Raw genomic sequence first — 56,423 nt, forward strand, 5'->3', positions numbered from 1 at the left:
GTTTGACTTGCTCCTTGGAAGATGACCGAATAGCGGACTGGTTGGGGAACACGGGTGAAGTTCGAATACCACGACCTCCAGAAAGAAAGTTGCGGGATAGATACCTATGATGGGGTGGCACGACTGTGTTGGCATAAGGTAGAAAAACTGTAAGCTGGACTCGGCATTAAGCTGTTCATAGCTACTTAGGAAGGTCAAATCCGTCCGGAAGGAAGACTGACAGCGTAGGAAAGAGACGACATAGATTCCATTGTTCGTGATGTGATGAGCGAAGGTACTCGACTTGCGGATCAGCCAGTTGAAACGCCACATCCAGTGGTGCTGCCTGTCAATGGTGCCGCCAATATCCATGGCTCCCTGATGTCGGGCATAGCTCTCTTCCTGAACGGACATGACATTGGTCTGGTTCTTCGTGGGGCGTTTGTTGACGGCATTGATGATGCCCCCAGCCTGCCCCGTGCCTGCCAAAAGGGTGCGGGTTTTCCCGTGGACACGGATGGATTCTACGGGCTGTTTCTTGTCGGGAGTGGCCTGGCCATGTGTCGCATGTTCCCTGTTTTCTGAGGGCTGTGGCGTTTCTGCGGCTACGGCATGGGGATACTTCTCAGGATGAAAAGTCCCTGTAGCGGCGTGCAGGAAACGGGACGGGCAAGGCTGTTTCTCCTATTTAAGAATGATTATCATGATCAAATTTAAAAAGTAATTTAACGCTGCAAGTGTTTTCACAGTCCCGTGAGACAGGGATGGGAGCATGGGACAGATACTGCCCGTCAGCGTTCCGTTATCTGGTAATGAAGAGAATAAATCGATTCATGGCCTGTTTTCCTGTAAGAAGGTCATCATTGGACAGGGAATTTCATGATGACTGATGTAATTACAAATGGAGACCTGGTTGAGGCCGGTATTCCGGGGGGACATTACCTGCCGTCTCTCACGGCTCTCGGGAACAGGATGCTGTCTGACCATTACCGTTGGGGGCGTCATTGCCACGGAGAATGCTATCCATCCCGGAATGCATTCTGCTGATATCTGTTGTTCCATGATGGCAACCAATCTGGGCAGGGTTAACCCCAGGGTGGTCATGAATGCAGCCTTTGAACATGTCCGTTTTGGGTTGCTCGCCAGAAATATGCCGGACCGGTTACGCCTTGACCCGCAGCTCATAAAGGAGCAGAAGATACTGCACAATGCGGAAGTGTAGCTGGGGATACAGGGCGACGGCAACCACTTTTATTTCATTGGCGTGTCGGAGCAGAGTGGGGGTACGTACATCATCAGTTATCATGGTTCACGGGGTGTCGGGGGGCATCTGTACAAGCTGGGAATGAAAGCGGCGACGAAACATGCGGGCAGCTGTTCTCCCGAAACATTGCCGCAGAATGTGTGGATTGAAGCAGATTCCCGGGTTGGGCAGGATTACTGGGAGGCTCTCCAGTTGCCCGTGCATGGACCAGACTCAACCATTTATCAGTGCATGATCTGATCCGCCCGTGATTTCGGTGTGGACGGGCAGGAAATATTTTCCACTAAATTTTATAGTTATTTTCTAAAAACAACAAAATAATGAGTTGATTTTTGTTCAAGATTTGACATGCTCCCCCGCATGACGACGAAGCCCTTTTCTTATCTGCCCATTGTCCTGCGGACGGACCAGCGTGATGCCCTCGTTGTAGGGGGTGGGCAGGTGGCCGTGCAGAAGATGCGCCTGCTGAAGGGACGGTGCCGGATGCTGCATATCTGGGCTGAGACCCTGCATCCTGAGCTGGCAGCTCTGGTGGAGCAGGGGCAGGCCGTGTTCTGGCAGGGTAAAGTGGAGGAAGAGGCTCTTCGGATCATTCTGCCTGACATGGCACTGGTGTTTGCCGCCACGGATGATGAGGCCGTCAACGGGATGGTGGCCCGTCAGGCTCATGCGCTGCGGGTGCCGGTCTGTGTGGTGGATGCTCCAGCTCTGTCCAGTTTCATCACCCCGGCTCTTGTGGATCGGTCTCCCGTGCAGGTGGCCATCACCACGGGGGGAGCGTCTCCGGTTCTGGCCCGTCGTGTGCGGCAGATGGTCGAGGCCATGCTCCCTGCCCGGATGGGTGAGGCGGCCCGTTTCATGCAGAAGCAGCGGGACTGGCTGAAGGACCGCCTGCCGGGGATGAAGCAGCGGCAGCGTGTCTGGGAATTCTTCGTGGATGGTCCGGCCTATGAGGCCGCTCTGGCCGGAGAGGAGGAGCGGGCACGGTCACAGCTGGAGCAGCTCGTGGAGGCCGCTGAAGGCGAAGCGGATCGTCCCCAGGGTGAAGTCTGGCTCGTGGGAGCCGGGCCGGGCAATCCGGACTGGCTGACCCTTGCGGCCCTGCGCCTGATGCAGAATGCTGATAGCGTGCTGTATGACAATCTCGTGGCTCCGGAAGTTCTGGACCGTGTGCGGCGTGATGCCGAGCGTGTCTATGTCGGCAAGAAGCGGAGCCACCATACGCTTCCCCAGAGCGACATAGAGGCCGAGATGCTGCGCCGTGCCCGGCGGGGTGAACGGGTCCTGCGGTTGAAGGGCGGTGATCCTTTCGTGTTCGGGCGTGGGGGTGAGGAAATGGATACCCTTCTGGCGGCCAATGTACCGGTGCGGGTCATCCCCGGCATCACGGCGGCGAATGGCTGTGCCGCAGCGGCTGGCATTCCATTGACGCACCGTGACTGTGCCCAGAGCTGTGTGGTCGTGACAGGCCATGCCCGGGCTGATGGTACGCTGAATCTGCACTGGCCCAGCCTGGCCCGGCGGGGCCAGACGGTTGTCATCTATATGGGGTTGAGTTCCATGGCGGAGCTGTGCCAGCAGATGCAGGCGCATGGCCTGCCGGAAAGCTGGCCTGTGGCGGTTGTCTATCGTGGGTCCTGTGCCGACCAGCGTTGCGTGACGGGTACGCTGGGCACGATAGCCGGGAATGTCCGCCGTCAGGGGCTTCAGAGTCCCGTACTGATCATTGTGGGAGAAGTGGTGCATCACCGGGGTGAGGTGATGCAGGCTGTGCCCGGCCATAGCACACTGAAGGAGAGTGCCTGATGAAACGTCTGTCCCGTCCGGGAGAAGGGGAAATCCTGCTGCTGACAGCAAGCCGCCTGTTGGATGGCCGTATTGTCTGGCTTGGTGAAGGAGACCACTGGCATGAATCCATTACCGGAGCCATCCGCTTCACTTATGAGGATGCCGGCCCGGCTCTGGAACGTGCCCTTGCGGAAGCCGGGCAGAAAGAGGTGGTGAGTGTCTATGAAGTCGTGGCCAGGGATACCCAGCCGCCTGAACCTGTGACGACACGGGAGGCCATCCGTGCCCACGGGCCAAGTGTTCACCCTGATTTTTCTTATGATCATGCCCCGGTGCGGGAAAAGGAGAGTGCGTTATGACACAGCCTGCTTCACGGTCTGTCGGGCATTACCAGTATGAAGAGCGGGACAGGGTCTTCCTTCAGGAACGCATTAATGAGTTTGAAGGGCAGGTCCGCCGCCGTCTTTCCGGTGAGCTGGGTGAGGAAGAGTTCAAGCCCCTGCGGCTGATGAACGGGGTCTATCTTCAGCTCCATGCCTACATGCTGCGGGTGGCCATCCCGTATGGTGTGCTGGACAGCCGCCAGCTGCATAAACTGGCTGACATTGCGGCAAAATATGACCGGAATTACGGCCATTTCACCACCCGTCAGAACATTCAGTTCAACTGGATTGCCCTGAAGGATGTTCCGACCATCCTGCGGGAGCTGGCCGAGGTGGACATGCACGCCATCCAGACCAGTGGCAACTGCATCCGCAACGTCACGTCCGATGAATTCGCCGGAGCGGCAAAGGATGAGCTGATGGACCCCCGCATTCATGCCGAGATCGTGCGGCAGTGGTCCACCCTGCATCCGGAATTCACCTTCCTGCCCCGCAAGTTCAAGATTGCCATTTCCGGCAGCCCGGAAGACCGTGTGGCGGCCCGCTTCCATGATATTGGCCTGCTGGCCCGCCCCGGTGAAAATGGCCCGCTTTTCCGCCTCTTTGTGGGTGGTGGACTGGGACGGACACCGGTTGTCGGTCGGGAACTGTTTGATTCCGTGAAGGAAGAAGACCTGATCGCCACGCTGGAAGCCGTTCTGCGTGTCTATAACGCCTTCGGGCGGCGGGATAATCTCTACAAGGCCCGCATCAAGATTCTGGTGCAGACCATTGGTCTGGAAGCCTTCCGCACGGCTGTGGAGGAGGAGCTGGGCCGCATGGACTGTGCCGCCTACAGGCTGACACCGGAGCATGTGGCGCAGATCCGTGCCCGTTTCGCCCTGCCGGACCTCAAGGCTCCGGCAGATGCGGCGGACGTGCTGGAGCAGCATAAAAAGGCTGATCCCGCTTTTGCCCGCTGGGTGGCGAGCAACACGCACCCCCATCAGGATGAAGGCCATGTCTGTGCGGTCATTTCCCTGAAGACACCGGGCGACATTCCCGGCGATGTGACAGTCGAGCAGATGCATGGTCTGGCAGACCTTTCCGAGCGTCTTTCATTCGGGGAGGTGCGGGTCACGCATCTTCAGAATCTGGTGTTCGGGCATGTCCGTAAGGACCAGCTTCATGAGCTGTGGCAGGGCCTGAAGGCACTGGGTCTTGCTGCCCCGAATGTTGGTCTTATCAGCGACATCGTGAGCTGCCCGGGGCTGGATTACTGCAATCTGGCCAATGCCCGCTCCCTGCCGCTGGCGCAAAAGCTGGGTGCCCGGTTCGGGGATGCTGCCCTGCAGGCCGAGATTGGTACGCTGAGCATTCATATGTCCGGCTGCATCAATGCCTGCGGGCATCATCATGTGGGCAATATCGGCCTTCTGGGTGTCGACAAGCGGGGAGCCGAGACCTACCAGATTCTTCTGGGGGGTGATGCTGGAGAGCAGGCAGCCATCGGCGGGATTCTGGGGCCGTCCTTTGCAGAGGATGAAGCCGTGGATGCCGTGGCCCGGATTGTGGAATTCTATCTTGGGCAGCGGCAGAAGGGAGAGACCTTCTCCGCCATGCTCAAGCGGTGCGGCCTGAAAGCCTTCAAGGAGGTGGCATATGAAACTGTTTGATCTCAGCGGGCGTAAAACGCTGGACGTTGCCTCTCCCGTTCCTTTTGCGGAGTGGAAGGACAGTCAGCAGGGGACGGCCATTTCCCTGCCGCAGGATGTCGAGGTGGAGGAGCTGCATCCCTATCTTGGCAGCCTGACGCTGATCGTGCTGGAATTTCCCATCTTCCGGGATGGACGGGCTTTCACGCAGGCCCGGTCCCTGCGGGAATATGAAGGCTATGAAGGTGAAATCCGGGCCTCCGGTCATCTTCTGCCGGATCAGGCCATCCATCTCAGACGCTGCGGGTTCGACAGTGTGGCTCTGTCTGAAGACGCCAATGTGAAGGACTGGGAAGAACAGCTGGGCCGCTATCAGTTCTATTATCAGAATACCGCCGTCAGCCCTGCCTGAAAGGGTGGTTCCTGAGTGAGTATACAGAATGGGCCGGAAGGGATGTTCCTTTCCGGCCCATTCTGTATGGCGTGCCGTTTTCAGAATTCCGCCTTGACGGACCCGAAGAACTGGCGGGGTGCGCCAAGAAGAATGGACTGGTTGTTGTAGGCCGCTCCGTTCCTGTTATCCATCGTGAAGCCATTCTGGCCCACGGTGGAGGCGTATCTGGTATTGGCCAGATTGTAGATGTTGAAGGCGAAGACCAGATTCCGCACGGCTGTGGGGTTGTGCATCCCGAGATGGGTCATGTCCAGCGTGTAGATGAGGCCGAAATTGGCCAGCCAGTAGGTTGGCAGCTTGTAGTCACCAACATAGTCATAGCTGCGTCTGCCGTAATACTGGGTATCGACATAGGCCTGCAGATGCCGCCATCCATAGTCACACCTCTCACATTCTGCACGGTGGAGGTGTTGTTGGTGAGGATGGACCCGGCCCCTGCACTGCCCAGAATCTGCTGGAGGCGGTTATGAAAGTTCGTCCTGTAGAGATACAGGTTGCTCTGGATGAGCCTGTCGCTGTAGCGATAGCCTGCGGCAAAGGTCCATGCCGTTTCCGGCTTCAGGCTGCCTTTCGTGGCATCATAGGCCAGCTGGGAGACTGCAAAAGGCGAGTTGCTGGAATTATAGCCGGACTGGCTGTAGGCATGGGCATTCTCTGAAATGTCGAAGAACAGTTCATGATGGCGGAGGAAATGCCAGTCCCCGCTGATATGGGGCAGGAAAGCCTTGGCGGTTGTCAGGCTCTCCCCGCTGGCCAGAGTGGGAAAGCGGGGTTCCCAGTTGGTTGCATGGCCCACACGGGTCGTATTGAGGATGGACTTGAAGCCAAAATGCAGCGCAACGGACCTGATGGGGTGATCGGTGTCCTGCACGAAGGCGGTGAAACTGTTGGTATTATAACGCTGCCCCCAGAGCGTCCGGCCGGGAACACCCCTGAAGCTCCCGAAGGGATTTAGAGGCGTGCCGTCGGGGCTGTTGGGCTGCTGGTAGGCATAGGCGTAGGAATCATACTGGTTGTTCTCGTACCAGAAGCCCGTTGAGAGATCATGTCGCTTCAGCCGGTAGTCGAAGGAGGTCAGCCCGCCAAACCGTTCAATGGCAGGGCGGCGGACCTGTTCAAAAATGGGACCACCATTGAGCTGCACCGTATCAACGCCATTCTGGTAGGCATAAGGGCTGGCATAGGTGCCGTGCCCGGTCTCGCTATGGCCATAGAGGCTGCTCCGCCATGTCAGGCGGTCGGTCAGGGCAAGATCAGCCTTGATGCCTCCGAACAGGTCGGATGAACTGGCCGTACTGTCGTAATAGGAAACATCCTTGGGGTCCGTCAGCCCGTTATAGGAGGCAGGATACTGGCCCTGTGCTGCCCGATAGGCCCGTGCCCATGCGCCGGGCCGCCCGTAGAAATTGTCCAGCCGGGACCCGGCCTGGTCCAGCCAGCTGGGAGCGTAATCCTGATAGTTCACCATCTGGAGGGCGTCCCAGTTGAAGAAGGCGGAAACCTGGCTCCGCTCCCCGATGGGCTGGACCAGCTTGCATTGACCTGCTGCATGAACTGGTCTCCGCCGCCTTTCCATTTGTCGCCCTGGTTGCGCATGTAGGAGACGTAGAACTTTGTGCCGCTCTCATTCAGCCTGCCGGAATCAAACCGGAAGAAGGAATGGAACAGCGCATTGCTGCCGAAGGTCTGTGCAACCAGCCCTCCCATTTTATTTTTGGGGTTGCTGGAGACGTAATTGATGCTGCCGCCCAGATTGTTGGTACTGGCCGTACTTTCTGCCCCGGCACTCTGGGTGACTTCCAGCCGCTCCACATTCTCTGAGGAAATGGCCTGTAGCGGGTTCAGCCCGTTATAGTTGCGGAAGGTTGGCTCGCCGATGGGCAGGCCATCCAGCGTCATGCCGATTTCGTTCTGGACGAAGCCGTGCATGTAAAGCTGTGTCGAGTAGGTATCAACACCCTGCGGATCATCGGACTGGAACTGCACCCCCGGCATCTGGGCCAGCGTGCGGAGCGGATTGGTGCCGGGCACCTGCTGCTCCAGCTGCTTATGGCCCAGCACGAGCTGTGTGCCCTGCACGATATGGTGGGTGTGGACGGAAAGGGATTCATAGCCGCCAAGAACGTCTTTGCGGGAATGGTGTTTCGTCCTGATGGTTGCCAGTGCTGGAGAACGGGACTGCCGGACCGTGGCCATGCCAGAATGGCGTGATGATGACCCGATGCGGCCTGTTCTTCTGCCAGTATGGCGGGCAGGCGCATGATGGGCATGATCATCCGTTTCTGAAGACTCATGGACGCTGATGGTCTGTGCGGAAGCAGGCATGACGAAGGGCACGGACAGGCCGGTAAGGCCCATCCCGGTACGTTTTCATTGTATGTCCGTTAGGCGAAGAAGGGCAGGCTGCCGGGACGGAGCTGTCCCGGCTTTACTGGAAGAACGATCAGGCCCTGCTCAGACATCGCCGGGAGACAAACACCAGGCTGCCCAGTGCCAGAAGGAGAATGACCACGAGGGACAGAAGGGTATCGCCCCGTGCTGACGGCAGAATAAGAAGGATTGCCCCCAGGACGGGAATGAGAATGGTCAGCCCTCTGGCCACAGGCAGGGCCGTGGCTGTCTGCGACTGCCGTCCCCAGAGCCAGTAGGCAATGGCGATCATGAAATAGATGAACAGGATCAGCCCGCCTGATGACCCGAGAAGAATGGGGTAGATCGTCTCTGGTGAGCCGATGGCGGCGGCAATGACGATCAGTTCCAGCAGGGTCGTCAGGCGCAGGGACCAGATGGGGACCTGCTGGGCGGTTTCAAGGGTCAGTTTCTGCGGGGCAAGGCGGAGGTCTGCCAGCTCACGCAGGGTACGGGACACGACATAGACAGCCGAGTTGAGGCAGGACAGGACGGCAACCAGCGTCACCGCAATGGCGGCATAGCGGGCCAGCGGAACCCTGAGATATTCCAGCACGCTCAGGAAGGGGGGCTGCCCGACATGCACGTCATTCCACGGCAGCAGGGAGATGATGACCAGTACCGATCCTGCATAGAAGAACAGGACCTGCAGCGGGAGCCGCCGCATGGTACGGGCGATGGCACGCAGGGGCCGGTCGCTGTCCGTTGCGGCGATGATGGCGATTTCACAGCCCGTGAAGGTCTGCACGATCATGGGAACGGCCCCGATGACGGCCCAGCTCCCTTTGGGGAACAGGCCACCATGTGAGGTCATGTTGTCAAGGGCCTGGGTCAGGGGGTGGCCGGACAGGATGAGCCAGCCCAGCCCGAGGGCGATGAAGCCCCCCAGGAAAAGTAGCTTGAAGATGGAAAGCCCCGTTTCCGCCTGTCCGTAATGGCGCAGGGACAGGCGGTTGATGGTCCAGGCAATGGCGACAAGGACAAGGGCACCCCAGAGCGGAGCAATGCCCGCCAGACGCCCGATGATCATTCCGCCTGCAACTGCCTGTGCCCCGGCTGTCACGGCCCAGAGGAAGGCATAGCTCCAGCCGGTGACGAAAGCGGCCTTCGGGCCGTTATGGGTGGCGATATGGGTGATGAAGGAGCCTTGTCCCCGTGCATTGATGGCCAGTCCCCCCAGCAGCCGCATGACCAGCCAGACAACAAGCCCTGCCGCAAGATAGGAGAGAAGAACGGCAGGACCGGCGGCGGCGATGGTGGCGGATGTCCCCACAAACAGTCCTGCCCCGATGATGCCGCCAATGGAGATCATGGCGACATGCAGCCCCCTGAAACGGTTTACGGCGGGGCTGGAGGAGGCGGATGTCGCAGTGCTGGTGGGCTGGCTCATCGGGCTTTTTATCCTTCCTGACGTGCGGGGCCATAAGGACGGTCCCCGATGATGGTAACACGGTTCATGATCCGCCGGGCCGGGAGATAGTCATTCACGGCGTAATGCTGGGTGATCCGGTTGTCCCAGAAGGCGACATCGCCTTCCTCCCAACGCCAGCGGATGGAAAACTCCGGCCTTGTGGCATGACGGGTCAGATAAGCCAATAGGGCGGCGCCCTCTTCGGGGTCCACCTCATTGATTTCGGTTGTGAAACCTTCACTTACGAACAGGGCCTTCGCGCCTGTCTCCGGATGAATGCGGACGACAGGATGTGTCACGGGCGGGAAATTGTTGCGTGTTTCGGCCCATTTTTCCAGCTCTTCTGCTGTCCGCCCATAACGGGAAACCGGGAAGGAGCGGAGGAAGTCATGCTGGGCTGTCAGCGTATCAATGCGCTGTTTCATGCCATCAGAGAGGGCATCATAGGCAGCCGTGCCGCTGGCCCAGAGCGTGTCTCCACCGCCTGTCTCCGGCAGGAGGCGGCTGGTCAGGACGGCCCCCATCGGCGGCTCCTGCTGGAAGGTGACATCCGTGTGCCAGAGGGCGTTGTCACGCAGGTCGTTCTTGGCCGTGTCCAGCACGATGGCTTCCGGCACGTCAGGCACGGTGGGGAAGATGGGATGGAGATGCAATCTGCCAAAATTGCGGGCGAAGTCACGCTGCTGGGCCGGAGAAATGGTCTGTTTGCGGAAGAAGAGGACCTGATGGCGCAGAAGCAGGTGATGGATGCTGTCCCTCTGTGAAGGGGACAGGGGCTGTGAGAGGTCCACGCCTTCCACGATGGCCCCGATGGCGGGGCTGAGGGGAATGGTCTTCAGTTCCGTGTTGGCGGGGAGCGGGAAGGAGGAGGCAAAGGCGGTGGAAGCCATGATGGAAACTCCATAAAACAGAAAATGATAGTGATTTATTAAAACAACAGATTGCATTGTCATAATGGGGCAATCATTCAAATTTGAAAGTGAAAAATGAACACTGAGGCAATATTTTTTATAACATTCTGTTTTGTAAGGATTATTTCCCTATTCGATTCATGCCTGTCATGGGTGTGAATGATGGAGGGAAGGGGATTTTTAAATAACGATATTATTTCGTATGAAAAGATTCCATTCCTGACGGGCCATGCAGCAGGACGGGCACGGAAGGTCCCTGGAGGGATGGACGTGCCTTATGGGCATGGATGATATGCATTAATGGTCAGTGAATATGAAAAACGCCGTAAACTGCGGAACCCAGTAAAATATACGGTAGAGGACGTAGCCTCACAGTCATGGGGCCGCCGTTATTTTGATATAAGTCAAAGATGTTTTGTGTAAAGAGAGTAGCGTGACAACAGAATCTTTATCTGAGGAGATGACAGATGGGACGGATTTCTGGAAAGATTGCACTCGTAACTGGTGCAGGTAGCGGAATCGGCAAGGGGATTGCCAAGGTTCTGGCCAAGGAAGGTGCCAAGGTCATCGTGGCAGACCTCAACCCCAAGGGGGGTGAAGAGGTTGTCGAAGAGATCCGCAAGGCTGGTGGCAAGGCCTGCTTCCTGCCGCTGAACGTGGCGAAGGAAGATGAGTGGAAGAAGACGATGGCTGCCATCAAGGAGCATGATGGCCGTCTGGACATCGTCGTCAATAACGCTGGCATTGCCTTCGATGGCACCATCGAGAGCACGTCCCTGGAAGACTGGCGGCGTGTGCAGTCCATCAATCTGGATGGTGTGTTCCTCGGTACGAAATATGCTGTCGCAGCCATGCGTGAGCTGAATGGTGGTGATGGTGGTTCCATCGTCAACATGTGTTCCAGCTCTGCGCTGGTCGGGATTCCCAATCTGGCCGCTTACGGGTCTTCCAAGGGTGGCGTGAAGATGCTCACCAAGTCTGCGGCCCTGCATTGTGCCCGCAGCGGGTACAAGATCCGCATCAACAGTGTCTGCCCGGGCTACATCCAGACACCGCTGGTTGATGAGCTGACCCATACGGACAAGGCTGCTTACCAGCATCTGGTGGACATTCACCCGGTCGGTCATCTGGGCACGCCGGAAGATGTGGCCAACGGTGTCCTGTACCTGGCTTCCGATGAGTCCAAATTCGTCACGGCCACTGAGCTGGTGATTGACGGTGGCTATACCTCTGAATGAGGTAAAGTCTCTGTGAGGGGAGGCCACTGGCCTTCCCGGCATAAAAAAAGCCTCCGCCCTGACACAAAGGGTGGAGGCTTTTTTTATGGTGTTCCGGTCTTACAGGCCGGCAAAAAGCGGCGTGGACAGATAACGCTCCGCAAAATCGGGAATGATGGCCACAATGGTCTTGCCTGCCCATTCGTCTTTCTTTGCCAGTTCCATGGCAGCAAAGAGAGCAGCACCGGCAGAAATGCCAATCGGCAGACCTTCGGTGCTGGCGCAGAGGCGGGCCGTCGTCAGGGCATCATGCTCGGTGACGGGGATGACCTTGTCCAGCGCACGGACATCCAGCGTATCCGGCTTGAAGCCCGGGCCAAGCCCCTGGATGCCATGCGGGCCGGGGTCATCACCATTGAGGACGGCACTTTCTGAAGGTTCCAGCCCGAAGACTTTCAGCCCTTCCTTGCGAGGTTTGAGGGCATGGGCAATGCCGGATGCCGTGCCACCCGTACCGAGGCCAGCAATGACGGCATCCACGGCACCGGCGGTATCGGTCCAGATTTCTTCGGCCGTCGTTTCCTCATGCACTTTCGGATTGGCCGGGTTGGTGAACTGGCTGGGCATCCAGGCGTCCCTGGTCGCTTTCAGGATTTCCTGTGCCTTGGTGATGGCCCCTTTCATGCCCTGCTGGGCGGGGGTCAGCTCCAGTGTCACTCCCATCAGGGCCAGCATTTTCCGCCGTTCCATGGAGGCACTTTCCGGCATGGTGACGATCATCTTGTAGCCCATGGCCGCTGCGGCGAAGGCAAGGCCAATGCCGGTATTGCCGGAGGTCGGCTCCACAAGGATGGACTTGCCCGGAGTGATGAGGCCTTTTTCCTGGGCTTCCCGCAGCATGGCCACGCCGATGCGGTCCTTGACGGATGCCAGCGGATTGAAGAATTCCAGCTTGAGCAGCACATGTGCTTTCAGCCCTTCTTTCTCCGTCAGATGGGGAATGGCCACCAGCGGCGTCCCGCCCACGACTTCCATGAAGGATGGATAGACATGGCCGCGCGGTTCTGCGAAAGGGGTGCTGGAAAGTGGAAAAGGAAATTTTGAGGAGGATGATCCTGTCATCTCTTGGTACTCCTTGCCATGATGGTGCTGTGAACCAGACTAGCAGGTCTGCTTGGTATTCGTCATGTCACTCCTGATGGATTACCTGAAGAATTCTCAAAGAAACGAGAGCCATTCTCATAAACCCCTTTTCTATGACGTGAGATCAGCTAAATAGGGGCTGATGCTTTGCTGGCCGAAGAGTGAATGATGTATCTGAAGAATGACCGTATCCTGACAGCCCTGTCCATCATGCTTGATGTGGCGTTTCATGCCGGACGTTCCGGGGTTGTGAGCGGAGCGGACATTGCACGGCGCAGTGGCCTGCTGCGGCGGGGGATCGAGCCTGTGCTCCAGGCCCTGTCCCGTGCCGGTCTTCTGGACAGTGTCCGCGGGCCGAAAGGGGGGTACAGGCTGGGCCGTTCCCCACGGGTGGTGAACCTGCATGAAATCGTCTGCGCTGTCGGGGGCCGGGAAGACACCACCCCTCTGCAGGAGAAGGACAGTAATCCCCTTCAGTCCCTGGTCATTTCGCCCCTCTGGGCGGAGCTGAATGGAGGCGTGAAGGAGCGTCTTTCAGGGCTTACGCTGGCGGACCTGCTTCAGCAGGCGGAACGTGAGGGGCTGGAACGGCCCCGACAAGTGCCTATTTGTTTCAGCATTTAGCTTCTTTCTGTTGTTTTAATGAATGATTGCAGTTTGTGGGGCGAATCTATTCGGTGATGTTACAGTAATTTTTTTATCAATTTGAGGTGAAAAAAAATCTTTTCATTATCTTTATGTTATCTTATGGATCCACAAGCAGGTTGTCCGTTTGTTAAAATTTTGTTATCGTTTCTCGACGAAGAGACTGTATCTTTCGAGGTGTGTACCCTTCGAGTCTCATTTTTGGGGCGTATTTTGAGGGGACCAGCATGGCATGGGAGGAAACATGCGTAATAAACTCTTGTTCACAGCAGCGTTGTTTTGTGTGGAGGTGACGCCTTTCGGGCATGTTTTTACGTCTGCCCGTGCTGCTGATGCTTTTAATGATCAGAATGTTACCTTTAATGAAGTATCGGTTCTCCCGTCTCAGGGTAATCTTAATACAGGCAGTAGCGTGTATCGTGTTAAGGGAGATGGAACGGATACGAATCAGGTTTTTTCTGGTAGCATTTTCGGCAATTCCGATACTGCGGCTACGCTAGAGAAAGCTGGCGGTGTGGATATTAATACTGGCGGGACTGTGAATGATGTGCAGCAAGTTCAGCCTAATAACGTAACCTTTACGGGTCAGAATGTGTACAATGGATATACGTTCGTCCGGGGTAATGGGTCGCTTACTTTAACGGGGAATGGTGATAATCTCGGAGGCATCATTTCTGGTGGCGAGACAGAGGTTGGGCTTGCTGCCAATGATTCTGCTACATTGACGGTTGATAAGAATGGCATCCTACTTCTTCGTGGACAGACGGATGCCAGCGGTCAGGTATTACGGCCTTATGGTCAGCTGGTGGTTGGTAATGGGGATGCGACTTATGGCGCTAGTCCAGCGAAGCAAGAGAATCGGTTGAATGTTCAAAATGGTGGACAGGTTGAGGTGCAGTCCCTTTTGGTGGGAAACTACAAAGAGGGGAATGGTAGCGTCAGGGTCGAGGGAACTGGGAGTGGCTTGGCGGTAAACGCTGGAGGCATGTCCGTTGGCGTAGACGGCACGGGTGCTCTGTCCGTTGCACAGGGGGGTAAGGCCGTTGTCAATGGTGATGTGAATCTGGGGAGTAAATCTGGTGCGCAGGGGAGTGTAACAGTTGATGGATCTGGGTCTTCACTGACAGTCAATAACGGCCAGGGTGGCACGTCTACCACAGTGGTCGCTGATGGCGGTCAAGCCAATATGAATATTCAAAACGGTGGTACGTTTACCACTGGTGGTAACGTAATTATTGGTAATCAAGCCGGTTCCATAGGTAGTGTGGTTGTCGGTAATGGACAGGACGGTAATGCTGATCAATCTAGGCTGAGCTTGCTGGGTAGTGGTAGTACGGGTAATCTGACGGTTGGCAATCAGGGCGTGGGTCATTTGAATATCCAACAGGGTGGTAACGTGGCAGCTTATGGCGTGTCTGTTGGTGGCCAAGATACGGATGATCACCTTGCTTCGAATAGCTCTCTTAGTGTTGGCTCCGCCTCGGGTGGGACATCTCAGGCTGGTGGACGATTGGAAATAGGACAGGGTGGCCTGACGGTTGGTGCTGGTGCGGGAACTCATCCTCTTTATTCTGTAGGTGTGACTAGTGGTGGCATCATTAATGATGCTGGTACAGTTAATATCAAGAGTGATGGGCAGCTGAAGGTTGGTGGGGAAGATCAATCTAATGCGAATGTTAGCACTGGTACTCTTATAGTCGGTGATAGCAATGGTAATAGTGGCATTACTAGTAGTGCTGCACAAGTAGATAAGAGTGTTTCGACTAATAATAGTGGTCTATTTGTATATGGTAATGGCATTATAAAGAACCGTCAAGGTAGTGACCTTCACGTCGATTCGAATGTTTATCTGGTTGATGGGCAGCCTTCTGGTGAAGCTGTACGACACGGAACGTTCGACACAAATCAGCAGAGTACTTATCTCCGTGGCGGTGTAGTAGGCACTGGCGGTTTGAATGCTACAGGTGGTGGGACGTTGTATCTCGCTAACCATGATAATGGCTATACGGGTGAGACTGTTGTTTCCGGCAAGGATACAACCTTGGCTTTAGCCAGCGGTTATGGCGAAGAGTCGGCTAGTAGCAATACTTCGTCTTCTGGCATTAGGGTTGAGAACGGGGCTCGATTGACGGGGAATACGACGGATGATGGTGCTGCGGCGGTCACGACTGTTGATGGTGGCGGTACGGTTGAGGCCAATTGGAATCAATCTGTAGGAACATTGAATATTGGTTCTGTAGGCCATCAGGGTACAGCATTAACAATGAATGGTGGCCCGAATAATCAGTCTGTTCTATCTGTCGGGGTGGGGTCTTCACCACTTGCTGCGAATTCTTATATTACGCTGAATAATGCGACGGGTTATAGCCGTGGTAATGGTGTAATTGACACGGTAGGCCGTTCTCTGACTGGTTCTTACCATCAGCTTAATAGTGGCTTGATTCATGTGAATGGCGATGCCCAGCTGAATAGTGCAACTCTCAATCTTGTTAGAAATGATGGAGGGAGTATTCATGTGGGGGATGGATATCGTATCTTAACAACAACAGGTACTGTTAGTGCTAATCATGACAATGCGCTGACGGGTAATTTGCCAGATACGTTGTTCTTGACGCCATATTTAGTGTTTGAGAATCAAGCTGTAGATGTGATTTATTCGCGTAATGCTTCAACAACGTTTAGTAGTGTAGCTGGGAATGGTAATCAGCGTGAAGTTGGTCGTGTATTGGATGCACTTCCGGACAGCAATGTTGTAGTTCGTGCTATTAGTGGTGTTAATTCAGCTGGTGAGGCACGTCGCGCTCTGACTAATTTGTCTGGTGATATTCATGCGTCCGCTCGTACGGCCCTGATCCAAGATAGTTATCTGCTAGAGCAGGCGGTGTTAGACCGTTTGGCTGATGCCGGGTGTGACGATGATGATAATGTGTTTACCCGTGGACATTATGATCTTCATACTCGCCGCAAAGAATCCCGTTGCTATAAAGATCATGCCATTATGTGGGGGCAAGCGTATGGTAGTTTAGGGCACAATGGAGGTGCCGGGAATGCGACTTTGCTGCATCATGAGACGGCGGGTTTTGTTATAGGCGTGGATACACCTGTTGATGATAGGTGGCGTCTGGGTGGCATGATCGCATATGGGCATTCTATGTTTAATGCAAATGGTGCCAGTGATTCTTCGGGGAATAGTAATAATATTAGTCTTGGTGCTTATGCTGGTTCTCATTGGGGCCGCTTTAATCTACGGCTCGGCGCATTCTATACGTGGAATCTGATGAACATGCGACGGCATGTTCAGGTGGTTGATTTTGGTGGGCGCCAGACCAGCAGTTATCGTAACGGAACAGCTCGAGCCTTTACGGAATTGAGCTATAAGTTCGATTTTAATAAACTTCAGTTCGAACCATTCATTGAGGGAGCTTATGTCAACCAGTATGCGGGTCGTTTCCATGAGCATGGCGTAGCTGCTTTGTATAGTCAGTCTAGGGACCGTAGCGTAGGTTTTACGACTTTTGGTTTCCGTGTAGCACGTCGTTTCCAGGTAGGTGATGTTTGGTTGCGGGCTCATGCTATGGCGGCTTATCGCCGTACTTATGGAAGTTTGGGTTCTAATCGAACGGAACGTTTCATGGATGGTGGTAACGACATGAATGTCAACGGTGTGTTACTGGCTCGCGATGCTGCGGTGGTTAAAGCAGGTGTTGCTGCTAAGGTTAGTGATCGTGTTGATTTGGATCTCTCTTATACAGGTCAGTATGGAGAGCATGCTATGGACAGTGGAGCTACAGGGTCTGTTAAAGTCAGTTTTTAATATAGTGTTTAGAGAAGATTTCGGGTTTTATCGGGGAAAGTGGGGTCGCCAGAGATGGCGGCCCCTTTTTTTGGTGGTGCCTAGGCCGGGATGGCGGCGTGATAGAGCAGCGTTCCGGCCAGGGTCAGCATGATGGCGGCTGTCAGGCCGTCCAGAATGCGCCATGCAAGGGGGCTGGTGAAGATGGGCCGCAAGGCCCGTGCGCCGTAGCCGAGCAGGGGAAACCAGACAAAACTGGCGAGTACGGCTCCCATTCCGAAATAGGGACGGCTTGCTTCTGGCTGGGACAGGCTGACCGACCCCATGAGCAGTATCGTGTCCAGATAGAGGTGCGGGTTCAGCAGGGTGAAGCCACATGTCATGGTCATGACTTTGCGCAGGCTCTGTCTGGGCTGCTCTTCCAGCGTGACGGTGCTGCTGCTCATCATGTGGCGCAGGGCCGTCATGCCCTGCCAGATGAGGAAAGCGGCTCCGACATAGGTCAGGGCATCCGTGAAATACGGAATGGTTCCAACAATCTGGCCGACACCCAGGACGGAGGCCATGATGAGGATGGTATCCACACTCGCACAGAGCAGGATGATGGGCAGGACATGTTCCTGCTTCAGCCCCTGGCGCAGGATGAAAAGATTCTGTGCGCCAACGGCGATGATGGCCGATGCGCCAAGGCAGAAACCGGTGATGATGGGAGCAATGATTGTGTGCATGGCCTGTCTATGGCAGGGGGACCACATGCAGGAAAGTTCATTTCACTTCATTAAATGAAGGAAAACTTCATCATGTTTGACTACGCAGCCCTGACAGCCATCAGTGCCGTCGTGCGAGAAGGGAGTTTCGAGCGGGCAGCCGCTGTATTGGGGCTGACACCTTCGGCCGTGTCCCAGCGCGTACGCGGGTTTGAGGAGCGTCTGGGGAGTGTGCTGGTCATCCGTGGTCAGCCATGCAGGCTGACGGAACTGGGGACAATGCTGTGCCGTCATTTCGACTGTGTGAAGGTTCTGGAAAGTGACCTGGCCACCCGTCTGGCATGGCAGGACAAGGAGGCCGCTCTTCCGGCAACGGTGAAAATCGCCGTCAATGCGGACAGCATCACCACATGGTTTGCTCATGCCATGATGGCCTTTTCCCGGCAGGAACCAGCCATTACGCTGGATATTTCCATTGATGATGAACAGTGCACGGCAGAACGCCTTCGCTCCGGTGATGTCATGGCCGCTGTCACGGCCTCATCAGACCCGGTGCCGTGGTGCAGGACCGTGTCTCTGGGCAGCATGTCCTATGTGGCCTGTGCCAGCCCTTCCCTGATGGCCACCTGTTTCCCGAAGGGCGTGACGGCCGAGGCTCTGCGGAATGCGCCCTATCTGCGGTTTGACCGGAGTGACCTGTTTCAGGCGCAATGGGCGGAGACTGTATATGGTGTCACGCTGGGGGCACCCGCCTGCTGGATACGGTCTTCCAGGGCGTTTCTGGACCTCTGCCTGTATGGTCTGGGATGGGCCTTGCATCCGCTTCCACTGGTGGAACAGTATCTGAAGACTGGAGACCTGGTTGAATTCAGTCCGGGACATCGTCCCTCGGTGCCGCTTTTCTGGTCTGTTCCCAGACTGTACGGCTCGGCACTGAACCGGCTGAGCCAGAATGTCCAGCGGGTGGCGGCAGACTGGCTGGAGGCAGCAGGATGAAACCGTCATGATGTAGAAAAGCCCGCCGGAATGTTCCGGCGGGCTTTCTTCATGCTGTGTGCCGTAAGGGTGTTCAGGCGTCGTTGCGGCCAGTCAGGGCATATCTGCCAGCACCTGCCACGGCCAGAGCGACCAAACCACCGGCAATGCTCACATTCTTGTAAAAGTGAATATGTGCCTCATATTCCGGAAAACCAGCCGGCATTGTCCAGTAATGATGGCCGATCAGCCCGGTAATGATCGTGTAGATGGCGAGCAGCAGCGCAGCCGGTGCGGTGAAGATGCCGAACAGGATGGCCAGCCCGCCACCGATCTCGGCAATGATGGCAATGATGGTTGCAAGGGCAGGCATGGGGACATGAAGGCTCTTCAGATAGCCGACGGACATGTCGAAGCCTGTCACTTTCTCCCATCCCATGATGATGAAGAGGGCAGCAAGCAGGATGCGGGCGGCGAGAAGCAGGGAATCTCTCTGTGTCTGGGGGATCATTGTGTCAGGTCCTTTCTGATTTGATGATTACTGAATAGGACAGATTTCGCTGAAGGTATCTGGTGAATATGGAAAGATAATATTTCGTTTGTTTAAGGGAAAAATGGAAAAGCATGCCTCAGTTGTCAGTCTCCATGCTGGCATGGAAATGGATGTATATAGGCAGCCTGTTCAGGCTATTTTTCTTCTATGTCTACCAAAGTGTTGGGCCATCGCCGATGATCGGGATGTCGCTGGGAGGTAGAGACTGGGTTATGATGGCCTGTTTATTGCAAGTATGACGCTGTCGGGGCAGGTCTCTGTCATTCATGAATACCGGCACCCTGCGTCTCTGTTAGGGCAGGTTGTCCGTGATGCCGTTACTGGGAAACGGCAGGCACAGGGCTGGAGGAAGGCATTGGCTAGAGTTGTGTGAGGCTGTCCAGTCCTCTTATGAACGGCTGATCGGTCTGGCCCGTGAGAAGGGCTTTGGCCATATTTATCGCATGTGGAATTATCTGGGGGCGATCAATCAGGATAATATACGGGGAGAGGAACGGTATCGGGATTTCTGTAGTGGCCGGTCCCAGGCTTTTGAGGCCATGAATGTTGGTCTGGATGAACTGCCTGCGGCCACGGGCATTGGCCTGTCTTCTGGTGGCGTGGCCGTATTCCTGATCGCCCATAGGCATGAGCGTGGCGTGAATCTGGAGAATCCCTGCCAGCTTCCCGCTTACTACTATCCGCCCCGTTATGGGCGGCGGTCTCCATCCTTTGCCCGTGCCACTGTCATGGAAGGCACGGAACGGACTGTCCTGTATCTGTCCGGCACGGCGAGCATTCGGGGTCATGAATCCGTAGGGCAGACCGTGGAGGAACAGCTCTCCATCACGATTGAAACGATCGGCTCACTGCTCGACGTAGCTCGGCGACGCTTCCCCCGCCTTGAAAAGGGCCGTTTTGAAAGCATGAAACTCTATGTTCGCCATCCTGAAGATGCTGCGGTCGTGCGGGAAGGCATTGCACGGGCGTTTCAGTGCTTGCCGGATCAGTCCCCGCTTTTCATCGCCGACATCTGTCGGGCAGAGCTGCTGCTGGAGGTTAAGGGGGTGTTTGTGGGGTGAGGGGCTGAGAGGGTTATATAGTTTATCAGTTGCTGGTTTTTTTTATGATGGCTGGAGGTTGGCTGTCTGCATGACAGTTTTTTTTGGATATTATATTGCATACAATATAATTGCATGAAATAAGAATGATGCTTTACGTTTTTCCTATGTGAAAGGTGCAGATATGGATGATCCGTCAGACAGCAGTCTGAGCCTGGAGAAGCAGATATGCTTTCCATTTTATGAGGCTGCTAACCTCCTGCAGCAGCTTTATCGGCCCTTTCTGGCCCCATTGAATCTGACTTACGCACAGTATCTGGTCATGTTGGCCCTCTGGGGACACGACGGTAAAAGTGATGTGACAGTGGGAACCATAGGGCGTCAGCTCGGTTTTGAGACAGGAACGCTCTCGCCATTGCTTAAGCGAATGGAAGCAGCAGGTCATGTGAGGCGGATGCGCAGCCCCGATGATGAAAGACGGGTCATTATCAGCCTCACCCGACAGGGGCAGCTTTTACGGGAAAAGGCAAAGTATATTCCCGATCAGCTGCTTCGTGATTCAGGGTTGAATGATGCTGAGTTGGCTGGACTTCGTGAGAAGGGACAGGCCTTTGCACGTTGTCTTCGAAGGATGTTGCAGATTCGTTCTGTTTAAACTCTTTAAGGAGATCAGATCATGAAAGAGCCAGTATTATATAGCGATGCTCTTGAGAATATTGTTGCAGATGAAGAAAAGGTTCATCAAGGGCTTGCACGTGAATTTCATAAGATCATTACTGCGACACATCGTGATAATGGTTGGGCTGATCGGGGAGTTCATGCCAAGAGTCATGCCCTGTTGGAGGGAACCATCCAGATACATGATGATCTGCCGGATGTTCTGGCGCAGGGTCTGTTTGCACAGCCAGATGAATATTCGGTTGTTGTACGTATTTCGTCCATTCCGGGGGATCCATTAGATGATGCGGTGTCTGGCCCACGTGGTTTTGCTCTGAAAATCAATAATGTTAAAGGCGAGCTCCTGTCGGATAATGAAGGTGTTCCGGTTCAGGATATTCTGCTGGTCAACGGGCCTGTTTTTGCAGCACCTGATTCACGCCATTTTTTACGCACGTTACGCCTGTTGGCACTGACAACGAATCGTTTCAACGGGTTCAAAAAACTGCTTTCACGGTCTTTGCGTGCACTTCAGAAACAGCTGAACCGTTTTGGTAAGTCAAACGATATGATTGGCGTGCTGGGGGGGTATTTGCCTACTGTTCCTGTAGGTGACCGGTTCTTTAGTCAGGTACCGTTACGGTTTGGGAAGTACGTTGCCAAATTTGACATTGTACCGTCTTCTGAGAGTTTCAGGCGTCAGCAGGGTATGCTGATAGATATTGATAAAAATCCCGTGGCTATTCGTCAGAAGCTGAATCATTTTTTCAGTGAATACGGGGGAGAGTGGACATTAAGAGCACAGCTTTGCCGCGATCTGGAAGAGAATTCCATAGAAGATGCGACCAAGGTCTGGTCAGAAGACGATAACCCTTTCCTGCCTCTTGCAACGATTAAAATCCCGCCGCAGGATTCCTGGTCAAAGGAGCGGGCAGAACGCTTGGAGGATGGTTTATCTTTTTCACCGTGGCATGGTCTGACCGCTCATCGTCCTTTGGGAGATATCATGCGTGCCCGTCGTGTCATGTATCCCTTCTCCTCGAAGCTTCGGACACGTCTTAATGGATGCCCTCTTCATTTCAGGGTATCCGGCTGATTGCAGCATTGAATTTCTTGCGCTCTGTCAGTCACAAGGGGGCTGACAGGGTATATGCGTTTCATGGTCTGGCTGTATGAAACCTGTCGCCCGGATATATTGCTTCGCTCTGAAAAATCAGCGTTCAGTCATGATAGGAGTGCCGTTTCAGCCACAATTAACAAGCAATATTTATGGAAAAGTGGCGTCCCGTACGGGATTCGAACCCGTGTTGCCGCCGTGAAAGGGCGGTGTCCTAGGCCTCTAGACGAACGGGACTAAAGGCGTGAGGGCTTAATAGGCAGGGGCGGGCACGGCGTCAAGCCCGTGCGGCATCAAAAATGAAAAAAGTGAGATTTTCCCGTTCCTGCCATGTTTCAAGCCGCAGCTGGCCAGCCACATGCAGCAGGGGGCAGCTGCGGTCTTCCAGCAGATCGGTGAAATGCTTGTCCCCGGCCCGGAAGACAAGCCCCTTGATGCGGCTGTAGCCATCTGCCCCCTGGAGGATGACCCGGAGCGTGTTGCCATCCTGCCCGATCCGGTCGGCCTTCACGCAGCGGACGTCCCGTATGGCCAGCAGAGGCTCGTCATTGGCGGGGCCGAAGGGGGCGAGCATGGCGATCTGTCGGGCCAGATCGGGTGTGGCTCCCCTGATGGTGATGACACCATCCAGCTGAAGGTCTTCCTGTGGGGGGAGATTCAGGGCCTCACTGAGGGCATCATCAAGCCGCTCATGCAGGGCAGCGCAGTTGTCTTCTGTCAGTGAGAAACCGGCTGCCATGGCATGGCCACCACCTGACAGCAGCAGGCCGGACTGGAGGGCATGAATGACGGCAGCACCAATATCCAGCCCGGTGACGGAACGGCCAGAGCCTTTCACCACACCATCATCCTGAAGGGCACCAACTAGAGCAGGCCGGTTGAAGCGTTCTTTCAGCCGCCCTGCCACGATGCCCACCACACCGGGATGCCAGTCACGGCCATGCAGGAAGATGACGGCGTGGCCATCGTCAATCTGTTTCTGGGCCAGTGTGACGGCGGCATCCAGAATATGGCTTTCCACGGTCTGGCGTTTCCGGTTGACCTCATCCAGTTCCTCGGCAATGAGGCGGGCTTCCGTCACCGACTGGCTGAGGAGCAGCTGCAATCCCTGCTCTGCCCTGGCAATACGTCCCCCGGCATTGATGCGTGGTCCAAGAGCAAAGCCGCAGCTCATGGCACTGGCATTTGCCTTGACACCAGCGACATGCGCCAGAGCGGCCAGACCGATCCGCTGGCGGCGGTTCATGACTTTCAGCCCCTGATGGACCAGCGCACGGTTGAGGTCCCGCAGAGGCATGACATCGCAGATGGTGGCCAGAGCGGTGAGGTCCAGCAGGGCCATGAGGTCCGGTGAAGGATGTGTCTCGAACCATCCCTGCTGGCGGAGAGTGCGCTGAAGGGCCACGACGGTCAGGAAGGCAACGGCCGTGGCGCAGAGATGGCCAAGTCCGGAGGTGCAGTCCAGCCGGTTGGGGTTGACGACCAGTCCTTTCGGCAGGCGTGTCCCGTCAGGCTTGTGATGGTCCAGCACGATCCGATCAGCCTGACCTTCAAAAGAGTCCAGAATGTCGACGGCCGCCGTGCCACAGTCCACACAGATGAGCAGGGTGGCTCCCTGGTCGATCAGGGACTGCAGGGCGGGCCTGTTGGGGCCGTATCCTTCTTTCAGACGGTCAGGGATATGTGTGAAGACCGTGCAGCCCATGGCGGTAAGCGTGGAGCTGAGCAGGGCCGTGCCGCAGGCTCCATCCACGTCATAATCGCCCAGAATCCCGATGGTTTCCTGTTTCTGCACGGCTGTAGCCAGTCGCAGGGCCGTTTCATCCATGTCCTTCAGGATGGAAGGGTTGGGCAAGGCCTCACGCAGACGGGGCTGGAGATAGGCCTCCACCGTTTCAGCCGTAATGCCACGGCCTGCCAGGATACGGGCCGCCAGTTCGGACATGTCCATTTTCTGGGCAAGGGCCAGAGCAAGGCGGTTGTCCGTTTCGGCCAGAACAGGATGCCGCCAGACCCAGCGGCGCAGTCCCGCACTCTGCTGGACATTGAGAACAGTGGTGGGAGCGGGGCGGGAAGAGGCTTCTGGAGGCATCAGGGCGGGGGTGTCAGGCCGTATGGGGGTCGAAGTGGTGGTAGGTTTCCATGTAGCGGATGGTGCCACTTTCCGAGCGCATCATGACGGAATGGGTGCGGATGTAACTGTCGGAAGGATATTCAATGCCCCGCAGCAGGTCTCCTGCTGTCACGCCCGTGGCACAGAAGAAGACCGGACCAGCCGCCATGTCCGTCAGGCTGAGGGCCTGCGTGGGATCAAGGTCAGGGCGGATCATGCCACGGGTGCGAGTGATCTGGGCTTCATCTTCAAAAAGGAGGCGGCCCTGCATCTGGCCGTTCATGCAGCGTATGGCGGCAGCGGCCAGAACACCTTCCGGTGCCCCGCCACTACCGGCGTAAATATCCACGCCGCTGCCGGGGAGGCAGGTGGCGATTACGGCCGCCACGTCGCCATCGCTGAGCAGCCGGACACGGGCACCGGCTTCCCGTGCCTTGGCCACCAGCTCTTCATGACGTTTCCGCTCCAGAGCGCAGAGGACCAGATCGCTGATATCGCATTTCTTGGCCCGTGCCAGACTGGCAAGGTTCTGGCCGATGGAATCGTCAATATTCACCACGCCTTCTGGCAGACCGGGGCCTACGGCAATTTTCTGCATGTAGATGTCAGGAGCGTGGAGAAAGCAGCCTTTCTGTGCCAGAGCCACGACCGTGATGGCATTGGGCAGGCTGCGGGCGCAGAGATTCGTGCCTTCCAGCGGGTCCACGGCAATGTCCATGTCCGGCCCGCCGCAGCCGACTTTTTCACCGATATAGAGCATGGGGGCTTCATCCATCTCCCCCTCGCCAATGGTGACGGTGCCGTTGATGGCCACCGTATCGAAGGCTTTCCGCATGGCCTCGACGGCGGCACCGTCCGCTGCATTCTTATCGCCCCGGCCTGTCCAACGGGCGGAGGCGATGGCGGCGGCCTCGGTCACACGGGCAAGGTCCAGCCCCAGATTGCGGCCCGTGACACGGTATTCATGAGGAACGTGATGATTCTGCTTTGCTGTCATGGGAGGTCTTCCACTTTCAGGGCCAGCGGGGTGTCCTGCACGGCAGACATTTCTTCAAGAAGTGGCAGAATACGGTTGATGTCTTCCAGAGTGACAGGTTCTGTCAGCAGAATGATCTGAGCGGCCCTGCCCTGTGGTGTGTGATGATGGGCCTGCCCTACGGCAATATTCTCATTGCCGAGGATGGTACGGAGTTCCTTCAGGGCCGTTTCTGCATCAACGCTGCCTGCCAGCGTGATGCGGAGATAGAAGCGGCTGACGAGCTTTTCCACCGGTTCGCAGGGGATAGGAGCCTGCTCATCCACACGGCCCCAGAGAGGCAGGCCGTGGCCACGGGCCAGGTCGATCACGTCGGCCATGACGGCATCAGCCGTGGGGCCTTCACCGGCACCCTGCCCGGAGATGGTGATGGGGCCGCTGAAGGGGCCTTCGGTTGTCAGGGCATTATAGACGCCATTGACCTGAGCCAGACCGGAGCGGGCCGGGATGAGGCAGGGCTGCACCCAGGCTTCCACACGGTCTTCCGGCAGGCGACGGGCCACGCCAAGCATCTTGATGACGTAGCCCAGCTTGCGGGCCTGATGGATGTCATCGGTCGTGATGCGCCGCATTCCGCTAACGGCCAGACTGTCGAACACGATCGGGCGGAAGGCGATGGCTGTCAGGATGCTGAGCTTGTGGGCGGCGTCCCATCCGTCAATATCGGCGGAAGGATCGGCCTCGGCATAGCCCTTGTCCTGTGCTTCTTTCAGCACGTCCTCAAAGGCACGGCCCGTTTCGGCCATCTCGGTGAGGATGAAGTTGCTTGTCCCGTTGAGGATGCCGCCCAGACGGGTCAGGGCATCAGCGGCCACGCCTTCCCGGACTACCTTGATGGCGGGGATGCCTCCAGCCACGGCAGCCTCGAACAGAAGCGGGGCCTTATGCTCATGGCTGAGATGGGCAAGCTCCTGAGCATGACGGGCCACCAGAGCCTTGTTTGCCGTCACGACGGCCTTGCCTGCTTTCAGGGCTTCGGTCACCAGCGTGCGGGCGGCTCCTTCGGCTCCGCCCATCAGTTCGACAACGACATCCACATCGGGATCATGCGCAAGGGCGGCAGGGTCGTCGTGCCAGCGCAGGCCGGAAAGATCGATCCCACGGTCCCGTGTCCGGTTGCGGGCACTGACAGCCACGACCTCGATGCTGCGGCCTGTGCGGTTGCGCAGCAGTGTACCATGCTGGCGGATCAGCCGGATGACCCCCGTGCCCACTGTCCCGAGGCCGGCAATGCCCAGCCGGAGCGGGGACGTGGCGGAGGATGAGGCAGTGTTGTGAGGCGCGGAAGTCATGGGAGGCTGGTTCCTGTCAGGCTGGGGCCATGCACGGGGCAGGGCCGGGTGTCATTATGGTTTGGAAGCGTTGTGCTGGTTCATGAAATTCTTGATGGAGCGTGTGGCCTGCCGGAGACGCTGGTTGTTCTCCACCAGACCGATACGGACAAATCCGTCCCCATGCTCACCAAAGCCCAGCCCTGGTGCCACGGCGACCTTGGCTTCCTTCAGCAGGAGCTTGGAGAAGCCGACGCTGCCCAGATGGGCGAACTGGGGTGGAATGGGTGCCCAGGCGAACATGGAGCCTTCTGGTGTGGGCACGTCCCACCCGGCAGCATGGAGGCCACGGATGAGCACGTCACGCCGGTCCCTGTAGAGCAGGCGCATGTTCTCGACATAATCCTGCGGGCCGTTCAGGGCGGCGGTGGCAGCGACCTGGACCGGGGTGAAAGCCCCATAGTCTAGATAGGACTTGATGCGTGTCAGGGCCTGGATGAGGCGGGGATTTCCGGCGGCAAAGCCGATACGCCAGCCCGCCATGGAGTAGGTCTTGGACATGGAGGTGAATTCCACCGCAATATCCTTTGCCCCCTCGATGGAGAGGATGGAGGGTGGGGGTTCATCGCCGAAATAGAGTTCCGAATAGGCAAGGTCGGACAGGACCCAGATGTTTTCTTTCTGGGCGAATTTGACAATTTCCTTATAGAACTCCTTCGAGGCCAGATAGGCGGTCGGGTTGGAGGGGAAATTGATGATGAGGGCTGTCGGCTTGGGGACGGAATGACGGACGGCCCGGTACAGGGCTTCCAGCATGGTATCATCCGGCGAGGCCGGGACGGAGCGGACGGAGGCTCCAGCAATGATGAAGCCGAACTGATGGATAGGGTAGGACGGGTTGGGCACCAGAATGGTGTCACCCGGGCTGGTGATGGCCGAGGCCAGATTGGCCAGCCCTTCCTTGGAGCCGAGCGTGGCGATGATTTCCGTTTCCGGGTCCAGCTTCACGCCGAAGCGGCGTTCATAATAGGCAGCTTGTGCCTTGCGGAGGCCAGGGATGCCTCGGCTGACGGAATAGCCATGCACACGGGGATTGCGCAGCGTTTCAGCCAGCTTGTCGATGACATGCTGGGGCGGGGGGCTGTCCGGGTTGCCCATGCCAAGGTCCACAATGTCTTCCCCGGCGGCCCGTGCGGCGGCCTTGGCTTTGTTGACTTCAGCAAAGACATAGGGCGGCAGGCGGCGAATCTTGTGGAACTCTTCAGTCATGACACTCAATCAATCAGCAGGACGGGAACCTCGACAGGCTCCCCGGAGAGGGGGTGTCCCGTTCATGCAGGTAATCTGCAGAAACGGGCACTCCATGTTTCATGAGGCAGGCAGGTCCGACAAGGGGCTTTCGCCATAAAAGGCAGAAAATTTACCCTTCTTTTTCATCTCATTCCCTGTCCGGCCCCTGAACGGACGGGCTGACAGGGCAGAGTCACTGTTCAGTGGGAGACGGTTTTTCCGGGTTTGATGTTCAGCTCATAGGAAACACGCACGCCATCGCCGATGGCTTCTCCGGTCAGGCGCATGTCGTCCTGGGAGACGCCAAGGGCAGTCAGATGCTGGGCAACGGCTCTGGCCCGCAGCAGGGCCAGACCGATCTCATGCGTCTGTTCGTCAGGGGAGAGGCCACTCTGGGCATTCAGCGTCGTACCAAATCCACGGATGAGCAGACGGTGATGGCGGCGTTGGGCCACGATCCGGCTGAATGTGTCGGTCTGGTCGCCATCCATATGGTCCGTATCCGGCTGGAAGCGGATCAGTGCTCCGTCCGGCGTGGCGGTGTCGAAATCCGGAATGACAGGCAGGATGCTGCGGGGAAGGCTGAAGCCGGGGAAGAGCAGGGGCCGGGGGGGCTTTCCGGGGTCTGGCAGATAGACGGGCAGGGCGTGGGAGACCGGCTGATAGATCAAGCCTGAATCACGGTCCGACGTGACGGATGGTCCGGCTGCACGGCCGGGGCCGCTGGCTGGTCCGTTGGCAGCAGGACCGGCACTCTGGCTGGCCAGCGTCATGGAACCGCCATTCTGGGGCTGGGGTGGTGGAGGATTGACCATCCCGATGGGCAGTGCCCCACCGGCAGCGGCAATGCGCTGCGAGTAGTTGCGGTCCTGCTCCAGCCGATTCGTGATGATGGCCCGGGCATCTTCGCTGGGGAATTCCGGCCTGGTGGTGGGGATGAGGGTGATTTTCGGTGCGGGCCGGTCATAACCGGGTGTCGGGGGGTGCAGCCGTTCGATCTCACCGCCCATGATGTCGTGGGCGACATCCCGTGTCGTGTCGATGGCATCACGGTGCTGGCAGCCCGTGGTGAAGACGGGAAGGGCCAGCAGGCAGGTGGTACCAAGCCTCATGAGGCGGGTGCGTCGTGCGGTGGAGGTGGAGCGGGGGGAACGGCTGGGAAGGCTGGGTGTCATGGTCCGGCGTGCAACGGGGGCGGAAGGGGCAGGGCCAAAACAGGAAAGCCCTGGAATGGAAGGGTGAAATGGCAGAATATGTGTCTCTTCCCCCGGACGCAATTCCCCATGGGGAAAGAAAGGGAGAAAAAGGGTCCTGATTTTATCATGAAAAACGATGAAAAAGCTGCATGAAAGAGCGTTTTTATGGCTTGGCAGAGAGGGCAAGCAGGGGCAGGATACGCACCATGATGACATATGATGAACGCCACACTCATAACACCGCCCGCATCAGGGCTTCTTCCCCTGCTGGAGGGGCTGTACGGCATGGTACGGCCGGAATGTATCCCGTCATGGAAGATGAGCCGGAAGAGGCTGCTGCCGATGACAGGAAGGCCGGTCCCGCTCCGGAGGTGGAGCGTCACCTTTTTGAACAGCGCAAGGTGCTGATCTTTGGTGGGGTGAATGACCGGATGGCCCGTGACATCACGGGGCGGCTGCTGGCTCTGGCCGGGGAATCGGACAGGCCGATTGATGTTTACGTCAATTCTCCCGGTGGCCATGTGGAAAGTGGCGATACCATCCATGACATGATCCGCTTTGTGGATTCCGTTGCGCCTGTCAACATGATCGGCACAGGCTGGGTGGCTTCTGCCGGTGCGCTGATTTTTGCGGCGGGTCGTCCGGAGCGGCGTCTGTGTCTTCCCAATACCCGGTTCCTGCTGCACCAGCCGATGGGCGGCGTGCGGGGACCGGCGACCGATATTGATATCGAGGCCCGCGAGATCATCAAGATGCGCGAACGCCTGAACAGGCTTTTTGCGCGGGAAACAGGACAGCCTTACGAGAAAGTGGCCCGGGATACGGACCGCAATTACTGGATGTCGGCGAAAGAAGCGGTGGCGTACGGGCTTGTGAACCGCATCGTTTCGTCGGCAGCCGATCTCGAACAGGGCTGACCTAGTAAGGAAAAGGAGCCTTATCGTGAGCGATGCACGTAAAGCAGCCGGGAAAAGCTCTCTGGCAGATATTTATTCCCATCTGCCGGACAGTCCTTCAGAGAAAACTCTGGAGCAGGTGGATTATGATGCCCGTCACTGGAGCAGCCCCGTCAAGGGACCGCTGAAGCCGGGGACAACGGAGCACAAGAAGGCCATGGCCGACATGTTCCGTGAGACCTTCAATCCTTACAAGCCGTCTGTCATTCCCTGGCCGAAGCTGGACCCGGAGACGCTGCATCGCATCACCTCCCTGCCGATCTGGGACATTGCCGTGCAGACCGAGGGCAAGGCCCGCCTGCGCATGGCGGCCTATGCCGACATGCTGGATGATCCGGACGTGAAGGACGCCATTGCCCGCAATGCGTGGGAAGAGAACCGCCATAAGGAAGTTCTGGCCCGCATGGTGGAGCATTACGGCATCCCGCTGGCCCCGGAGGACCCGTATATTGAGCCACGGGACACGGAATGGGCCTATCTGGTCACGGGCTTCTCCGAGTGCTGGGACAGTTTCTTTGCCTTCGGGCTGTTCTCACTGGCCGAGAAGGCCGGTCTGTTCCCGATGGAACTGATTGAGACCTTTGAGCCGGTGATGCAGGAAGAATGCCGTCACATTCTGCTGTTTGCCAATTGGCTGGCCTATCATCGTGCCGTCATGCCGCTCTGGCGTCGTCCGTGGTTTGAGATGCGGGTGATCGGTGTCCTGTTCTTCCTGCTCTATGAGCGTCTGAGCCTTGTCCGCAGCTTTGATGACAATGGCGTGGAGCATACGCAGGACAATAACTTCACCGTGACTGGTGCGCAGAGCATGACGGACAAGCAGGTGGATTTTGTCGAGCTGATGGAGCTGTGCCTCAAGGAGAACGAGCGTCGCTTCGCTGGCTATGACCCCCGTCTCCTGCGTCCGCAGATGGCTCCGTTTGCAGCCCGCATGGCTCTGGGTGGTGTCAGGCTCTGGCGTCGCCTGCGTGGGCGCAAGGGTGCCGACGCACAGCAGGCTGCCTGAATGTCCCCAGCCTCTGGCGGCTGGACAGGAAAAAACCCCGCTCCGTGTAGTACGGAGCGGGGTTTTTCATGGTCACCGTCCCCGTAGGAGGGACGGTGATTCCGGGGCTATCAGCTTTTGCGCTTGCCAGTCCCGGTGCTGTTGCTGCTGTTCAGGGGCAGTTCATCGGCTGTCTCATCAGGGCTGGCATCATCATCGGCTGATTCACCGACCATCATGTCCTCGGCAATGATCCCGGCACCCTGACGCACCTTCTTTTCGATCTCATCGGCCATTTCCGGGTGTTCACGCAGATACTGTTTGGCGTTCTCACGGCCCTGCCCGATGCGGGTGCTGTCGTAGGAGAACCATGCGCCGGATTTCTCCACCACATTGGCCTTCACGCCGAGGTCCAGCAGCTCGCCCATCTTGCTGACGCCTTCGCCATACATGATGTCGAACTCGACCTGTCGGAAGGGCGGAGCCATCTTGTTCTTGACGACCTTCACCCGGGTCTGGTTGCCCACGACCTCGTCCTTGTCCTTCACGGAGCCGATGCGGCGGATGTCCAGACGGATGGAGGCGTAGAATTTCAGGGCATTGCCACCCGTCGTGGTTTCCGGATTGCCGAACATCACGCCGATTTTCATGCGGATCTGGTTCAGGAAGATGATGGTTGTGTTGGAGCGGGACACGGAACCGGTCAGCTTCCGCAGGGCCTGGCTCATCAGGCGGGCATGGAGGCCGACATGGCTGTCGCCCATGTCGCCTTCCAGCTCGGCCTTGGGAACGAGGGCCGCCACGGAATCCACGACCAGAATGTCGATGGCTCCGGAGCGGACGAGCGTGTCGGCGATTTCCAGAGCCTGCTCACCGGCATCCGGCTGGCTGAGCAGCAGGTTGTCGATGTCCACACCCAGCTTGCGGGCATAGATGGGGTCCAGCGCATGTTCAGCATCGATGAAGGCTGCCGTGCCGCCCTTTTTCTGGGCTTCCGCCACGGCGTGGAGGGCCAGAGTGGTCTTGCCGGAACTTTCCGGCCCGTAAATCTCGATGATGCGGCCCCGGGGCAGGCCACCAATGCCCAGCCCGATATCCAGCCCCAGAGAGCCGGTGGAAATGACGTCCACCTGCTCTTTGGGACGTTGGCCCAGACGCATGATGGACCCCTTGCCGAAGGAGCGTTCAATCTGGCTGAGTGCGCCTTCCAGAGCTTTGCTTTTTTCTGCGTTCTTGTCTGCGGACATGGAGACCTCGTGACTGTCATGCCCCGGATGTCGGGGCAGGGGAAAATGGGACAGACATGGCGTCTGCCCCATCGGGTGGCGATCAGAACGGCACCGGACAGGGCTTCAGCCTGTCTGATGCAGGTGTCATTTTGATGATCTGCGGGCGACGGTCCGGGCACTCAGGCCTGACCCGTTGGGTGCGGCCCGTCCCGTGCACTGGTTATCAGAGCATATGATGCTGTTGAGCTGTCCTGTCCCCGTGGAGGCCGTGACAGGCTGCCCCTGTGTGAGCTGTTTCAGCGTGTCGGCGACAATCTGGGCGGCATCATTCTGCCCGGAAGCGGAGAGGATGGCCTGCATCCTGCTGCGGGGGGCATCCAGGAAGGCGGCACTGAGAAGCGGACCGGGGTAATAGCGGGGTGCGCCTGCCAGGATGACGCCCGTGCTGCCTGCCAGACGGCCCGTTCCGAACAGGTTGTTCTCTGTCAGGGCGCAGGCGACGCTCAGCCCATGCCCATCCCTCACGACGAAGGAGGTGGACGCAGGCAGCGGCGGCAGGCCGCTGGCGTCACTCCTGCCGGAGGCCATGAAAATCTGCCCTTCCTGAAGGGTCTTCTGGCCGGTGTGACGCCATGCACTGATGACATTTTCAGCCCGCAGCCCCTGACGGAAGGCAACGGCACTGCCCAGCCCGCCATCAGCCGGCGGGGCAAGGAAGCTGAGGCGGTACGGACCGCTTGTGAAATGCAGGGCCGAGGTTTCACCCGGCAGGGAGCGGCGCAGGTCATCCCGTGTCAGGGAGGCTCCGGCCTGGTTGGCCTGTGTCACGAACACGTCGGAGAGGGCACCCGTATAGAGGTCACCCACGCCAACCAGCTTCAGGCGGGAGAGGAAGGAGGTCAGGCGGGGCTGGGTCAGCTGGTCACCTTCGGTCATGCCCACGCCCGTGCCATTCTTGCTGAAGAGGGATTTCATTCCTTCATTGGAGAAGAGCGGCCCCTGGACGGCGGCAATATCCGCCGCAAGCTGGTGGCTGACGGTGATCCCCTGCTGCCCGAGGATAATGGCCGGATCAATCGTGTCGCCCAGCTGGACGGAGCCGTAACGGAGATTGAGCACGAACATGCCGCGGGCTGTCATGGGGACGGCAGCAGGCCGGTCTCCACCGGCACCCGTGCCATCAACAGGCAGGAAGGAGATGCTTTCGGCAGGCTGGCCGGGGCGGGAGATCAGACAGGCCCCGCCGCCGCCCAGTGATGCACGGGAAGGCAGCGTGACGGAGAGGGCAAAGGCGGTAGCCGTGGCGGCATCAGCCGCATTGCCACCACGGGCGAGGACGTCACGGCCGATCAGGGCGGCCTGTGGTTCGTCCGCCACCACGATGCCCGTATTGTTCCTTGCGGCTGGTGTTGTCGGTCCGAACAGATGATGCTTGAGGCTTCTGCCACCGGAACAGGCCACCAGGCTGGTACCCAGAAGGCTCAGGGATGCCAGCAGGCCAAGCCTGCGTGCCCACCGGGGGGCGGGTCTGTCAGACAGGCAGGGATGATGAGGGGTCTGGCTGTCATGCTTTACCACGGTGGCAGCTCTCCAGTGTTTCAGGTCACAACAAGGCTATATGATAGGGGGCGGGACGCCGCAGATATGCCCCATGCTCAGGATCATAGCGTTAAACCGCCGGGGATGGGAGGGCAAGTCTGCATCTGGTGGTTTTAACCGCTCCTTCATGCTTCATCTGTAAGGCTGGGGACAGGCTGCCAGTGTTCCCTCCGGGATGACGGGGCTTCAAAAAAGGGCCGGTTTGCTGTTTAACGGGGCAGGTCACTGGAGCTTTCCTTCCTGCATGAGCCGTGTAGAGTGTAAAGCTTCCGGGGTCTTCAACTGCATCATCAATTCCATGGAGGGCACGGCCATGAAGAAGCGTGTAAACTCATTGTCTCTGGCACTGCTGGCCGGTCTTTCCGCAGTGGGGCTGCTGTCCTCCGGTCCGGCTCATGCGGCGGATGAGGCGGTTTTCAATGCAAAGCAGCGGGCAGCGATCGTTCAGATCGTCCGGGATGCGCTGAAGACTGATCCGAGCATCCTGTCCGATGCCATCCAGTCCATCCGCCAGCAGGCAAGTTCCCAGCAGGAGGCTCATGTGAAGGCCGCCGTGCGGGCCAACTGGCAGGCTCTTTCCACGGCACCGTCCTATGCGGTGCGGGGCAATCCGCAGGGGCAGGTCACGGTCGTGGAGTTTCTGGACCCGCGCTGCACCTACTGCCGCCATATGGCCCCGGTGGTGGATCAGTTCCTTGCCCGCCATCCGGATGTCCGGCTGGTGGAGAAGGTCATTCCCGTTCTGGGGGATGCCAGCCTGCTGGACGCCCAGGCCATCTATGCGGCGGCGTTTCAGGGCCAGTATGACGCCATGCGCCGCCGTCTGATGGATGAAACGGCCAAGCCCGGCATGGAGCATCTCCGTGACGTGGCGAAGAGCCTGAAGCTGGATGTGGCCCGGTTCGAGAAGGACATGAAGGGACCGGCCGTCATGGCCCTTCTGACAGCCAATCTTGGTCAGGCCCAGAGTGTGGGCGTGCAGGGGACGCCGACCTTCCTGTTCGGTCAGGCTGCCGTGGCTCCGGGTGCGCTGGGCATGGAGCAGATGGAGCAGTTTCTTGAGGCAGCCCGGAAAGGCTGACCCTCGCCTGCGGGTGGAGGATTGAGATGATGACCCTTGCGGAGCAGCTGGCCGTCTGGCAGGCCATGCGTCCTTCTCCCTCATGGAGACGCCCCCTGCTGATGGGGATTGTCAATGTCACGCCGGATTCCTTCTCGGATGGCGGGCAGTTCTTCACCCCGGAGGCCGCCCTGAAACAGGCCCGTACGCTCCTGCTGGAGGGGGCGGACCTGCTGGATGTTGGTGCGGAATCAACGAGGCCGGGTTTTACCCCCGTGGAAGCGGATGAGGAGTGGCGGCGTCTGGAGCCGGTTCTGACCCCGCTGGCCAGAGAAGGGGCTGTCCTGTCCGTGGATACGACAAAGGCTTCCGTGGCCCGGAGGGCACTGGTGGCCGGGGTGCAGATGGTCAATGACGTATGGGGGTTGCAGGCCGATCCCGACATGGCTTCCGTCGTGGCATCTGCCGGTGCCATCGTGGCCGTGATGCATAACCGGGAAGTGGTCGATGTCAGCATCGACCTCTGGGATGACTGGCGGCGGTTTTTTGACCGGTCCCTGAAGCTGGCCGACCGGGCTGGCATCGCCCGGGGGGCCATCCTGCTGGACCCCGGCATCGGGTTTGGCAAGACGGTGATGCAGAATCTCTGGGCCGTGCAGAACATGCGCCGTCTGGAGGCCTATTACGACCGGCCCGTCCTGCTCGGTGCGTCCCGGAAATCCATGTTCGGCAGATTGCTGGGGCGGGAGGTGCATGACCGCCTGCCGGCGACACTGGCGGTCAATCTTTATGGGGCAACACAGGGGGCCTGCATGGTGCGGGTGCATGACGTGCAGGCACACAGGGACATGATGGACATGACGGCCCTGCTGGCCGTGAACGGGATGGTGAAGGGAGAAACGGAGTGATAACGCCAGCCCTGACCCGTGTGCGGGTGCATGATCTCTGCCTGTTCGGCCATCATGGCGTGCATGAGGAAGAGAAACGTCTTGGCCAGCGTTTCTATGTGTCTCTGGAGGTGCAGGCTGATCTTTCAGCAGCGATTGCCGGGGATGATTACACGCAGGCTGTCTGTTACGGGCAGCTCTGCCAGAGTGCCGAACGGGTTTTCCAGGCCGAGCCATGCAGGCTGATTGAAACGCTGGCCGGGCGGATCTGTGCGGCCGTGCTGGTGGACTGTCCCGCCGTGGAGGATGTGTCTGTCACGGTGCGCAAGCCTTCGGCACCTGTGCCACATGTGGTGGAGGATGTGTCCGTCACGGTGACGCAGCGGCGGGAGCATCGGGTCGGGTTTTCACTGGGAGCCAATCTGGGCGAACGTGAAGCCGTCCTGCGGGCTGCCGTGGAGGCTCTGGGCCATCAGCCGGGGCTGGAGATTGATGCCGTTTCGTCCCTTTACGACAGTGCCCCGTGGGGTGTGGAAGATCAGCCGCCTTTCGTGAACATCGCCGCTCTCGGGCGGACGACCCTGTCCCCGCAGGCCGTGCTGGGTCTCTGCAAGGAGATTGAACGGTTGCTGGGCCGTGTGCCGGGGCGACGCTGGGGTGAGCGGGCGGTGGACATTGACCTTCTCTTTCATGGGGCGACTGTGGTGAAACATCCGCTTCTGGCACTTCCCCATCCGCATCTTTTTGAGCGGGCTTTCGTGCTGGAACCCCTTGCCGAGCTGGACTCGGAGCTTGAGATTGCTGGACGTTCCGTTACGGAAGCGTTAGCAGGGTTGGACCGTATAGCTGGGGATGTCACACGGCGCAGGCCGGGGCAGGGTGGATGAAGTTGAGGGGATGCTGAATGTCAGCCAGCAAAACAGGGATTCCGGAGACACAGGCTCCGACGCCGGAGGGAGCCGCAGGGGCCATCACCCGGCCAGAGGATGCCATCAGCCGTATTGCCGGCGGTGTGCGGGAGCTTCTCCTGGCCATCGGGGAAGACCCGTCCCGTGAAGGGCTGAGGGATACGCCGGACCGTGTGGCCAAGATGTATCTGGAGATTTTCTCCGGTCTTTATGAAGACCCCCGGGATCATCTGAAAAAGCAGTTCAGTGCCGACCAGCATGGCGGCATGGTGCTGGTGAAGGACATCCGCTTTCAGTCTACCTGCGAGCATCATCTTCTGCCGGTTCTGGGGCGTGCCCATGTGGCGTATCTGCCGGAGGGAGGCCGTCTGACAGGGCTGAGCAAACTGGCCCGTGTCGTGGAGGGCTATGCCCGCCGCCCGCAGCTTCAGGAGCGTCTGACAGACCAGATCGTGCAGGCGATGGTGGAGGTGCTGGAGCCGAAAGCCGTTCTGGTCGTGGTGGAAGCCGAGCATATGTGCATGAGTCTGCGGGGTGTCCGCAGTCCCGGTGCCACGACCGTGACGACAGGCTCTTATGGCCTCTGGGCCGATGATGCGCAGGCCCGTCAGGAAGTCATGGCCCTGATGCGGGACTGATCTTTACCATCCGGGGAGGGCAGGCTGTCAGTCCCGTGTGGTGTCGTCGGCCCGGTGCCACCAGCATTCTTCCGCTGGACGGTCAACCAGCGGGAGATAGAGGGACGGATCGCCATGCAGGCGCACCGTGTTGGTGGGCGTTTCCTTGATCTCCAGCGAGGCGGGAGCCAGCAGCCCGCCCTGTGCGGTCAGAAAGGCCTGGAGTTTGCTCATCAGCAGGGCGGCGAGCAGTTCCGTTGTCGGGTCGCCGGGCGTGACAACGATGCGGTCCAGCCGCTGGGGTTCATGTTCGGCAAACCAGTTCAGCAGCGGGTCGGATTCGGAGAGCTGGAAGCTGTGATCCATCCGTTCGTCAATGAAACGGTGCCAGCGGCCCTTGGCCTCCGCAAAGGGCAGCAGCATGTTGCCGTGTCCGTCCAGACGCTGATTCTGCGGGGCGTTGGGGCCGGGAACCAGCGTGACGGTGACATATTCATTATGCCCATGTGGAATCGCACAGCGTTCGCTGCCGCCTGAAATGAGCCGGTGCCCCATGCAGAAACGCCGTGTGAAAACCAGTTCTGTCCGGGTGATGTCGCTCATGCCCCCTCCTGATACTGCCGCCACCCCTCGGCACGCAGGGCGCAGGCGGGGCAGTCACCACAGCCGAATCCCCATGCATGTTCATGGGTGCGGTCCCCCTTATAGCAGGAATGGCTCTCATGGCGGATGGTTTCCGTCAGCGCATCGCCTCCCAGATCATGGCAGAGCTGCCATGTCTGTGCCTTGTTGATCCACATGAGTGGCGTGTGCAGGACGAAACGCTGCTCCATGCCCAGATTCAGGGCCACCTGAAGAGCCTTGATGGTGTCATCCCGGCAGTCCGGATAGCCGGAATAATCTGTCTCACACACGCCGGTGATGATGTGGCGGATGCTGCGGCGGAAGGCGAGGGCTGCGGCAAAGGTCAGGAAGATCAGGTTCCGGCCGGGGACGAAGGTGTTGGGCAGCCCGTTCTCGCCCATGCTGATTTCAGCATTCCGTGTCAGGGCGGTGTCGGAGAGGGCACCAAGGCTGGCAAGGTCGATCGTGTGATCGTCACCCAGTTTTTCTGCCCAGTGGGGGTTCTGGGCACTGATGCTCTGCCGGAGGGTGGTGCGGCAGTCCAGCTCCACGGCGTGTCGCTGCCTGTAGGCAAAGCCGACCGTTTCCACATGGTCGAAATGATGCAGTGCCCATGCCAGACAGGTGGCGGAATCCTGCCCCCCGGAGAACAGAACGAGGGCACGGCGATTCCGGGCGGCCTGATGGCTGGCAGACGGGGAAGAAGGTGTCGTCATCAGGGAATTCCGATCAGTTTGTGGGTTTGCAGGCTCAGCCGCCATTGTGGATGGCTCTGGCAGTAGCGCACGGCTTTTTCCGTATTGGCAATCCGGTCTGGTCCATCCATGGGCTGGAGCCAGAAATGCTGGAAGTCGAACGCTGCAAACTGGTCCGGTGTCAGGGTCTGCTGGGGATAGACGAGCTTCAGCTCATGGCCATGCGTCTGTTTCAGGGGCTGGCCGGGTTTGGGGCTGACGCACACCCAGTCGATTCCTTCAGGAGCAGGCAGACTGCCATTGGTTTCCACGGCGATGGTGAAGCCACGGGTCTTCGTGGCAGTGACCAGGGCGTCATCAAGCTGGAGCAGCGGCTCCCCGCCCGTGAAGATCACATAACGGTGTGTTCTGTCGGCTGTGTGGGCCTGCCAGCATTCATCCAGTGCAGCGGCCAGAGCTTCGGCTGTGGCAAAGCGTCCTCCACCGGGGCCGTCCGTCCCGATGAAGTCCGTATCGCAGAAGGTGCACTGGGCCTTGTGGCGGTCTTCTTCCCGGCCGGACCAGAGATTGCAGCCGGTGAACCGGCAGAATATGGCAGCACGCCCGGCATGGGCACCCTCACCCTGCAATGTGGCGAATAGTTCCTTGATGACGTAAGGCATGGGCAGAGATGTCGGGCAGCTTCCTTCAGGATGCAAGGATTTTCTTGCCTGAAGAGGCCGAAATGCCCGCCATTGAAGCGGAGCAGAGCGTAGCATGTGGGGGAGAAGGGAATAAAAAAACGCCACCCTTCTGAAAAGGAGTGGCGCGAGTGACGGGGCTCGAACCCGCGACCTCCGGCGTGACAGGCCGGCGCTCTAACCAACTGAGCTACACCCGCAGTCTTCTGCTTTCCGAGAAAAGCATCGTTCCCTTGGGATGGCGTTTGTCTAGCGGGATACGGATTTATTGGCAATAGAGAAATATCACTTTTTTACGTTTTTCTTCATGAAGGCTCCTTTTCAGGGTTTCTGTATGAAAACAGCCCCTTCCGTCCCGGCAGAGAGCCAGAGCTGATGATGGATCAGCCAGTCTGCGCCCAGCAGCATGTCGGCCTGTTCATGAAGGGAAGTGACGGTCAGGACAGGGTGCAGCTGCGTCTGCCCGCCAAGGGTGAGACGGCCGAAGCGGTGCCAGTGATAGCGGTGTTCCCTGTCGCCAATGCCTGCGCTGGTTCCGCCGGGGTCACGGTCCAGCTCTTCCTTCGTGATGCCCAGTTTATGCACGAAATCTTTGCTGATGATGTGAGACCGGGCACCGCTGTCGATCAGGGCGAGTCCCTGCCGCCCATCCAGCGTGAAGGGGATGAAGAACCGGTTGCGGATGCGTCGGGCGGCGAGACGCTGCCCCGGTGTGGGCCAGAAGGGCGGCTGGCGGCAGAGGATGGACCCGGCATGGATGTCCCACAGGCTGAGCCGGTGATGGGGCAGGTCGAGGTCAAGGTCATAATGGCCGAGCAGGTCCATGCCGATCAGCCCCAGCACGGGGGGCTGCATGGCGGGGAATCCCGGCAGGGCACCCAGGGGGAGGACAGGGTGGTGGTAGGTGAGCTGGCCGAGCGTGATGGCCGCCAGCTGGATGGTGGGTACGACATGCCCCCGCCCGTCCGGCCCGGAGATGATGGTGGCATCTTCCTCATTGGGGGTGAGGTGCAGCCTGCCCAGGGCGTCAGGCGTCAGCAGGCTGCCTTCCGATCCCGTATCGACGATCATGGACAGGGACCGGCCATGAATCTGTGCCACGGTGGTCAGGTAATAGCCTGTCTCCCTGAGGGGCAGCGTGGTGATGTGCGTCTGGCGGCAGGCAGCCTCCGGCCCGGAGGCATGGGCCGCAGGGAAAGAAAGCAGCCAGCAGAGAACCAGCAGGCTGGAGATGACTGGGAAAAGGCGGGTGGTAATCATGGGATGACGGGTCTGCCCGGAAATGGCGGAGTGAAGAAGGGATCGGCTGTGGTCAGCGGTTGGCGCGGGGATGGGCCTTCTGCCAGACGTCCATGAGATGGTGTTCATCAGCCAGCGTGTATATCTGCGTGCTGGACAGGCTGGCATGGCCCAGAAGTTCCTGAATCGTGCGCAGGTCCGCCCCGTTCTGGAGCAGGTGGGAGGCAAAGGCGTGACGCAGGGCGTGGGGCGTGGCGGAGTCGGGCAGGCCTTCGGACATGCGCCACTGCCTCATGGCCCGCTGGGCCACGCCCGGGTTGAGACGCTTGCCCCGTACGCCACAGAAAAGCGGCGCACTGGCATGAGGTGACGGATGGACGGCCAGCCAGCGTTCTAGAGCCTGCCGGACCTGCGGGAGAATGGGCACGGCCCGTTCTTTCCCGCCCTTGCCCGTGACGAACAGGATGTCGTCGCTGATCCGTTCTATGTCGCTGACATCAAGGGACAGCCCTTCACTGATGCGTAGTCCAGCTCCGTAAAGCAGGGTGAAAAGGGCGGCGTCCCGCAGGGCAAAGCCGTTATTGATCGTCTGGTCAGCAATGCCATCCGGGGCCATCTGGGCGGCCTCCGGTGTCAGGGGGCGGGGAAGGCGGGTCTTCATGCGGGGGCTGCGGAGAAGGGCAAGGGCCGGATTGGTGATGCGGTGTTCTTTTTCCAGATAGCGGAAAAAGGCCCGCAGGGAGGAGATGCGGCGGCCACGGCTGCGGGCATGGCCATCCGGTGTATGGCGTCCACCGGGATTGAGACGGGCGGCCTTTTCGGCCCGGTTCGTCTCATGGGCCAGCCATGAGCGGAAATCGGCCAGTTTCAGCTCACCCAGTGATTCCAGTGGCAGGTCTCCGCCAAAATGACGGCTGAAAAACCCGAGGGCGAGGGAGACATCATGCAGATAGGCCGTCTGTGTGGCCTTGCTCGCCCGTTTCTCGTGGGTCAGCCAGTCCTGCCAGGCCGTGAGAGCCTCGTGGGCTGCATGGATGGTTATGGAGCGAGGGGAGGGGCTTCCGGATGGAAGGCTCATGGTATTTCCCTGCCGGAGAGGTTAGGATGAAGACATGGCAGAAAACAGCCTTCCCTCCCATAGCAGGAGAATGGAAGCCGGTCATCGTCTTTCCGTTCTGGTACCCCGTCCTTTGGATGGTCCGCTGGATTACCGGTCAGACAGGCCGCTGGCACCGGGCACGCTGGTGCGTGTGCCGCTGGGGCGGCAGGAGCTGACAGGCTGTGTCTGGGACAGCCAGCCCACCCATCTTCCTGCGGATTTCCGTCCGTCTTCTAGAGGACGGGTGATCGCTTTTGAGAAGCTGCGTTCCATTACGGGGGTGCTGGAGCATGTGCCGCCCCTGCCAGATGATCTGCGCCAGTTCATCGACTGGGTGGCAGCCTATGGGCTGAGTGCACCGGGCATGGTTCTGGCGATTGCCCTGCGTGTTCCTGCTCAGGCAGGCAGCATGAAACCGGCCATGGGGTGGGTGCGGAAACCCGGCCCCCTGCCGGATAAGGTACGGCTGACGCCAGCCCGCAGGGCCGTGCTGGCCGCTCTGGAGAGTCGCAGCCCCAGCAGCACGGCGATGCTGAGTGAAGCCAGCGGAGCCAGTGCGGCAGTGATTCGTGGCTTGGCCAATGCGGGGCTTCTGGAAGAATGTCTCATGGAGGCGTCATCTCCTGCTGAACAGGCCGATCCCGACCATGCCCCGCCGGTTCTGTCCGAAGAACAGGCCGAGGCTGCCGAGGCTCTGGTGGCTGGTGTGGAGGAGCGGGTCTTCACGGTCACGCTGCTGGAGGGGGTGACGGGGTCCGGCAAGACGGAAGTCTATTTCGAGGCCGTGGCGGCCTGTCTGAAACAGGGACGGCAGGTGCTGGTGCTTCTGCCGGAGATTGTCCTGACAGCCCAGTGGACGGACCGGTTTGAACGGCGTTTCGGCATCCGGCCTGCCGTCTGGCATTCCGAGCTGGGGCAGAAGACACGGCGGGAGACATGGTGCGCCATTGCAGAAGGGCGGCAGCAGGTTGTCGTGGGGGCACGCTCCGCCCTGTTCCTGCCCTTTGCCAATCTCGGGCTTGTGGTGGTCGATGAAGAGCATGAGAACACCTACAAGCAGGAAGAGGGTGTTCTCTATCACGGGCGGGACATGGCCATCGTGCGGGCACGTCTGGTGCAGGCGGCGGTCATTCTTGTCTCTGCCACGCCCTCCATGGAAACGCTGGTCAATGTGCAGAAAGGCCGTTTCCGTCATGAAGTGCTGGAGGCCCGGCACGGAACGGCGCAGATGCCGGAGATCAGCCTGATCGACATGAAGGCGCATGGCCCGGAGCGGGGGCAGTTTCTCTCGCCCCTGCTCTGTGAAAGCATTGAAGAGCGGATGAAAGCCGGGGAGCAGAGCATGCTGTTCCTCAACCGGCGTGGCTATGCGCCGATGACGATATGCCGGGCCTGCGGGCATCGTCTGCAATGCCCACACTGTTCGGCCTGGATGGTGGAACACAGGCGGCGGCGGATTCTGGCCTGTCATCACTGCGAATATACCCAGCCGCTCATCAGCTCCTGTTCAGATTGCGGGGCGCAGGACAGCCTCGTGCCGATCGGGCCGGGCGTGGAGCGGATTCATGAGGAAGCGCAGGCCCGTTTCCCAGATGCCCGGCTGCTGAGCATGGCATCCGACACGCTGACTTCTCCTGCGGCAATGGAAGAGGCAGTACGGAAAATCTCCAGCAGGGAAGTAGACCTGATCATCGGCACGCAGGTTGTGGCCAAGGGCTGGCATTTCCCGGACCTGACCCTTGTTGGCGTGGTGGATGCGGACCTTGGGCTGGGCGGGGGGGATCTGCGGGCAGCGGAACGGACCATGCAGCTTCTGCATCAGGTGGCCGGGCGTGCCGGGCGTGGGACAAAGCCGGGGCAGGTGATGCTTCAGAGCTATGCGGGCGATCACCCGGTCATGAAGGCCCTTCTGGCCAATGACTTCATCAGTTTCATGGAACAGGAGGCCGCACAGCGTCGCCCCGGCTTCTGGCCGCCTTACGGGCGGCTGGCAGCCGTTATCGTCAGTGCGCCGAAAGAGCGTCAGGCGGAGGAGCTGGCCCGTCTGCTGGCCCTGCACGCCCCTCGGGGGGAAGGGATTCAGGTTCTGGGACCGGCTCCGGCCCCGCTGGCTCTGCTGAGGGACCGGTACCGGTACCGTCTCCTGCTGCGGACCCGCAGGGACATTGCCCTTCAGCCCCTGCTGCGGCGGTGGCTGGATGGCGCACCCCGCAGGAATGACGCCCGCATTGATGTGGATGTGGACCCGGTATCGTTCATGTAGACCCGCCGGACGGGTGGATCAGTCCGGGATGCCGTTGGCCTGCTGTTCCAGCTGCCTGTAGCGTTTCTGCCCGTCAGGCAGGAGGGGGGCGTGTGTCAGGGCCTCGGTATAGGCATGGAGGGCCTGATGAGGATGGCGGAGGTGTTCCTGCGTGCGGGCCAGAAGTTCCCAGCTTTGCGCATCACCGGGGTCCTGCACCAGGGCGACCTGAAGGTCCTGCACGGCTCCTGTCAGGTCATTGCCAAGAAAGCGTATGGCGGCCCTCTGGCGGCGGAGGAAGGCGTTGTCAGGCTGGAGAGTCAGGGCGGCGGAGAGGTCTTTCTCGGCTTCATCCGTATGGCCCTGTTTGAGACTGTCCTGTGCTTCACTGAGCAGGATACGCCCACTGTTTTTCACGCTGTAGAGCCGCAGGGTCTCGGCTCTTTTCATGAGACTCTGGGCTTTCTGGTCGTCCTGCTCGCTGGCGATGGCCTGTTCGGTCTGTTCCAGTTTTTCCTTCAGGCTCGGGCTGTGTGGTTTTTTAGGGGGAGTGGAGGCTGGTCTGTCATGAGAGGCGTCTCGACGGGACTGTGATGGTGTGCCGTGGCCCTGTTCATGTGACGGGGCTGCACTGCTCATGCCGCAGAACAGACTGAAGGCAGCCGCAAAAAAAGCCCCCGGCCACAGGGCAGGAGGCTTCAGCCCCCTGAAGGGGGCCATGCGCTGTAGAGCGTCACAGACAGAGCGGCGCAGCGGAGCCGTGGACATGCTGCACCGTCCCACTGGTCTGTCAGCTCAGCCCTGACGGGCTTTCATGCGCGGGTTTTGCTTGTTGATGACGTACACGCGGCCACGACGACGCACGACGCGGCAGTTCTTGTCACGAACCTTGGCGGATTTCAGGCTGTTACGGATCTTCATGATGTTCAGGCTCCCCGACAGAAAAGACAGGCCAGTCTGTCCTGCCGGACAGCGGCTCTCATAATGCAGGGCGGAAACGCCCGCGAAACTTGGCGTCCGCATACCCTGTCAGATGGGGGTGAGTCAAGGTTATGTGGAGAAAAAGCCCCATTTCCCCCCGATCCGTTTCGCATTATGCTGCCAGGCATGAAGCAGTTTTTGTCTTTTCTTTCCGTGCGGTTCTGCTCTTTCGGGTCTGTTCTGGTTCTGGGGGCTGTCTGTCTTGCCAGTCCGGCATGGGCGGGCGGGGCTGCCCGGACGGATGACGATGACCCTAACGTGAATGCCAAGGGCGTCGTCGTGAACAACATCCTTGCTGTCCTGCGGGTCAGTCCCAATTCAGCAGGTAAGCTCTGCCTGAAGAATCTGGATGAGATGCACAAGGTTCAGAAACAGCTGGATGTGGAAGAAACGGCCCAGCGCAGCTTTGATATTGGTCTGGTGCGGGACGTGCTGGAATCGGACATGGAGAGTGTCATTTCCAGCTGTAGCCAGGATGCCCGGACGGCCTGTGAAGGCGGTGTTGCCGGGCAGAATGCACGGCTGGGCAAGATATGTTCCCAGCTCGCCGAACTCGAGTCGGAAGATCAGGGCGACGAGCTTCAGTGAGAAAAAATCCCCTGCCTCCCGTGGGGGACAGGGGCTTTTCGGGAAGGTTCAGCTTTCAGCCCCTTTTAGGCTCCAGAGGGCGAAGGCCTGCACGAGAGCCACTTCTTTCAGGCGGGCAAAACGGCCTGAAGAGCCGCCGTGCCCTGCCTCCATGTTGATCTGGCAGAGGAAGGGGCCGCCCCGTGCCTCTTCACGCAGGCGGGCGATCCATTTGGCCGGTTCCCAGTAGGTCACCCGTGGGTCGGACAGGCCGCCCATCGCCAGAATCGCCGGATAGGCAACCGGGCGGATATTGTCATAGGGAGAATAGCTGGCGATGAGGTCGTAAGCCTCCGGGTCGGTCAGCGGGTTCCCCCATTCCGGCCATTCCGGCGGTGTGAGAGGCAGGGACGTGTCCGACATGGTGTTGAGCATGTCTACGAAGGGCACCTGCGCAGCGATACCGGCAAACAGCTCCGGTGCCATGTTGGCGATGGCTCCCATCAGCAGGCCACCGGCAGAGCCACCATGCGCCACGATGCGACGGGCGGCGGTGTATTTCTCGGCAATCAGATGGCGGGCGCAGCTGATGAAGTCGGTAAAGCTGTTGGTCTTTTTTGTGGCCCGGCCTTCAAGGAACCAGTTCCAGCCCTTCTCGCTGCCGCCCCGTACATGGGCCGTAGCGTAGATCACGCCACGATCCACGAGGCTGAGGGCCGTGGTGGAGAAGCTGGCCTCCATGGAGATGCCGTAAGAGCCATAGCCATAGAGCAGCATGGGATTTTTCCCGTTCAGCTCCGTGCCTTTCTTCATCAGGATGGTGATGGGTACCAGGGCACCATCATCAGCCCGGGCGAAAAGGCGGCGCGTCTCGTAGGCCGCAGGGTCGTGTCCTGAGGGGACGTCCCGGACCTTGCGAAGGCTCTTTTCGCCGGTCCGCATGTCGTAATCATACCAGTGCGCCGGTGTGGTGGGGGACTGGTAGATATAGCGCAGGACAGGCTGCTCATATTCCAGAATCCCCAGCAGGCTGAGCGTGTAGGCGGGTTCGTCCATGCTGATGTGGCGGGCATGGTGGCGGATGCTGCCCCTGTCGGCATCCTCACGGCTGAGGGTGAAGATTTCCGTATTGCCGTTGCGCCGTTCGATCCAGGCCAGATGGTCCTGTCCGGTACTGACGCCAAGCAGGAAGTGTCCGTCCTTATGGGGCAGGAATTCCTGCCAGTGGTCACGGTCCGGCGTGGCCTCCGGAGCGGTCATCAGCTTGAAATCGATGGCTCCACCGGCATTGGTCAGGATGATGAAGCGGTCATTCCAGTGGGTCAGGCTGTAGCGTTCACCCCGTACCAGCGGCGCAGCGACCCTGGGCATGGCGGTTGGATCAGAGGCCGGGATGAGCAGGGTCTCATTCGCGTCGTGGTCGCCCCGCTCAATGGCGATCCATTTCCGGGAGGCACTGACACCAATGCTCAGGAAGAAGCCGGGGTCTGTCTCGTCAAAGATGAGTATGTCTTCACCCCCCAGAAGCGGGCGGCGATAGATGCGGGAGGGGCGGCCATTGTCATCCCGGTAAATCCAGAAGAGATACTGGCTGTCCGGGGAGAGGGTGAAGCTGCCCGTGCTGCTTTCCACGGCCGGAGCGCAGAGCGTGCCGGTGGCGAGGTCCTTGACCTGAATCCGGTATACTTCCGACCCCTGCACGTCTTCCGCATAAACGTAATGGCGGTGATCTTCCGTATGGGCGGCCTGGGCAAGGCTGTAGAAGCTGTGCCGAGCGGCCAGTTCGTTCACATCCAGCAGGATTTCTTCCGGCCCATCGGCTTCGCTGGTACCGGCCCTGCGGGGGCGGCGGACATGGAGCGGGTACTGGGCGTCCTTCTCGAAGCGCAGGCTGTAGAGCCACGGGCCGCTCGGCAGGGGAACGGATTCTTCAGCCGGGGGGATGCGGCCGACCATTTCCTTGAAGAGGTCTTCCTGAAGGGGCACCGTCCCGGCCAGCACGGCATCCGTATAGGCGTTCTCCTGCGTCAGATGGGAGCGGATGTTCTCCCGCAGGACAGACGGGTCACGCAGGACTTTTTGCCAGTTTTCATCCTTCATCCAGGCGTAGGAATCCGTGCGGGTGCGGCCCAGCTGCTCCAGCACGACGGGGTTGCGCCGGGCCACGGGGGCTTTGGGCAGGGCGGAGACGGTCGGGGTGTGTTTATCAGAAGTCATGACAGGAGATGTGGCGGTTGACCGGGAGCGATTCAATGGCACGGATGGAAGCGTTACTGGCCATCATAGAGAAAATGCCGCAGTCGGCTGGTCTGTTCGGGCTGAAGGGGAATCTCCTGTGAGCCTATGGCCGCAATTGGTGTCAGGCTCAGGGCCGTGACCAGCCATGCGCCCTGAAGTTTGGCAATGTCCGTTTCTGTCAGGGGCCGTTCCTTGCAGAGGCTGGCGGCCAGCAGGCGGGCACGGGAGATGCCGGGCAGGATTCCGGTGGAAAGGGGCGGGGTAACAACCTGTCCGTCCATCAGGGCCAGGAAATTGGCGGCCGTGGCCTCGGCAATCTCGCCTTCAGGCGTGAGCCAGAGGGCGTCGTCAGCTCCTTGCTCCCGGGCGTCCATGCGGGCAAGGATAGCGGGCAGGGTATTGAGGGACTTCACCCGGTTCAGCACGACCTGCGGGTCCCGCCTCTGTGCGCTGACATGCAGCCGGACAGGGGCGGCGGGCTGTTCTGGGAGGGGGGCCGTGGTGATGAGCAGCGTGGTATGCGGCTTGGCAGGAGGGGTCAGCCCCCGTGGGCCGGTGCCCCGTGTGAGGGTCACGCGGGCGGAACCGTCTGTCAGGTTGTTGGCGGCGATCAGGCGGTCGAGGGCGGCCTCGACGGTTTCCCGTGAAGGGGCGGGGAGGCGCAGGATGCGGCAGCCTTCTTCCAGCCGGGTCAGGTGGGCATCCAGAAACGAAGCCTGCCGGTTGCGGAGCTGCATGGTTTCAAAAAGTCCATCACCCAGCAGCAGGCCCCGGTCTTGCGCTGTGATGACCGGACTGTCCGCCGGGAGAAGGTCGCTGTTTAACCAGAGAAAAGGGCAGGAAGAGGTCAGCATGGGTCAGTGTTCGTAAGTGTGCAACACCGTCAGCAGCGGAGCGGCCTTGAGGCACATTTCTTTATATTCCCTTTCTGGATGGGAAGGATAGGTGATACCCCCGCCTGCTCCCACCCGCAGATGCTCCCCTGTTGCACTGATGCTACGGATGATGACGGCACTGTCCAGGTCACCACCCCAGCCCAGCCGGAAGAACGTACCGCAATAGGCCCCTCTGGCGGAGGTCTCGACCTCGTCAATGATTTCCATGGCCCGGTATTTCGGGGCACCCGTGACGGAGCCGGGCGGGATCGTGGCGGCCAGCAGGGCGGCGGCATCCTGCCCCGTTTTCAGCTGTCCCGTCACGCTGGACACGAGATGGTGGACATGGGCGAAACGTTCCACGGCAAAAAGCTGTGGGACCGCCACGCTGCCCAGCTGGCAGACTCGCCCGATGTCGTGGCGCATCAGGTCGGTGATCATCAGGTTTTCGGCAAGCTCTTTTTCATCATGGCGGAGCGTCTTTTTCAGAATGTCATTCTGATGTGGGTCCGGGCTGACGGGGCATGTCCCCTTGATGGGGCGGGTCTCGATACGGCCCTGATGGTCCAGTGACAGGAACCGCTCGACCGAAGCACTGAGCAGCGTGAAGCCCGGTGTGTGGAACCAGGCTCCGAAGGGGGCCGGACAGGCCGTGCGAAGCCGTTCGTACAGGCCGTGCAGGTCAAGGTTTTCCGGGCGGGGGGCGGTCCAGCGCATGGTCAGGTTGGCCTGAAAAATGTCCCCGGCTGCAATATAGTCCCGTACCGTCTGGACGGCATCCTGCCATGCGCTGGTATTCTGTTCGGCTGCGGGCGTGATGGGTGGGTTTCGGCATTCTGGGGAGGTCGGAATGTGGGGAGCATCCGGTGGTGGGGAACCATCCGCACTGGCCCACCAGAGCCTCTGCTCCAGCCTGTCGAAAATGAATAGGTTCCGGCAGGCTAGGGCGGTGAAAGCGGGGCAGTCCGTTTCATGACGGGAGGTCAGCCCTTCATGGGCCATGCCGGCCTCATAGCTGAGCAGGCCGATGACACCCCCCGTGAAGGGCAGGTCTGGCCAGGGTGAAGATGGGCCTTCTTCCGGGGCATGGACAGCCAGAAACTGCCGCAGGTGCCGTGGAAAGTGGCGTATCTCTTCCAGAGGCAGGGTGAGATGTCCCGCAGGGCGGGGGCAGAGGAAACTCCAGCGGTGCCGTTCCTGTTCCGCTGGCCCGCCACTGTCGAGAAAGACGGACTTTTCTTCACCCCGGCAGAGAGGGAAGAGCTGTTCCGGCGGCTGCCACGGCAGTTCGATGATGTGGGGTGTGGAAGGAGACGTGGAGGAGGGGGGCATGGCAGAAGGGCAGGTCATCCGGTCATGGTGCGGCAGGGAGGCGCAGGCAGGAACAAACTAGGAACTTGGTGCAGAATAGGTTATGCTGAAACACTGACCATTTATAGAAAACGGGTGGACCTGTCTTGAGCGAGCCGCACGATATTTTGCCTTCCGACCGCCTCCCGGTGACGATCGAGGAGGAAATGCGTTCCTCCTATCTGGCCTATGCGATGTCGGTGATCGTCTCCCGTGCGCTGCCGGATGTGCGTGATGGCCTCAAGCCCGTTCATCGACGCATCCTGTATGCCATGCGGGAGAGCGGCTTTACGGCGGACAAGCCCTACCGCAAATCGGCCCGTGCGGTCGGTGACGTGATGGGTAAATATCACCCGCATGGTGACAGCTCCATCTATGACGCCATGGTCCGCATGGCGCAGTCCTGGTCCATGCGTGTGCGGCTGGTGGATGGTCAGGGGAATTTCGGGTCCGTTGATGGCGACAGTCCGGCGGCCATGCGTTACACCGAGGCCCGGCTGGCGAAGTCCTCTTCCTTCCTTCTGGATGACATTGACCGGGATACGGTCGCCTTCCAGCCCAACTATGATGAAAGCGAGCAGGAGCCGCAGGTCCTTCCGGCGGCTTTCCCCAATCTGCTGGTCAATGGGGCATCCGGTATTGCGGTGGGTATGGCCACCAACATTCCGCCCCATAATCCGGGTGAGGTGATTGACGCCGTTCTGGCCCTGATCGCCAATCCGGACATGACGCTGGAAGAACTGATGCAGATTGTTCCGGGGCCGGACTTCCCGACCGGAGGAATCATCATGGGTCGCCGGGGCATCCGGCAGGCCTATGAGACGGGCCGTGGTTCCATCCCTGTCCGTGCCCGTGCCGAGATTGAGGAAATTCGCAAGGACCGCTTCGCCATCGTGGTGACGGAGATTCCCTATCAGGTCAACAAGGCCACGCTTCAGGAGAAGATTGCCGACCTCGTCCGGTCCAAGGACATTGAAGGCATTTCCGACATCCGGGACGAGAGTGACCGTTCCGGCATGCGGGTGGTGGTCGAGCTGAAGCGTGATGCCACGCCGGAAGTGGTGCTGAACCAGCTTTACCGTTTCACCCAGCTTCAGACGAGCTTCAGCGTCAACATGCTGGCACTGGATGAAGGCCGCCCCCGCACGATGGGGTTGCGGGACGTGCTGGATGCCTTCATCCGCTTCCGTGAGGACGTGATCCTCCGCCGTGCCCGGTTCGACCTGAACAAGGCCAGGGACCGGGGGCATCTGCTGGTTGGTCTGGTACTGGCCGTGGCGAATATTGATGAGGTCATTGCTCTCATCCGCTCCGCTCCGGATGCCGCCACCGCCCGTGAGCAGCTCATGACCCGCACATGGCCTGCTGCCGACGTGGAGCCGCTGCTGGAGCTTATCCATGATGAGGGCAATGTGATCGTTGATGGCCGTGTCCATCTGACGGAAGCGCAGGCCCGTGGTATTCTGGAGCTGCGACTCCAGCGTTTGACGGGTCTGGAGCGTGAGAAGATTCAGGGTGAGCTGGCAGAGGTCAGTGCCCGTATCACGGAACTTCTGGAGATCATCGGCAGCCATGTGCGCCGCATGGAGGTCATGCGGGAGGAACTTCAGGCAGCCCGTGCCGCTCTGGCCGACCCGCGCTGCACGGAAATCTCTGATGCGCTGGGTGATCAGTCCGATGAGAGCCTGATCGAGCCGGGCCAGATGGTGGTGACCATCACACGGGATGGTTTCATCAAGAGGACGCCGCTGGAGCTGTTCCGTTCGCAGAATCGGGGTGGCCGTGGCCGCACGGCGGCGGGGCGGCGTGGTGATGACATTGTCATTCGCAGTTTCAATGCACACACGCACCAGTGGGTGCTGTTCTTCTCCTCTGGCGGGAAGGCCTACCGCATGAAGGTCTGGCACCTGCCGGAGGCCGCCCCGACAGCCAAGGGACGGGCACTGGTCAATCTGCTGCCGGAGCTTGGTGAGGATACTATCACGGCCGTTCTGCCACTGCCGCAGGATGAAGAGCTGTGGGATGACCTGCATCTCGTCTTCGCCACGGCAAGCGGTAACGTGCGGCGCAACCGCCTGAGCGATTTCCGCAACATCCGGTCTTCCGGCCTGATCGCCATGAAGCTGGATGAGAATGATCTTCTGATCGGTGTGGCAACGTGCCGTGAGGGGCAGGATGTGTTCCTCGCCACCCGCAATGCCCGTGCCATCCGTTTTCAGATCACGGATGACGTGCTGCGTGTCTTCGCTGGCCGTGGCAGTACGGGCGTGCGGGGCATCCGGCTTGCCGATGGTGACCGGGTTGTCTCTCTTGCCGTGCTGAATCACGTTGAGGCCAGCGTGGAGGAGCGGGCCGCTTACCTCCGGGCTGCCAATGCCCACCGCCGTGTCCTTGCTGCCCAGTCCGGGGATGAAGGGCTGGAGGAAGAGGTCGAGGAGAGCAGCGATCTGACCTCTGATGAGGAGGGTCTGGAAGGGATTCTGGCTGACAGCCCGCTGAGTGAAGACCGCTATGCGGAGCTTGAGGGGCAGGAGCAGATTCTGCTTACCGTGACGGATACGGGCTTCGGGCGGCGTTCCTCGGCCTATGATTACCGTGTGTCCGGCCGTGGCGGGCAGGGCATCAGCAACATGACCTTCTCCAATGCCCGTCGTGGGCGTGAGGTCGTGGGGACGCTGGTGACGCTGGATGGAACGGATGTCATGATGGTGACGGATACGGGCCGTCTCATCCGTCTGCCAGTTGAGCAGGTGCGTGTCATGTCCCGTCAGGCCGGTGGTGTGACGCTCTTCCGTGTCGATGGTGACGAGCGCATCATCAGCGTTTTCCCCGTGATGGAGGATGACACGGAAACGGAAGAGGATGCTGAAGGCGAGGCCGCGGCCAGCACGGAAGGTGGCGAGGCTGAAGCGGCCTCCCCAGCGGATGGCGACGGGGCGGATGACTGACCGGCGCATCGGTTTTTACCCCGGCACGTTTGACCCGGTCACGTTCGGTCATCTGGACGTGATCGACCGGGCGGCGGCCCTGTTCGATCATGTCGTGGTCGGAGTGGCGATCAATGATGCCAAGGGGCCTCTGCTGGGGTTCGAGGAGCGGCGTGAACTGCTGGAGCGGGACGTTGCCACTCTTCCGCATAAGGATCGCATTTCCGTCACCGGGTTTGATACGCTGCTGGTGGATGCCGTCAGGCAGGCCGGGGCGGGGACGGTAATCCGGGGGCTGCGTTCTGCCGGGGATTTCGATTTCGAGACCCAGCTTTCCGGTGCGCTGCGCCGTCTGGCCCCGGAAATTGAAACGGTTTTCCTTCTGGCTTCCGAAAGCCATCGCACGACGGCCAGCCGGATCGTGAAGGAAATTGCCCGTCTTGGGGGGGATATTTCCCCATTTGTCAGCCCCATGACAGCCCGGCTCGTACGGGAAAAACTGATAGGAGAACGGAGATGAGACGGCGGTATTTTATCGCTGGTCTGGCGGCAGTCTCTGCCATGACCGGTGGAACCCTGACACAGGCACGGGCCGGTGATCAGGATGGTAATGATCAGCTCAGGGAGAGCACGACAATGACAGGTACGACAACAGGCAAGAAGCTGGTTCTGGAGCTGAAGGATGGCAAGGTGGTCATCCTCCTGCGTCCCGATCTGGCCCCCAAGGCTGTCGAGCGTCTGGAGACGCTGGCCAGTGAGGGTTTCTATAATGGTGTGAAGTTCCATCGTGTGATTGAAGGCTTCATGGCCCAGAGTGGCGATCCGACCGGTACGGGCACGGGTGGCAGTTCCTATCCGGACCTGCCTGCCGAGTTCAGCCAAACAGCCACATTCAACCGTGGCACGCTGGGCATGGCCCGCACGATGGACCCGAACTCCGCCAACAGCCAGTTCTTCATCATGTTTGACCGTGTGCCGTCTCTGAATGGCCAGTACACCATTGCCGGTCAGGTGATCGAGGGCATGGAGCATGTGGACAAGATCAAGCGTGGCTCCGGGGCTTCTGGCATGGTTCAGAATCCGGATCACATCATCAAGGCGTACATCGAGAACTGATGTAATTGCCTGAAAGCTGGCGATTCCTGCCCATGCGGGCTGTCATGTTCCGTATGGGCAGGAAAAGCGCAGGGAAAGCGTTTTATGGCTCTCGCCGGGGTTGACGCTCCCCGGGGGAGCGGGTAGATAGCCTCCTCAAGTGAACCGGTAGCTCAGTTGGTAGAGCATTCGACTTTTAATCGAATGGTCCTGGGTTCGAGTCCCAGCCGGTTCACCATGCTCGCAAGAGTGTGTGCCCAGATGGCGGAATTGGTAGACGTGTGGGATTCAACTGCCTATGTCTTGTGAAGGCGTGGGAGTTCAAGCCTTTTGTTTGGGTATCAGATTTTTCCTAAAAAAGAGAGATAGTTGATTTAGAGACACTGAATTTATTTTTCACAAAGGTGTTTTCAATATCACCCTATGAGGATGCAGCCGCATGTCAAGGTACGGGTTATGCAGTTAGGGGGTGTTGTTTAGCATGAAGCCACCGGGGTGGCACTTAAACCGATTTATATGCATGGTGGTCAATTTTCTGAAAGTGTGACGCAGCAATTTTTTCTTGTCTTTGATGTTAACTTCCACATATAAGAGGAAATTTTTCTGAAAATAAATGACTTATAAGAGTTATTAAAAATAACGATTTACTTGTTATGTCCCCCATCGATAATATAAATCCTACGATGTGTAGTAGTGGCGTATGTGCAGTGCCGATCGTGCGTTGGCGCGTTGTTGCTACGCAATCTGTCGAGATCTTATCCATGAATGGGGAACTGATCAGGATGAAACTGAAAAATTTCGGGGCAGCCCTGCTGATTGCCAGCACGACCCTGACATCTTTCGCCTCTGCTGCTCTGGCAGCCGATGTTCCGAGCCCGAACCAGTACTACTGGCCGAAGGGCATGAATCTGGCCAAGCTGCGTGCTCACGATTCAGAGTCTGATCCGTACGGTTCAGAATATTACACGAGCTATCACAAGAAGTTCGAGCAGCTGAACCTTCAGGAAGTCCGCAAGGACATCGAGAAGGTCATGCTGACTTCTCAGCCCTGGTGGCCGGCTGACTACGGCAACTATGGTCCGTTCTTTATCCGTATGGCTTGGCACAATGCCGGTACATACCGTGCCATCGACGGCCGTGGTGGTGAAGAGGGTGCCCAGCAGCGTTTCGCCCAGTTGAATGACTGGCCGGACAATGCCAGCCTCGACAAGGCCAAGCGTCTTCTGTGGCCCGTCAAGAAGAAGTATGGTGAGAAGCTCTCCTGGGGTGACCTTATCGTCCTGACCGGTGACGTTGCGCTGAACCAGATGGGCTTCAAGACCCTCGGTTTCGTCGGTGGCCGTCCGGATGACTGGCAGTCCGAGCTGATCTACTGGGGTCCGGGTACCACCTTCTTCCCGAACAAGAGCTCCTTCCAGGTCGGTCAGAACGGCACCCTGAAGCACCCGCTGGCTGCCACGCACATGGGTCTGATCTACGTGAACCCGGAAGGGCCGAACGGCGATCCTGATCCGGTCAAGTCCGCTGCCATGATCCGTCTGGCATTCGGCCGCATGGCCATGAACGACGAAGAGACCGTGGCCCTGATCGCCGGTGGTCACACATTCGGCAAGGCTCATGGTGCCCATCCGAACTCCTGCCTGAGCGGCCCGCCGGTTGCCAACGGTGTCGAGCATCAGGGTCTGGGCTGGGCCGATCACTGCATCAAGGGCACGCAGACAGCTGACGATGCCTCCACCAGTGGTCTGGAAGGGTCCTGGTCTGCTGATCCGATCCATTTCACCACGCAGTACATTGACAACCTGCTGAACAATGACTGGGTGCTGGGCACAAGCCCGACCGGTGCTCATCAGTGGCACACCAAGACGGACGACAAGATTGCTCCGGATCCGGCAAACCCGAACGATCCGTCCAAGATGCGTCCGATCATGATGTTCACCACAGACATCGCCCTGAAGACCGATCCGGTTTACCACAAGATCCTTGCTCGTTGGGCTGAGCATCCGAACGAGTTCGCCGATGCCTTCGCCCGTGCATGGTTCAAGCTGGTCGTCCGTGACATGGGTCCGAAGAGCCGTTATTTCGGTAGCGAAGTTCCGAAGGAAACATTCGTGTGGCAGGACCCGGTCAACATGCCGGCCAAGCCGATCAACCAGGCTGACGTCCGTGAGCTGAAGAAGCTGATCGCTGCTTCCGGTCTGTCCGATCGTGAGCTGATCAAGACAGCGTGGGCTGCTGCTTCCTCCCATCGTGTGACCGACCACCGCGGTGGTGCCAACGGTGGCCGTCTGGCTCTGATGCCGCAGAACGGCTGGGCCGTGAACGATCCGGAAGAGCTGAAGACCGTCCTGCCGAAGCTCGAGCAGATCCGTGATAAGTTCAATGCTCACAGTGCCCGCAAGGTTGCTCTGGCTGACATCATCGTTCTCGGCGGTAGCGTTGGTATCGAACATGCTGCTAAGAAGGCTGGTGTAGATATACAGGTGCCGTTTGCTCCGGGCCGTGGCGATGCCACCCAGGACCAGACGGACGTCAATTCCTTCAACCTTCTGGAGCCGACAGCTGACGCCTTCCGTAACTACTA

The 56,423-nt window shown here is 59.1% G+C and carries 50 protein-coding genes and 3 tRNA genes (1 of these 53 running past the window's edge); 26 read left to right on the top strand and 27 right to left on the bottom strand.

The features are described from left to right. Positions 1-264: 264 nt before the first annotated feature. From NQF87_RS03460 to NQF87_RS03480, 5 genes are all read left to right on the top strand, one after another. On the top strand, positions 265-564 hold the full coding sequence (locus NQF87_RS03460; RefSeq protein ID WP_266127045.1) for a hypothetical protein: 300 nt from the start codon (positions 265-267) through the stop codon (positions 562-564). A gap of 1,039 nt (positions 565-1,603) precedes the next feature. Continuing rightward, positions 1,604-3,049, top strand: a complete 1,446-nt coding sequence (gene cysG / locus NQF87_RS03465) for a siroheme synthase CysG (protein WP_266127046.1) — start codon at positions 1,604-1,606, stop codon at positions 3,047-3,049. After that, positions 3,049-3,390, top strand: coding sequence for a DUF2849 domain-containing protein (locus NQF87_RS03470; protein WP_266127047.1), 342 nt, complete (start codon positions 3,049-3,051; stop codon positions 3,388-3,390). Before cysG ends, NQF87_RS03470 begins: the two co-directional genes overlap by 1 nt. Beyond that, entirely contained in the window at positions 3,387-5,069 is a 1,683-nt protein-coding gene (locus tag NQF87_RS03475; protein WP_266127048.1) for a nitrite/sulfite reductase, read from the top strand. The genes NQF87_RS03470 and NQF87_RS03475 overlap by 4 nt, the downstream gene beginning before the upstream one ends. Then, positions 5,056-5,460, top strand: a complete 405-nt coding sequence (locus tag NQF87_RS03480; protein WP_266127049.1) for a DUF934 domain-containing protein — start codon at positions 5,056-5,058, stop codon at positions 5,458-5,460. The genes NQF87_RS03475 and NQF87_RS03480 overlap by 14 nt, the downstream gene beginning before the upstream one ends. An 80-nt stretch (positions 5,461-5,540) precedes the next feature. Here NQF87_RS03480 and NQF87_RS03485 read toward each other — a convergent pair whose 3' ends face one another. The 5 genes from NQF87_RS03485 to tauD all read right to left on the bottom strand — a co-directional run bounded on the left by NQF87_RS03485 (position 5,541) and on the right by tauD (position 10,212). Next, positions 5,541-5,750 carry a hypothetical protein gene (locus NQF87_RS03485; RefSeq protein WP_266127050.1) on the bottom strand — a complete coding sequence of 70 codons (210 nt, stop codon included), beginning with the start codon at positions 5,748-5,750 and terminating at the stop codon, positions 5,541-5,543. Further along, on the bottom strand, positions 5,747-6,970 hold the full coding sequence (locus NQF87_RS03490; RefSeq protein WP_266127051.1) for a TonB-dependent receptor domain-containing protein: 1,224 nt from the start codon (positions 6,968-6,970) through the stop codon (positions 5,747-5,749). Before NQF87_RS03490 ends, NQF87_RS03485 begins: the two co-directional genes overlap by 4 nt. Then, complete coding sequence (locus NQF87_RS03495; protein WP_266127052.1) at positions 6,964-7,860, bottom strand: TonB-dependent receptor plug domain-containing protein; 897 nt, start codon at positions 7,858-7,860, stop codon at positions 6,964-6,966. The genes NQF87_RS03490 and NQF87_RS03495 overlap by 7 nt, the downstream gene beginning before the upstream one ends. 85 nt (positions 7,861-7,945) lie before the next feature. Further along, positions 7,946-9,301, bottom strand: a complete 1,356-nt coding sequence (locus NQF87_RS03500; RefSeq protein WP_266127053.1) for an amino acid permease — start codon at positions 9,299-9,301, stop codon at positions 7,946-7,948. A gap of 8 nt (positions 9,302-9,309) precedes the next feature. Then, on the bottom strand, positions 9,310-10,212 hold the full coding sequence (tauD, locus tag NQF87_RS03505; protein ID WP_266127054.1) for a taurine dioxygenase: 903 nt from the start codon (positions 10,210-10,212) through the stop codon (positions 9,310-9,312). A gap of 488 nt (positions 10,213-10,700) precedes the next feature. On the opposite strand from tauD, the gene NQF87_RS03510 reads away from it, so the two are divergent. Further along, positions 10,701-11,471, top strand: a complete 771-nt coding sequence (locus NQF87_RS03510) for an SDR family NAD(P)-dependent oxidoreductase (RefSeq protein ID WP_266127055.1) — start codon at positions 10,701-10,703, stop codon at positions 11,469-11,471. 99 nt (positions 11,472-11,570) lie between these two features. Here the strand turns inward: NQF87_RS03510 and cysK are convergent, their stop codons facing one another. Beyond that, positions 11,571-12,572, bottom strand: a complete 1,002-nt coding sequence (gene cysK / locus NQF87_RS03515) for a cysteine synthase A (protein ID WP_323670706.1) — start codon at positions 12,570-12,572, stop codon at positions 11,571-11,573. Positions 12,573-12,761: 189 nt separating this feature from the next. Between cysK and NQF87_RS03520 the strand changes: the two genes are divergently transcribed. Together NQF87_RS03520 and NQF87_RS03525 are read left to right on the top strand one after the other, a co-directional pair. After that, positions 12,762-13,217, top strand: a complete 456-nt coding sequence (locus NQF87_RS03520; RefSeq protein WP_266127345.1) for an RrF2 family transcriptional regulator — start codon at positions 12,762-12,764, stop codon at positions 13,215-13,217. A gap of 265 nt (positions 13,218-13,482) precedes the next feature. Continuing rightward, positions 13,483-17,052, top strand: coding sequence for an autotransporter domain-containing protein (locus NQF87_RS03525; RefSeq protein WP_266127056.1), 3,570 nt, complete (start codon positions 13,483-13,485; stop codon positions 17,050-17,052). A gap of 80 nt (positions 17,053-17,132) precedes the next feature. Here NQF87_RS03525 and NQF87_RS03530 read toward each other — a convergent pair whose 3' ends face one another. After that, entirely contained in the window at positions 17,133-17,759 is a 627-nt protein-coding gene (locus tag NQF87_RS03530; protein ID WP_266127057.1) for a LysE/ArgO family amino acid transporter, read from the bottom strand. Positions 17,760-17,831: 72 nt separating this feature from the next. On the opposite strand from NQF87_RS03530, the gene NQF87_RS03535 reads away from it, so the two are divergent. Continuing rightward, positions 17,832-18,734, top strand: a complete 903-nt coding sequence (locus NQF87_RS03535; protein ID WP_266127058.1) for a LysR family transcriptional regulator ArgP — start codon at positions 17,832-17,834, stop codon at positions 18,732-18,734. Between the two features lie 73 nt (positions 18,735-18,807). On the opposite strand, the gene NQF87_RS03540 is transcribed toward NQF87_RS03535, so the two are convergent. After that, a complete protein-coding gene (locus NQF87_RS03540) occupies positions 18,808-19,224 on the bottom strand; it encodes a DoxX family protein (RefSeq protein ID WP_266127059.1) in 417 nt (138 codons plus the stop codon). A 407-nt stretch (positions 19,225-19,631) separates the two neighbouring features. Here NQF87_RS03540 and NQF87_RS03545 point away from each other — a divergent pair, with 407 nt between their 5' ends. The 3 genes from NQF87_RS03545 (at position 19,632) to NQF87_RS03555 (ending at position 22,059) form a co-directional block, all read left to right on the top strand. After that, positions 19,632-20,327 (top strand): chorismate transformation enzyme, FkbO/Hyg5 family, encoded by a 696-nt coding sequence (locus tag NQF87_RS03545; RefSeq protein ID WP_266127060.1) that lies wholly within the window; start codon positions 19,632-19,634, stop codon positions 20,325-20,327. A 163-nt stretch (positions 20,328-20,490) separates the two neighbouring features. After that, on the top strand, positions 20,491-20,961 hold the full coding sequence (locus NQF87_RS03550) for a MarR family winged helix-turn-helix transcriptional regulator (RefSeq protein WP_266127061.1): 471 nt from the start codon (positions 20,491-20,493) through the stop codon (positions 20,959-20,961). A 21-nt stretch (positions 20,962-20,982) separates the two neighbouring features. Continuing rightward, entirely contained in the window at positions 20,983-22,059 is a 1,077-nt protein-coding gene (locus NQF87_RS03555; protein WP_266127062.1) for a catalase family protein, read from the top strand. Between the two features lie 182 nt (positions 22,060-22,241). On the opposite strand, the gene NQF87_RS03560 is transcribed toward NQF87_RS03555, so the two are convergent. From NQF87_RS03560 to NQF87_RS03585, 6 genes are all read right to left on the bottom strand, one after another. Continuing rightward, positions 22,242-22,317, bottom strand: a tRNA-Glu gene (locus tag NQF87_RS03560). Positions 22,318-22,357: 40 nt separating this feature from the next. After that, positions 22,358-24,172, bottom strand: a complete 1,815-nt coding sequence (gene recJ, locus NQF87_RS03565; protein ID WP_266127063.1) for a single-stranded-DNA-specific exonuclease RecJ — start codon at positions 24,170-24,172, stop codon at positions 22,358-22,360. A gap of 13 nt (positions 24,173-24,185) precedes the next feature. Beyond that, positions 24,186-25,190, bottom strand: coding sequence for a class II fructose-bisphosphatase (gene glpX, locus NQF87_RS03570; RefSeq protein WP_266127064.1), 1,005 nt, complete (start codon positions 25,188-25,190; stop codon positions 24,186-24,188). Next, positions 25,187-26,521, bottom strand: coding sequence for a homoserine dehydrogenase (locus NQF87_RS03575; protein ID WP_266127065.1), 1,335 nt, complete (start codon positions 26,519-26,521; stop codon positions 25,187-25,189). Before NQF87_RS03575 ends, glpX begins: the two co-directional genes overlap by 4 nt. 54 nt (positions 26,522-26,575) lie before the next feature. Continuing rightward, complete coding sequence (locus NQF87_RS03580; RefSeq protein WP_266127066.1) at positions 26,576-27,769, bottom strand: LL-diaminopimelate aminotransferase; 1,194 nt, start codon at positions 27,767-27,769, stop codon at positions 26,576-26,578. 221 nt (positions 27,770-27,990) lie between these two features. Then, complete coding sequence (locus NQF87_RS03585) at positions 27,991-28,965, bottom strand: hypothetical protein (RefSeq protein WP_266127067.1); 975 nt, start codon at positions 28,963-28,965, stop codon at positions 27,991-27,993. Between the two features lie 320 nt (positions 28,966-29,285). Here NQF87_RS03585 and NQF87_RS03590 point away from each other — a divergent pair, with 320 nt between their 5' ends. Further along, the gene (locus tag NQF87_RS03590; RefSeq protein ID WP_407652003.1) at positions 29,286-29,903 is read left to right on the top strand and encodes an ATP-dependent Clp protease proteolytic subunit; all 618 of its coding nucleotides are present in this window, start codon (positions 29,286-29,288) and stop codon (positions 29,901-29,903) included. A gap of 25 nt (positions 29,904-29,928) precedes the next feature. Beyond that, positions 29,929-30,948, top strand: coding sequence for a ferritin-like domain-containing protein (locus tag NQF87_RS03595; protein ID WP_266127068.1), 1,020 nt, complete (start codon positions 29,929-29,931; stop codon positions 30,946-30,948). Between the two features lie 110 nt (positions 30,949-31,058). Here NQF87_RS03595 and recA read toward each other — a convergent pair whose 3' ends face one another. Continuing rightward, positions 31,059-32,174, bottom strand: coding sequence for a recombinase RecA (gene recA / locus NQF87_RS03600; protein ID WP_266127069.1), 1,116 nt, complete (start codon positions 32,172-32,174; stop codon positions 31,059-31,061). Positions 32,175-32,183: 9 nt separating this feature from the next. Between recA and NQF87_RS03605 the strand changes: the two genes are divergently transcribed. Beyond that, entirely contained in the window at positions 32,184-32,309 is a 126-nt protein-coding gene (locus NQF87_RS03605; RefSeq protein WP_266127070.1) for a hypothetical protein, read from the top strand. On the opposite strand, the gene NQF87_RS03610 is transcribed toward NQF87_RS03605, so the two are convergent. Next, positions 32,301-33,734 (bottom strand): gamma-glutamyltransferase, encoded by a 1,434-nt coding sequence (locus NQF87_RS03610; RefSeq protein WP_266127071.1) that lies wholly within the window; start codon positions 33,732-33,734, stop codon positions 32,301-32,303. The genes NQF87_RS03605 and NQF87_RS03610 overlap by 9 nt on opposite strands. Before the next feature lie 265 nt (positions 33,735-33,999). On the opposite strand from NQF87_RS03610, the gene NQF87_RS03615 reads away from it, so the two are divergent. From NQF87_RS03615 to folE, 4 genes are read left to right on the top strand one after another with little or no spacing between them, the layout of a single operon-like run. Further along, positions 34,000-34,836, top strand: coding sequence for a DsbA family protein (locus NQF87_RS03615; protein ID WP_266127072.1), 837 nt, complete (start codon positions 34,000-34,002; stop codon positions 34,834-34,836). 26 nt (positions 34,837-34,862) lie between these two features. Continuing rightward, on the top strand, positions 34,863-35,723 hold the full coding sequence (gene folP, locus NQF87_RS03620; protein ID WP_266127073.1) for a dihydropteroate synthase: 861 nt from the start codon (positions 34,863-34,865) through the stop codon (positions 35,721-35,723). Then, positions 35,720-36,589 (top strand): 2-amino-4-hydroxy-6-hydroxymethyldihydropteridine diphosphokinase, encoded by an 870-nt coding sequence (gene folK / locus NQF87_RS03625; protein ID WP_266127074.1) that lies wholly within the window; start codon positions 35,720-35,722, stop codon positions 36,587-36,589. The genes folP and folK overlap by 4 nt, the downstream gene beginning before the upstream one ends. 17 nt (positions 36,590-36,606) lie before the next feature. Next, positions 36,607-37,248 carry a GTP cyclohydrolase I FolE gene (folE, locus tag NQF87_RS03630; protein WP_266127075.1) on the top strand — a complete coding sequence of 214 codons (642 nt, stop codon included), beginning with the start codon at positions 36,607-36,609 and terminating at the stop codon, positions 37,246-37,248. 27 nt (positions 37,249-37,275) lie between these two features. On the opposite strand, the gene NQF87_RS03635 is transcribed toward folE, so the two are convergent. From NQF87_RS03635 to NQF87_RS03660, 6 genes are all read right to left on the bottom strand, one after another. Beyond that, positions 37,276-37,830, bottom strand: coding sequence for a 6-pyruvoyl trahydropterin synthase family protein (locus NQF87_RS03635; RefSeq protein ID WP_266127076.1), 555 nt, complete (start codon positions 37,828-37,830; stop codon positions 37,276-37,278). Next, positions 37,827-38,567 carry a 7-cyano-7-deazaguanine synthase QueC gene (gene queC, locus NQF87_RS03640; RefSeq protein WP_266127077.1) on the bottom strand — a complete coding sequence of 247 codons (741 nt, stop codon included), beginning with the start codon at positions 38,565-38,567 and terminating at the stop codon, positions 37,827-37,829. The genes NQF87_RS03635 and queC overlap by 4 nt, the downstream gene beginning before the upstream one ends. Next, a complete protein-coding gene (gene queE, locus NQF87_RS03645) occupies positions 38,567-39,208 on the bottom strand; it encodes a 7-carboxy-7-deazaguanine synthase (protein ID WP_266127347.1) in 642 nt (213 codons plus the stop codon). The genes queC and queE overlap by 1 nt, the downstream gene beginning before the upstream one ends. 141 nt (positions 39,209-39,349) lie before the next feature. Continuing rightward, a tRNA-Asp gene (locus NQF87_RS03650) sits at positions 39,350-39,426 on the bottom strand. A 121-nt stretch (positions 39,427-39,547) separates the two neighbouring features. After that, on the bottom strand, positions 39,548-40,486 hold the full coding sequence (locus tag NQF87_RS03655) for a retroviral-like aspartic protease family protein (protein WP_266127078.1): 939 nt from the start codon (positions 40,484-40,486) through the stop codon (positions 39,548-39,550). A 52-nt stretch (positions 40,487-40,538) separates the two neighbouring features. Beyond that, positions 40,539-41,543 (bottom strand): tyrosine recombinase XerC, encoded by a 1,005-nt coding sequence (locus NQF87_RS03660; RefSeq protein ID WP_266127079.1) that lies wholly within the window; start codon positions 41,541-41,543, stop codon positions 40,539-40,541. Positions 41,544-41,577: 34 nt separating this feature from the next. On the opposite strand from NQF87_RS03660, the gene NQF87_RS03665 reads away from it, so the two are divergent. After that, positions 41,578-43,827: a primosomal protein N' gene (locus tag NQF87_RS03665; protein ID WP_266127080.1), complete on the top strand. Its 2,250-nt coding sequence runs from the start codon at positions 41,578-41,580 to the stop codon at positions 43,825-43,827. An 18-nt stretch (positions 43,828-43,845) separates the two neighbouring features. Here the strand turns inward: NQF87_RS03665 and NQF87_RS03670 are convergent, their stop codons facing one another. Further along, entirely contained in the window at positions 43,846-44,574 is a 729-nt protein-coding gene (locus NQF87_RS03670; RefSeq protein WP_266127081.1) for a tetratricopeptide repeat protein, read from the bottom strand. A gap of 27 nt (positions 44,575-44,601) precedes the next feature. Beyond that, positions 44,602-44,727, bottom strand: a complete 126-nt coding sequence (ykgO, locus tag NQF87_RS03675) for a type B 50S ribosomal protein L36 (protein WP_043561915.1) — start codon at positions 44,725-44,727, stop codon at positions 44,602-44,604. 198 nt (positions 44,728-44,925) lie between these two features. Between ykgO and NQF87_RS03680 the strand changes: the two genes are divergently transcribed. Next, positions 44,926-45,375 (top strand): hypothetical protein, encoded by a 450-nt coding sequence (locus NQF87_RS03680; protein ID WP_266127082.1) that lies wholly within the window; start codon positions 44,926-44,928, stop codon positions 45,373-45,375. Between the two features lie 48 nt (positions 45,376-45,423). On the opposite strand, the gene NQF87_RS03685 is transcribed toward NQF87_RS03680, so the two are convergent. Genes NQF87_RS03685 through NQF87_RS03695 form a run of 3 tightly spaced genes read right to left on the bottom strand, consistent with a single transcriptional unit; the run spans position 45,424 to position 49,817 of the window. Next, the gene (locus tag NQF87_RS03685; RefSeq protein WP_266127083.1) at positions 45,424-47,571 is read right to left on the bottom strand and encodes a S9 family peptidase; all 2,148 of its coding nucleotides are present in this window, start codon (positions 47,569-47,571) and stop codon (positions 45,424-45,426) included. Positions 47,572-47,624: 53 nt separating this feature from the next. After that, positions 47,625-48,446, bottom strand: coding sequence for an aminotransferase class IV (locus NQF87_RS03690; protein WP_266127084.1), 822 nt, complete (start codon positions 48,444-48,446; stop codon positions 47,625-47,627). A gap of 3 nt (positions 48,447-48,449) precedes the next feature. Beyond that, positions 48,450-49,817, bottom strand: coding sequence for an anthranilate synthase component I family protein (locus NQF87_RS03695; protein ID WP_266127085.1), 1,368 nt, complete (start codon positions 49,815-49,817; stop codon positions 48,450-48,452). Between the two features lie 167 nt (positions 49,818-49,984). Here NQF87_RS03695 and gyrA point away from each other — a divergent pair, with 167 nt between their 5' ends. The 5 genes from gyrA to katG all read left to right on the top strand — a co-directional run. Further along, positions 49,985-52,765, top strand: coding sequence for a DNA gyrase subunit A (gyrA, locus tag NQF87_RS03700; RefSeq protein WP_407652004.1), 2,781 nt, complete (start codon positions 49,985-49,987; stop codon positions 52,763-52,765). Next, on the top strand, positions 52,758-53,264 hold the full coding sequence (gene coaD, locus NQF87_RS03705) for a pantetheine-phosphate adenylyltransferase (protein ID WP_266127087.1): 507 nt from the start codon (positions 52,758-52,760) through the stop codon (positions 53,262-53,264). The genes gyrA and coaD overlap by 8 nt, the downstream gene beginning before the upstream one ends. A gap of 116 nt (positions 53,265-53,380) precedes the next feature. Continuing rightward, the gene (locus NQF87_RS03710) at positions 53,381-53,860 is read left to right on the top strand and encodes a peptidylprolyl isomerase (protein ID WP_266127348.1); all 480 of its coding nucleotides are present in this window, start codon (positions 53,381-53,383) and stop codon (positions 53,858-53,860) included. Positions 53,861-54,001: 141 nt separating this feature from the next. Beyond that, positions 54,002-54,077, top strand: a tRNA-Lys gene (locus NQF87_RS03715). 544 nt (positions 54,078-54,621) lie between these two features. Beyond that, positions 54,622-56,423 carry the 5' portion of a catalase/peroxidase HPI gene (gene katG, locus NQF87_RS03720; protein WP_266127088.1) on the top strand. Its footprint extends 439 nt past the window's final position, so only the first 1,802 of its 2,241 coding nucleotides appear in the window; its start codon is at positions 54,622-54,624; its stop codon lies off the right edge, out of view.

This window comes from Bombella dulcis, assembly GCF_026385505.1.
GTDB classification, from domain to species: domain Bacteria; phylum Pseudomonadota; class Alphaproteobacteria; order Acetobacterales; family Acetobacteraceae; genus Bombella; species Bombella dulcis.

What these genes read in the sequence shown, in the direction of transcription:
- folE (WP_266127075.1), top strand. Translation starts at nt 36,607, where the DNA reads ATGTCAGCCAGCAAAACAGGGATTCCGGAGACACAGGCTCCGACGCCG.
- NQF87_RS03695 (WP_266127085.1), bottom strand. Translation starts at nt 49,817, where the DNA reads ATGACCTGCCCTTCTGCCATGCCCCCCTCCTCCACGTCTCCTTCCACA.
- NQF87_RS03525 (WP_266127056.1), top strand. Translation starts at nt 13,483, where the DNA reads ATGCGTAATAAACTCTTGTTCACAGCAGCGTTGTTTTGTGTGGAGGTG.
- NQF87_RS03530 (WP_266127057.1), bottom strand. Translation starts at nt 17,759, where the DNA reads ATGCACACAATCATTGCTCCCATCATCACCGGTTTCTGCCTTGGCGCA.
- NQF87_RS03495 (WP_266127052.1), bottom strand. Translation starts at nt 7,860, where the DNA reads ATGGGCCTTACCGGCCTGTCCGTGCCCTTCGTCATGCCTGCTTCCGCA.
- NQF87_RS03580 (WP_266127066.1), bottom strand. Translation starts at nt 27,769, where the DNA reads ATGACTGAAGAGTTCCACAAGATTCGCCGCCTGCCGCCCTATGTCTTT.
- tauD (WP_266127054.1), bottom strand. Translation starts at nt 10,212, where the DNA reads ATGGCTTCCACCGCCTTTGCCTCCTCCTTCCCGCTCCCCGCCAACACG.
- recA (WP_266127069.1), bottom strand. Translation starts at nt 32,174, where the DNA reads ATGTCCGCAGACAAGAACGCAGAAAAAAGCAAAGCTCTGGAAGGCGCA.
- NQF87_RS03460 (WP_266127045.1), top strand. Translation starts at nt 265, where the DNA reads ATGAGCGAAGGTACTCGACTTGCGGATCAGCCAGTTGAAACGCCACAT.
- NQF87_RS03520 (WP_266127345.1), top strand. Translation starts at nt 12,762, where the DNA reads ATGTATCTGAAGAATGACCGTATCCTGACAGCCCTGTCCATCATGCTT.
- NQF87_RS03575 (WP_266127065.1), bottom strand. Translation starts at nt 26,521, where the DNA reads ATGACTTCCGCGCCTCACAACACTGCCTCATCCTCCGCCACGTCCCCG.
- NQF87_RS03550 (WP_266127061.1), top strand. Translation starts at nt 20,491, where the DNA reads ATGGATGATCCGTCAGACAGCAGTCTGAGCCTGGAGAAGCAGATATGC.
- queC (WP_266127077.1), bottom strand. Translation starts at nt 38,567, where the DNA reads ATGACGACACCTTCTTCCCCGTCTGCCAGCCATCAGGCCGCCCGGAAT.
- NQF87_RS03500 (WP_266127053.1), bottom strand. Translation starts at nt 9,301, where the DNA reads ATGAGCCAGCCCACCAGCACTGCGACATCCGCCTCCTCCAGCCCCGCC.
- NQF87_RS03485 (WP_266127050.1), bottom strand. Translation starts at nt 5,750, where the DNA reads ATGACCCATCTCGGGATGCACAACCCCACAGCCGTGCGGAATCTGGTC.
- NQF87_RS03470 (WP_266127047.1), top strand. Translation starts at nt 3,049, where the DNA reads ATGAAACGTCTGTCCCGTCCGGGAGAAGGGGAAATCCTGCTGCTGACA.
- NQF87_RS03475 (WP_266127048.1), top strand. Translation starts at nt 3,387, where the DNA reads ATGACACAGCCTGCTTCACGGTCTGTCGGGCATTACCAGTATGAAGAG.
- NQF87_RS03535 (WP_266127058.1), top strand. Translation starts at nt 17,832, where the DNA reads ATGTTTGACTACGCAGCCCTGACAGCCATCAGTGCCGTCGTGCGAGAA.
- ykgO (WP_043561915.1), bottom strand. Translation starts at nt 44,727, where the DNA reads ATGAAGATCCGTAACAGCCTGAAATCCGCCAAGGTTCGTGACAAGAAC.
- NQF87_RS03590 (WP_407652003.1), top strand. Translation starts at nt 29,286, where the DNA reads ATGTATCCCGTCATGGAAGATGAGCCGGAAGAGGCTGCTGCCGATGAC.
- cysG (WP_266127046.1), top strand. Translation starts at nt 1,604, where the DNA reads ATGACGACGAAGCCCTTTTCTTATCTGCCCATTGTCCTGCGGACGGAC.
- coaD (WP_266127087.1), top strand. Translation starts at nt 52,758, where the DNA reads ATGACTGACCGGCGCATCGGTTTTTACCCCGGCACGTTTGACCCGGTC.
- NQF87_RS03615 (WP_266127072.1), top strand. Translation starts at nt 34,000, where the DNA reads ATGAGCCGTGTAGAGTGTAAAGCTTCCGGGGTCTTCAACTGCATCATC.
- recJ (WP_266127063.1), bottom strand. Translation starts at nt 24,172, where the DNA reads ATGCCTCCAGAAGCCTCTTCCCGCCCCGCTCCCACCACTGTTCTCAAT.
- NQF87_RS03690 (WP_266127084.1), bottom strand. Translation starts at nt 48,446, where the DNA reads ATGCTGACCTCTTCCTGCCCTTTTCTCTGGTTAAACAGCGACCTTCTC.
- NQF87_RS03670 (WP_266127081.1), bottom strand. Translation starts at nt 44,574, where the DNA reads ATGTCCACGGCTCCGCTGCGCCGCTCTGTCTGTGACGCTCTACAGCGC.
- cysK (WP_323670706.1), bottom strand. Translation starts at nt 12,572, where the DNA reads ATGACAGGATCATCCTCCTCAAAATTTCCTTTTCCACTTTCCAGCACC.
- NQF87_RS03685 (WP_266127083.1), bottom strand. Translation starts at nt 47,571, where the DNA reads ATGACTTCTGATAAACACACCCCGACCGTCTCCGCCCTGCCCAAAGCC.
- NQF87_RS03635 (WP_266127076.1), bottom strand. Translation starts at nt 37,830, where the DNA reads ATGAGCGACATCACCCGGACAGAACTGGTTTTCACACGGCGTTTCTGC.
- NQF87_RS03585 (WP_266127067.1), bottom strand. Translation starts at nt 28,965, where the DNA reads ATGACACCCAGCCTTCCCAGCCGTTCCCCCCGCTCCACCTCCACCGCA.
- NQF87_RS03555 (WP_266127062.1), top strand. Translation starts at nt 20,983, where the DNA reads ATGAAAGAGCCAGTATTATATAGCGATGCTCTTGAGAATATTGTTGCA.
- NQF87_RS03490 (WP_266127051.1), bottom strand. Translation starts at nt 6,970, where the DNA reads ATGGTGAACTATCAGGATTACGCTCCCAGCTGGCTGGACCAGGCCGGG.
- NQF87_RS03710 (WP_266127348.1), top strand. Translation starts at nt 53,381, where the DNA reads ATGACAGGTACGACAACAGGCAAGAAGCTGGTTCTGGAGCTGAAGGAT.
- NQF87_RS03480 (WP_266127049.1), top strand. Translation starts at nt 5,056, where the DNA reads ATGAAACTGTTTGATCTCAGCGGGCGTAAAACGCTGGACGTTGCCTCT.
- NQF87_RS03540 (WP_266127059.1), bottom strand. Translation starts at nt 19,224, where the DNA reads ATGATCCCCCAGACACAGAGAGATTCCCTGCTTCTCGCCGCCCGCATC.
- NQF87_RS03665 (WP_266127080.1), top strand. Translation starts at nt 41,578, where the DNA reads ATGGCAGAAAACAGCCTTCCCTCCCATAGCAGGAGAATGGAAGCCGGT.
- gyrA (WP_407652004.1), top strand. Translation starts at nt 49,985, where the DNA reads ATGCGTTCCTCCTATCTGGCCTATGCGATGTCGGTGATCGTCTCCCGT.
- NQF87_RS03655 (WP_266127078.1), bottom strand. Translation starts at nt 40,486, where the DNA reads ATGATTACCACCCGCCTTTTCCCAGTCATCTCCAGCCTGCTGGTTCTC.
- glpX (WP_266127064.1), bottom strand. Translation starts at nt 25,190, where the DNA reads ATGACAGCAAAGCAGAATCATCACGTTCCTCATGAATACCGTGTCACG.
- folP (WP_266127073.1), top strand. Translation starts at nt 34,863, where the DNA reads ATGATGACCCTTGCGGAGCAGCTGGCCGTCTGGCAGGCCATGCGTCCT.
- NQF87_RS03510 (WP_266127055.1), top strand. Translation starts at nt 10,701, where the DNA reads ATGGGACGGATTTCTGGAAAGATTGCACTCGTAACTGGTGCAGGTAGC.
- queE (WP_266127347.1), bottom strand. Translation starts at nt 39,208, where the DNA reads ATGCCTTACGTCATCAAGGAACTATTCGCCACATTGCAGGGTGAGGGT.
- NQF87_RS03660 (WP_266127079.1), bottom strand. Translation starts at nt 41,543, where the DNA reads ATGAGCCTTCCATCCGGAAGCCCCTCCCCTCGCTCCATAACCATCCAT.